Annotated in this window: 37 protein-coding genes and 1 pseudogene (1 of these 38 cut by a window edge); 22 read left to right on the top strand and 16 right to left on the bottom strand. The window is 64.4% G+C overall.

Translation table 11 applies throughout. The annotated features are described in order from the left end of the window. Together DES52_RS15805 and DES52_RS15810 are read right to left on the bottom strand one after the other, a co-directional pair. On the bottom strand, positions 1-2188 hold the 5' portion of the coding sequence (locus tag DES52_RS15805; protein ID WP_110887801.1) for a DEAD/DEAH box helicase. The gene continues 467 nt to the left of window position 1, outside the view; 2188 of the gene's 2655 nt are visible here — the first part of the coding sequence; its start codon is at positions 2186-2188; the stop codon falls past the left edge of the window. Positions 2189-2223: 35 nt separating this feature from the next. Next, entirely contained in the window at positions 2224-2586 is a 363-nt protein-coding gene (locus DES52_RS15810) for a hypothetical protein (RefSeq protein WP_110887802.1), read from the bottom strand. Between the two features lie 135 nt (positions 2587-2721). Between DES52_RS15810 and DES52_RS15815 the strand changes: the two genes are divergently transcribed. Continuing rightward, positions 2722-2988, top strand: a complete 267-nt coding sequence (locus DES52_RS15815; RefSeq protein WP_110887803.1) for a hypothetical protein — start codon at positions 2722-2724, stop codon at positions 2986-2988. Further along, a complete protein-coding gene (locus DES52_RS15820) occupies positions 2985-3410 on the top strand; it encodes a T3SS (YopN, CesT) and YbjN peptide-binding chaperone 1 (protein WP_110887804.1) in 426 nt (141 codons plus the stop codon). The genes DES52_RS15815 and DES52_RS15820 overlap by 4 nt, the downstream gene beginning before the upstream one ends. A 232-nt stretch (positions 3411-3642) precedes the next feature. Here the strand turns inward: DES52_RS15820 and DES52_RS22610 are convergent, their stop codons facing one another. Continuing rightward, positions 3643-4221, bottom strand: a complete 579-nt coding sequence (locus tag DES52_RS22610) for a hypothetical protein (RefSeq protein ID WP_146237325.1) — start codon at positions 4219-4221, stop codon at positions 3643-3645. 22 nt (positions 4222-4243) lie between these two features. Continuing rightward, positions 4244-4852, bottom strand: a complete 609-nt coding sequence (locus DES52_RS15830; RefSeq protein ID WP_110887806.1) for a hypothetical protein — start codon at positions 4850-4852, stop codon at positions 4244-4246. Between the two features lie 493 nt (positions 4853-5345). On the opposite strand from DES52_RS15830, the gene DES52_RS15835 reads away from it, so the two are divergent. The 12 genes and pseudogenes from DES52_RS15835 to DES52_RS15895 all read left to right on the top strand — a co-directional run bounded on the left by DES52_RS15835 (position 5346) and on the right by DES52_RS15895 (position 22567). Next, positions 5346-6206 (top strand): DUF2400 family protein, encoded by an 861-nt coding sequence (locus DES52_RS15835; protein WP_110887807.1) that lies wholly within the window; start codon positions 5346-5348, stop codon positions 6204-6206. A 672-nt stretch (positions 6207-6878) separates the two neighbouring features. Further along, complete coding sequence (locus DES52_RS15845; RefSeq protein ID WP_170131094.1) at positions 6879-7463, top strand: antitoxin Xre/MbcA/ParS toxin-binding domain-containing protein; 585 nt, start codon at positions 6879-6881, stop codon at positions 7461-7463. A 2-nt stretch (positions 7464-7465) separates the two neighbouring features. After that, positions 7466-7933 carry an RES family NAD+ phosphorylase gene (locus tag DES52_RS15850; protein ID WP_110887838.1) on the top strand — a complete coding sequence of 156 codons (468 nt, stop codon included), beginning with the start codon at positions 7466-7468 and terminating at the stop codon, positions 7931-7933. Between the two features lie 106 nt (positions 7934-8039). Next, the gene (locus DES52_RS23515; protein WP_170131095.1) at positions 8040-8795 is read left to right on the top strand and encodes an HNH endonuclease domain-containing protein; all 756 of its coding nucleotides are present in this window, start codon (positions 8040-8042) and stop codon (positions 8793-8795) included. Then, a pseudogene (locus tag DES52_RS15860) lies at positions 8794-9036 on the top strand (IS5-like element ISDge16 family transposase); the annotation flags it as partial. The gene DES52_RS23515 and the pseudogene DES52_RS15860, both read left to right, overlap by 2 nt. Before the next feature lie 328 nt (positions 9037-9364). Further along, complete coding sequence (locus DES52_RS15865; protein ID WP_110887810.1) at positions 9365-11911, top strand: ATP-dependent helicase; 2547 nt, start codon at positions 9365-9367, stop codon at positions 11909-11911. Next, entirely contained in the window at positions 11904-17090 is a 5187-nt protein-coding gene (locus DES52_RS15870) for a RecQ family ATP-dependent DNA helicase (protein WP_170131096.1), read from the top strand. Before DES52_RS15865 ends, DES52_RS15870 begins: the two co-directional genes overlap by 8 nt. After that, positions 17087-18376 carry a coiled-coil domain-containing protein gene (locus DES52_RS15875; protein ID WP_110887812.1) on the top strand — a complete coding sequence of 430 codons (1290 nt, stop codon included), beginning with the start codon at positions 17087-17089 and terminating at the stop codon, positions 18374-18376. The genes DES52_RS15870 and DES52_RS15875 overlap by 4 nt, the downstream gene beginning before the upstream one ends. Then, positions 18373-19485 (top strand): hypothetical protein, encoded by a 1113-nt coding sequence (locus tag DES52_RS15880; RefSeq protein ID WP_110887813.1) that lies wholly within the window; start codon positions 18373-18375, stop codon positions 19483-19485. The genes DES52_RS15875 and DES52_RS15880 overlap by 4 nt, the downstream gene beginning before the upstream one ends. Beyond that, on the top strand, positions 19482-21347 hold the full coding sequence (locus DES52_RS15885; RefSeq protein WP_110887814.1) for a hypothetical protein: 1866 nt from the start codon (positions 19482-19484) through the stop codon (positions 21345-21347). The genes DES52_RS15880 and DES52_RS15885 overlap by 4 nt, the downstream gene beginning before the upstream one ends. Before the next feature lie 171 nt (positions 21348-21518). Further along, positions 21519-22130: a ParA family protein gene (locus tag DES52_RS15890; protein WP_110887815.1), complete on the top strand. Its 612-nt coding sequence runs from the start codon at positions 21519-21521 to the stop codon at positions 22128-22130. Further along, complete coding sequence (locus tag DES52_RS15895) at positions 22127-22567, top strand: hypothetical protein (RefSeq protein WP_110887816.1); 441 nt, start codon at positions 22127-22129, stop codon at positions 22565-22567. Before DES52_RS15890 ends, DES52_RS15895 begins: the two co-directional genes overlap by 4 nt. Positions 22568-23419: 852 nt before the next feature. Here the strand turns inward: DES52_RS15895 and DES52_RS15905 are convergent. The 11 genes from DES52_RS15905 to DES52_RS15955 form a co-directional block, all read right to left on the bottom strand. Beyond that, entirely contained in the window at positions 23420-24022 is a 603-nt protein-coding gene (locus tag DES52_RS15905; protein ID WP_110887818.1) for a hypothetical protein, read from the bottom strand. A gap of 167 nt (positions 24023-24189) precedes the next feature. Further along, the gene (locus tag DES52_RS15910; protein WP_110887819.1) at positions 24190-24648 is read right to left on the bottom strand and encodes a hypothetical protein; all 459 of its coding nucleotides are present in this window, start codon (positions 24646-24648) and stop codon (positions 24190-24192) included. A 544-nt stretch (positions 24649-25192) separates the two neighbouring features. Then, positions 25193-26626, bottom strand: a complete 1434-nt coding sequence (locus DES52_RS15915) for a replication initiator protein A (RefSeq protein WP_110887820.1) — start codon at positions 26624-26626, stop codon at positions 25193-25195. 611 nt (positions 26627-27237) lie between these two features. After that, entirely contained in the window at positions 27238-28149 is a 912-nt protein-coding gene (locus DES52_RS15920; RefSeq protein WP_110887821.1) for a tyrosine-type recombinase/integrase, read from the bottom strand. 508 nt (positions 28150-28657) lie between these two features. Continuing rightward, entirely contained in the window at positions 28658-29047 is a 390-nt protein-coding gene (locus DES52_RS15925) for a hypothetical protein (protein ID WP_110887822.1), read from the bottom strand. Next, positions 29044-29262 (bottom strand): hypothetical protein, encoded by a 219-nt coding sequence (locus tag DES52_RS15930; RefSeq protein ID WP_146237327.1) that lies wholly within the window; start codon positions 29260-29262, stop codon positions 29044-29046. Before DES52_RS15930 ends, DES52_RS15925 begins: the two co-directional genes overlap by 4 nt. 190 nt (positions 29263-29452) lie before the next feature. Next, complete coding sequence (locus tag DES52_RS15935; RefSeq protein WP_146237328.1) at positions 29453-31300, bottom strand: transposase; 1848 nt, start codon at positions 31298-31300, stop codon at positions 29453-29455. Between the two features lie 337 nt (positions 31301-31637). Next, on the bottom strand, positions 31638-32186 hold the full coding sequence (locus DES52_RS15940) for a copper chaperone (protein WP_170131097.1): 549 nt from the start codon (positions 32184-32186) through the stop codon (positions 31638-31640). Positions 32187-32359: 173 nt separating this feature from the next. After that, positions 32360-33775, bottom strand: coding sequence for a tyrosinase family protein (locus tag DES52_RS15945; RefSeq protein WP_110887826.1), 1416 nt, complete (start codon positions 33773-33775; stop codon positions 32360-32362). A 143-nt stretch (positions 33776-33918) separates the two neighbouring features. Beyond that, complete coding sequence (locus tag DES52_RS15950) at positions 33919-35829, bottom strand: alpha amylase C-terminal domain-containing protein (RefSeq protein WP_110887827.1); 1911 nt, start codon at positions 35827-35829, stop codon at positions 33919-33921. Between the two features lie 622 nt (positions 35830-36451). Further along, the gene (locus DES52_RS15955; RefSeq protein ID WP_170131098.1) at positions 36452-38389 is read right to left on the bottom strand and encodes an AfsR/SARP family transcriptional regulator; all 1938 of its coding nucleotides are present in this window, start codon (positions 38387-38389) and stop codon (positions 36452-36454) included. Between the two features lie 112 nt (positions 38390-38501). Here DES52_RS15955 and DES52_RS23595 point away from each other — a divergent pair, with 112 nt between their 5' ends. The 8 genes from DES52_RS23595 (at position 38502) to DES52_RS22615 (ending at position 47030) form a co-directional block, all read left to right on the top strand. Next, a complete protein-coding gene (locus DES52_RS23595) occupies positions 38502-38624 on the top strand; it encodes a hypothetical protein (protein ID WP_281268576.1) in 123 nt (40 codons plus the stop codon). A 155-nt stretch (positions 38625-38779) separates the two neighbouring features. Further along, the gene (locus tag DES52_RS15960) at positions 38780-40441 is read left to right on the top strand and encodes a phospholipase D-like domain-containing protein (protein ID WP_110887829.1); all 1662 of its coding nucleotides are present in this window, start codon (positions 38780-38782) and stop codon (positions 40439-40441) included. Next, entirely contained in the window at positions 40438-42216 is a 1779-nt protein-coding gene (locus DES52_RS15965) for a patatin-like phospholipase family protein (protein WP_110887830.1), read from the top strand. The genes DES52_RS15960 and DES52_RS15965 overlap by 4 nt, the downstream gene beginning before the upstream one ends. A 49-nt stretch (positions 42217-42265) precedes the next feature. Continuing rightward, entirely contained in the window at positions 42266-42559 is a 294-nt protein-coding gene (locus DES52_RS15970) for a hypothetical protein (RefSeq protein ID WP_110887831.1), read from the top strand. A 139-nt stretch (positions 42560-42698) separates the two neighbouring features. Further along, positions 42699-43394, top strand: a complete 696-nt coding sequence (locus DES52_RS15975; RefSeq protein WP_110887832.1) for a DUF2278 family protein — start codon at positions 42699-42701, stop codon at positions 43392-43394. A 35-nt stretch (positions 43395-43429) separates the two neighbouring features. Then, positions 43430-45109: an ABC transporter substrate-binding protein gene (locus DES52_RS15980; RefSeq protein ID WP_110887833.1), complete on the top strand. Its 1680-nt coding sequence runs from the start codon at positions 43430-43432 to the stop codon at positions 45107-45109. A 26-nt stretch (positions 45110-45135) separates the two neighbouring features. Beyond that, on the top strand, positions 45136-46239 hold the full coding sequence (locus DES52_RS15985; protein WP_110887834.1) for a branched-chain amino acid ABC transporter substrate-binding protein: 1104 nt from the start codon (positions 45136-45138) through the stop codon (positions 46237-46239). A gap of 59 nt (positions 46240-46298) precedes the next feature. Continuing rightward, positions 46299-47030 carry a hypothetical protein gene (locus tag DES52_RS22615; protein ID WP_146237331.1) on the top strand — a complete coding sequence of 244 codons (732 nt, stop codon included), beginning with the start codon at positions 46299-46301 and terminating at the stop codon, positions 47028-47030. A 312-nt stretch (positions 47031-47342) separates the two neighbouring features. Here DES52_RS22615 and DES52_RS15990 read toward each other — a convergent pair. After that, the coding region (locus DES52_RS15990; protein WP_146237332.1) for a tyrosine-type recombinase/integrase at positions 47343-47891 on the bottom strand (549 nt) is incomplete at its 5' end.

Genomic DNA, 47891 nt, shown 5'->3' on the forward strand with positions numbered 1-47891 from the left:
CGTACGTTTGGTCGTACACGACGATCACCGCGTCGCCTTTGCTGAGGCCGGGGCGTTCGACGCGCAGCTTGTCGGTGGTGACGCCGATGTCACGCGATTCGAACGGCACGACGAGCCCGAACGCTTCGAGCAGCAGTTCGGCGATGCGGCCGCGTGGCGCGTCGCCTTGCAAGCTCGGCGCGTGCAGCACCACGCCGGTCGTGAAGAAGTTGCGGGAGAAACGAGGGTGGTGGTAGTAGATGCCGGTGCGGCTCGCGTCGAGCGGGTAGCTGGACGTGAACTCGTTCGCGCCGCGGCGTTCGCTGAACCCGACGATGTGCTCGGAGATCATGACGTTGCAGTCCACGGCGCTCAGCAGCGCGCGCGCTTCAGCGTGGTGCACGGCGTCCGCGTCGAAGTTCGGGTACGCCAGGGTCGGCAGACACGCCGGTTTGGTCGTGTAACGCTTTTCCGGGCGGACGTGCACGGTGCGGGCGATCGGGGAGACTTTCGTGACGCGGTACGCGCGCGTCGCGTACAAATACACCGCGCCGGGGTACGCTTCGCGCATCACTTGCGAATACGACAGCGTGCCGAGCGGGGTGGGTTGATGCGCGTGGTGGAGTTCCACTTTGAAGCTCGTTTCGACGTCACGCAGCGGAAACGCGACGTTCGGGTGCTCTCCGCCTTGCGTCTTGAAGTTCTGCAGCGCGGGCGGCAGCGTGCCCGCGCGTTCCTTGTGCACGAGGTCCGAGAACCCGTCAGGCCATGACACGTTCGTGTCGAAGTCCTCGCTGTCCGCGCGACCGAGAGCGTGCAGCACTGCGTCGTGCTCTCCGCCGGGGCGCGCGAGGCACAACGCGTGAATGCACGCGATGTTCGCGTTTTCGAGGTACAGTGCGCTCGACGCGGGCGGGCGGCGCAAAATGCCGCTGGGCTCGGCGAACAGCGCGCGGTCGCTGGCGGACCCCGTGTCGAGGATGAGGACGTGGCCGGGTTGGCGGCGTCCGACGCGTCCGACGCGTTGCTGAAAGCTGGTGCTGGACGTGGGCACGCCGACGAGTACGACGACGTCGAGGTGCGGAATGTCAAGGCCGAGTTCGAGGGCGCTCGTGGCGATGACGCCGTCGAGGTCGCCGCGCGTGAGGCGATCTTGAATTTCGCTGCGGTCGCGCAGTTCGTACCCGCTGCGAAACGGCAGCACGCGCAGACGGTCCAGCCAAGCTTTTTGCAAGTGCGCGTCGGCTTCGTCGTCGTCGTCGTCGTCGTGCACGGCGCGCGCGGCGATCGACGCGAGGTTCTCGGTTTGCTTGCGTGAATCGCTGAAGCACAAGAACTTCAACCCGGCGCGCGCGAGGCTCGCGAGGAGCGCGGCGGTGTTCGATAAGAGGTCCTTCGCGCCCCCGGACGGCGTGAGGAGGTGCAGCGTCACCGGGTGCTTTTCGGAGCCGTCCTGCTCGGGGCCGATCACGTCGAAGTCCCGGTCGAACAAGAGCTTCAGGTGCCCTTTGGGATCGGCGATGGTGGCGGACGCGCACACGACTTGCAACCGCTTGCGCGTCATGAGTTTCTGCGCGTGTTCGAAACGGCGAAAGAGGTACGCGACGTTGCTGCCGAACACGCCGGTGAAGGTGTGCACTTCGTCCGTGATGATGAGGCGCGTGTCCCGCACGAACTTCGCGATCGCTTTCTTCGCGAGGTTCGCGAGGAGCCACGCGTGCATCACGTCCGGCGTGAGGATCAAGACGCGGCAGCGGCTCAAGAGGCGTTCGCGCTCCGCGAGGGGCACTTGCCCGTCGATGCGCCCGACGCTCGCGGGTACGCCGGCGGCGCTGAGCATGGCGCGCCACCGTTCTTCTTGTTCGACGCCGAGGGCTTTTTGAGGGTACAGCACGATGACGCGCGCGTCGGGCGTCGTGACGAGTTGCTCGAGCGCGGCCACGTGAAAGCACAACGTCTTGCCGCTGGCGGTGCCGGTCGCGACGACGAAGTTGTGAAATTCGGCGGCGTGCCGCGCGGCGATCGCTTGATGGCGGTACACGCCGTGCGGGTACGCGCGCGTCAAGTAGCGTTTGGTGACGTCCGAGACGGGCAAGGCGTGCGCCGGCTCGAGCGCGGCGAGGCGCGCGTCGCTCGGCAAGGTGTGCGTGCGCGTCCAAGGGCTGCGGGTGAGGGCGTCGTCAATGAAAGGCAAGGGGGCGATCGTCATAAGGCACTCCTCGTGGGGCGTGGCGGGGCGGGCGTTCAAGCGGCGTGAACGGCGGTCAGGCGTTTGAGGGCGGCGTGGCGGACGCCGTCGTCCGCGTGACGCGCGAGGCGTTCGAGGACGCCGATCGGCACGTGGGGTTCACGCACGACGAGCGGGGCGGTGTGGTCGTGCATGAGCCACGCGACGGCCCACGCGGGCGTGCTGGGGTGTGCGGCGGCAAGCAGCGACAGCGTGAAGTCGTCTTCGTTGGCGAGCTCGGCGAGGACAAGCGGCGGCGTGTTGGGATGCCGCGCGACCGCTTCGAGGACGTCGAAGCGCGTGGACTGCGCGAGTTGTTCGAGAATGCGCGAAGGCGTGGCTGGGTGGGTGGCTTGCCGCACGTCGAAGTCGGTCGTCATGCGTTCACGGTACGCGCGGCGCGCGTCACCGAATGACGTCGCGCGCGTGCTGCGCGCGACGTCATTACTTGTCGTGCCGGGGGGGCATGCTGACGGCGTCTGCGCGAACGTTCGCGCGGTTTGAAAGGAGATCCGATGATGACTTTCCAAGTGACGCATCACGCCATCACCCGCTACGTGGAGCGCTTCGCGGGCAACCTCAGCTTCCACGCCGCGCGAACGCGCCTCGAACGCCTCGCGCGCCGCGCTCGATTTCGGCACACCTTGCCGGGTGGAGCGCGCCTCTACACCCTCGGTGAGGTGCGGTTCGTCGTGGCTGAGGGCGTGGTGCTCACCGTGTACCGCTTGCAGTACGCTCCGTTGGAAGGCACGCTCGATCTTTGGTTGGAGGAGGTCGCATGACGCAATTGGAAGCTGTTCAAAGGTTCGCTTCGCACGCCGAACGCATCGCCGCGTTTCTGCGTGACGAAGGATTCCGCCCGACTGTCGACGAGGACGGCGACGTGTACTTCAAGTTCGAAGGCCGCGTGTACTACGTCGTCGTGAACGAGGAGGACCCGTCGTTCTTCCGGGTGCTCGCGCCGTTCTTCTGGTCGCTTGATGACGCGGACGAACGACGGCGCGCGCTCACCGTGACGAACGAAGTGCAATGCCGCTTCAAAGTCGGACGGTTCTTCGTGTCCGACGACGGCGTCTCCGCGGTCGTCGACGCCTACTTGCCCGACGAGACGTCCTTCCGTGCGGTGCTGCTGCGTTCGTTGAGCGCGCTGCCGGAGATGACGCGGGAATTTCGAGATCGCATGCACGCGCACAGCCTCAGCTGACGGCAGTTGCGCTTCTATGAACGACCGTCCGCGTCCCTGAGGGGCGCGGACGTCTTTGCTGAGGTCGTGGCTTCGCTCGCGCGTGCGCTTGACGCGTTGCGAGCAAGCTGCCCCCGTGGAATCGTTCGTGTAAGCGACGTCAAGCCGCACGGGCGGTCGATGCGCGAAGCGTCGATGATGGTGACGACGTCACCCGCCAATCCTTGGGGAACGCTTTGTGGGAACCGACTTTTCAATGCGAGGCGTCATTCTCAGACCGCATCCAGAAGGGCTTTTCCGCGTCCTCGTTGGCGCGTAATTCCCTGTTCGCTTTGAGCAGCTGCACCGCATCGACCGAGGTGTCACCTGGGAACACCTCGGCAGGTGAGGAGGCACCGTTGCGGGCGCCATGAGCGTGAAGCGGTCGAAGGTCCCCCTCAAGTTCACGTGGTGCGTGTCCTGCTTTCGCAAGATTGGCTTTAAGGCGCGCTTCTTCTTTGCGGCGAGCCCGCGCGACTTGTTCGCGCGCCACGTCCAGACGCACCTGTTCCTTTTGTGCGGCACGCGCTTGTTTCAAGGCCTGCCTCGATGGGAACGGCTTGAACCCGAGGGCCGCTTCGATCGGGCTGCGTTCAACATCGACGTTGCCGGCCAGCACGTCGCGACGAAGGGCGTGAACGACGTGCGCCTCGCGTTGGTTGCGCTGTATCAACTCGTCGTACGTCGTGAAAAATGACGTTCCGAGCACGACGACCTTGACGAGGACGTCGTTCACAGGCCGCAATTCTGTGGTTTTCCCGTACGGGGTGTTCAATGCTCGTTTCAGCTGCATGGGACTCCTAACTTGACTGCGTTCACTTGCGAATTTCCCAGACGCTGACGTGCGTGCGTTCCTTCTTGACTTTCTTCTCAGGCTCGTCGATCGAGCGGGCAACGGGCGAGGCAGGCCGTGGCGAGGCAGCGGGCTGATTTTCCGGTGGGCGCGGTAAACGCGCCGCAATCTGTTCAGGTGTAGGAGGGGCGTTTTCTCGTGTTTGATGTTGTTGGACGGCGCGGGTGATGTCCGCCAGCTTCGTGGTCGGTGCGAGACGCCACACGTCTCGCATGAACGCCAGCGTTTCTGCCTTGTCGGTGCCGAGAGCGTCAGCGAGTCGTTGCTGGGCGGGGCTCAGGCGCTGCGACGCCGAACGGTCTTTGCTGGGCGCGCTCGGGTGGTCGCGTTCCGTTGCTTCTTGTTGCACGACGAGCACGAACAAATCGCGCGAAGGCCCGGGGGATGGTTCGACGAGCCTAGGAGTTCCGTCGTGGTCACCTTTGATGGCCGTCAGGGCGGCAGCGACGTCTTCGCTTGACGTCAGCATCCGGCTGTACGCCGCACGCCATTGTCCTTGCCGTAAACGCCGAGCGAGGTCTTCGAGTTCGTTCGCCAAGCGAAAGGTCGCGCTGTCCACGGAGTTGCTCATTGAGTACTTCTCGTTTCGAGTTCACGCCTGGGTGGAACGTCGTTGTCTTGGCGAGGTGACAGAAACGAAGCGCTGCTTGAATCGTGGGATGACCGTTGATGATGCAGCATGCACGTCAGTGTACCTGCACGTCGTGCGTGCCCGTGCAGTAAATGACGCTGCGCTGCTGGCACGCGCGATGACCGCGCACTTGTCAGCGGAACACCACGTCGCGGTTCGCTCGTTGATCGAAACTGGAGTTTGACGCCGAGGAAGCGACGGGCGTGCGCGCAAATGTGTGACGGCCGCGTTGTTCGAGTGCTATGACAGCTGTATGGAACGAAACGGACGGAAGGGACTGCTGGACTGGGAACGCCAGCCGACTTGATGCGGCTTGAACGTCAGCAAACCGAGGTGCGTGCGCAAGTTCAGTGTCGCGCGCACCGGAGCCTTCGGTCATGGTGAACGCGTACTTTGAACGTAGCGGCCTTGAGAGCCTGACGAGAGGTGTGGCGTGACGATCGCCGAGGAAGGCCGCGCGAGTTTCGAGGACGTGGCTCGCCGCGTGCACACCTGGGTTGAGCGGCATCGCAACACGGTCGATTTGCAGTTCGCCGACCGCTTGCCCCTGCCGCCCGAGACGCACGAAGGCGCCGGGTACCTGCTGATGGTCGCGGCGATCAATCAGCAAGTGCGGGCGGAAGTGGTGCGCGACGTGATGCGTGACGTGCACGCCACCCTCGGCGAGGACGTCTTCAACTTGCACGCTCTTCCGGCCGACGCGTTGACGTTGGTGTGGCAGTGGTGGCAAGCGGACGCGCAGGCGCGGCGATGGCCGCTGCTGGAAGGCAACCGGGCGGACCGCGTGCTGCGCGATGTGGCACGCTTCCTGGAAGTCACGCGTCGACAAGGAGGCCTGAACGCGTGGGCGGCCAGGCACGGTCACGTGCAGTCGTGCGCGAACGACATCGCTCGGCACGTGCCCGCCTTTGGCGGTGCGGCGAGCGCGCGCAAGAAATTGTGGATGTACCTTCGGTGGATGGTCCGACCGACGCCGGACCTGGGCGTGTGGAGGCACGTTCACCCGCGTGACTTGCGGATTCCGTTGGACGTGAACACCATGGTGGTGTTTCGGCGCCTCGCCACGGCGCATTGCGTCCGCGAGCGCTTGCGTGCTGAAGGCTTGCGCTTCAGCGGCCAGGAGCGACCCAACGCTCAAGACGTCGAGACGGCGACCGCCATGGCACGTTGGTGGTACCCGGATGACCCGGCGTGCGTGGATTACCCGTTCTTCTTGCGCGGGCGAGAACTGTTCGCGGCCGAACGCGCTGTCCAAGAGCCGCGGCATCCAGCGCGTCGCAGGACCGAAGGGTGAACGTCTTCAGTCGCGGCGAGGTCCGAACCCTGGTTGCGCGCTCGTGAATCAGGTGCGGTCAGGTCATGTGGACCAAGAGGGTTGATACGCTCGCACGACCCGTGAAAACGCGGGCACTCCGCCTAACGTTCAGCAATGCCGCGCAAGAACTTATTCGCAACGGCGTGCGAACACCACGCCTGCAACGCGGAGCACATGGTAACCCTGACGTCGTTCTCGATCTTGAGGCCGACGATCTCATCGCTACGATCAGCATCTGCACGGCCCTCCAAGCCGACCGTTCCTTCCTTGAGCGAGTCGATTTTCAAGGAGGCGAGTTCGATGCGTTGTTCGCCCCGACCACCCGCTTGTTTCCTCCGTCACGTCCGGGTAGGTAGCCACAGCAGGGTCGCCGCGAGCCTTTGCATTTCAAGGACGTTCGCCGCCCTCTTGGCCTACATGACCTAACGTAAAGGGCACGTGCACCTCGCGTTGGATGGGCGATCGTAGCGGGCCGAAGCCGAAGTTCGTCGTCAGACGCTAGGTACTCTCGAGTCAATCAAACCTGACGGCTTTTCGCTTGGTGCTCGACGGTGTCAACTGTTTTGAAGTCATAGCTTTGCGAATGCAAAGATGACGCATTTTGCAAGATATCGGCCTTGCAAAATGCAGTACACTGCAGCAAGGAGAATCATGCCCCCGACCACACGCTCGAAAGGCACGTCCGCTGGCGCCCAGCGACCACGAGCCGAAAGCAAGGAAGCGCAGCCGTCCACGAAAACCACGCCCAAGAAGTTGCCAGCCGGCAGGCGTGGCTACGTCGCGGTCGTCGAGCTCGGGAATCGCTCCAGCATCCGCTTGGACCGACGTCGCGACGTTTTCAAGTACGTCACGAATCTCGATGAGCACGATGTCATCGGCGACTTGACGCTCGGCCGCCCCGTCAAAACGCCCGCCACCACCTCGACGATCGCCGCGGGTATCGCCGACCTGCTGGGAACGACGAAAAAAGAAGCCGCGACGCTGCTCGGCATCAGCGAAAGCACGATGAGCCGCCAAACGCCCGTGCGCACCGACGCGCTCGATCGTGCGCTCACCATGAGCGCCGTGTACGCGGACGTCGCGGCTGTCCTGGGCGCGGACGGCGCGACCGCGTGGTTCAGCACGCCCAACCCCGCGTTCGACGGAGAACGCCCCGTCACCCTCATGAGCACCCGCACCGGCCAACGCAAAGTCGAAGGTGTCGTTGCCGCCTTGCTCGACGGAGCGTACCTTTGATCGTGTACCGACTCGCGCACGAACGCGCCCTGGAACGCAACCCTCACCCGTTCGTGCCGAGCGGCGCTCCCGCCCGCTGGAACAGCGACGGCGTGCGCGTCGCGTACACGAGCGAACACCCGGCGCTCGCAGCCCTCGAACTGCTCGGGTACTGGCGTCAGTACCCGCAACTCAGCGGGTACCGCCTCTTCAGCGCGAACATCGACGACGACGACATCGAGACCGCCGACGAGACCGTCGACCCGACCGACACGACGGTCACACGAGCGTACGGGGACGCGTGGGCCGCGTCGAAACGCTCCTTCGCGCTGCGCGTCCCGAGCGTCGTGATGCCCGTGTCGTTCAATGTCCTCGTCAACGCCATACACCCGAAGCTGGCCAGTTTCACGTACCAGGACCACGGGTCGTTCTCGTTCGATTCGCGTGTTGACGAGTTGCTGCAACGCGCGAAAACGAAGCAAGCGCCATGAACACTTCGTCCCCGACCACGTCCACTGCGCACTTCCCGGCATCGTCGTTGAGAGACGCGTCGATTCGGCCCACCCCTCGGTCGTCGGCCGACACGTCAGGAGAGGCGTGAGCGAGCAGCGGTACTACGCGCTGATGGTCGAACTCGAAAGTTACGGCATCGGCGTGCAGTACACCACCTGGACGCGAATTGAGCCGGAACTGCACCCTGGGAGGGGACGCAACCACTCCGATAGGTTGTGCCAAGGATTCGACAGCCGAGCCTGTGCCGAGAACCACCTGAAGGAACACGTAGCTGACATTCAATGGAAGACGAGCACGAAACGCAAACAGCGTTGGACGTTGCAAGGTGGACGCTGCTGGTACTGCGGCGAATTGATGGAGTTCGACACGGTCGGCGAGCCGCGCAGCGCGGAAGAAGAGCATCAAACGCCGCAATCGTGGGCTCGGCGCGGTCGACGCGCGCTCGGTGGCGTGAGGGTGAACGACGGTGTCAACGTCGTGCTGGCGTGCCGCGCGTGCAATCAAGACAAAGGCGCCTCGGATGTGCGCGAGTACCGTGCCGTTCTCGCAGACCGGCGTGGCGGCGCGTACGTGCTGTTTCACGGTGAATGGCAGCGCATGGCGACCGTACGGCTCGCGAGGCGCAGCGACGCGTGGAAGCAGCGCGCGGGTGACGCCGCGCCGTCCGTGACGCGCGCGTCCTTGGAGCGTTCGCTGGCGTGGATCGAACAAGAAGGCCGAGTCGAGTTGCACTTTGATCGAGCCTTGGCGTTGGAAGTGCCGCCGGCCGTTCCTGATGAGTGGCTGGACACGTTGTTGGCGCGCGAGCAGAGGCCGCCTCGACCAGCTCCTTCGCAGTAAAGGCCGTGGCATCAAGTGCGTGTGTCCAGAGCGGCAGGACGCACGTCAGGCTCGACTGAAGCGAGGCTCGAAGGGTGGGCGACCACCGGCGTTCGATCGAGTGGCGTATCAGGGGCGGCAGGTGGTGGAGCGGTGCATCAACCGTCTGAAGGACTTCCGGGCGATTGCCACGCGGTACGACAAGTGTGGACGACACTTCTTGAGTGTCGTCCACGTTGCCTGCATCCTCTTGTGGCTTTGATCATTCAGACAGATCGTAGCGGAAAGGTTGAGTGGCGGGCGCGTCTTGCAAGCCTTCATCGTGGCGGAGGTCGGTGAATGCCATCGGAAACTGCTTCGCCGCGCATTCATACACGCATTGCAACAGCGACGTTACGTTCAACAGCGCTCGCCCCCAAGCAGTCAGGTTGAGTACACGCGTTCTTCGGTGCTCGCTTCTCCACACGCTTCACAATTGGCCGAACGTTTTTGTTTGCGCCGAGCGCAACCATGGTCGCGTCGTGTCATTTGCGTTTCAAAGCGACCCGCGACGCACTACAGTAAGCGCACGCACTCGAGGAGTCTTTGGCATGACGCGCAGCGCAATTCCCCTTACGTCCGAACAACAACGCATCGTCGCGCACGACCACGGCCCCGCGCTCGTGTTCGCCGTGGCGGGCGCGGGCAAGACGACCGCCATGGTGCACCGTATCGAACGCCTCGTTCGTGAAGGCACCTTCCGACCCAAGGAAATTCTCGCGACGACCTTCAGCCGTGCTGCCGCTGCGGACATTCGCGCGGCGCTCGCGCGTTGGCCGCACTGCTCGGACGTGCACGCGACCACCTTGCACTCTGTCGGGTACCGCGTCATTCGCCGCGCGCAGCGCCTCGGGCATTACGACAACTTGCAGCTCAACGATCAAGACGGCGGCAACCTCGGAGCCGTCATCTTCGCGCGGGCCGTCGCCCGCGCCCGCAAAGAAGGCCTCGACATTCCCGACAGTCTCGACCGCGAGGACTTCTTAGGGTACGTCAGCATCTGCAAAGGCAACTTGCGGTACGCGGACCTCGCGCGCGCAGCGCTTCCGCCAGAAGCGCTGCGCGTCGCGACGCAAGCGCAAAACCCATCGCCGGACAGCGTGTATTTGGCGTTGTACCAAGCGTTCGAGACGGTGCGGCTCGAGCACGGCATGGTCACCTTCGACGACATGCTCTTGACCGGTTGGGAAGCCTTGGTGCGCTTTCCGGATGTGCTGCGCGAAACGCAAGGGCAGTACCGATGCGTGATCGTCGACGAGTTTCAAGACGTCAACCTCGCGCAAAGCGAAATGCTCGACTTGATCGCGCGCGAGCACCGCAATTACATGGCAATCGGCGATGACGATCAAACCATTTACGAATGGCGTGGCGCGAGCGTCGACTTCATCTTGAACTTCGCGCATCGGTACGGCGCCGTGAAGTACTACATCCGCGATAACTTCCGGTCATGCGCGTCGCACCTCGCGCTCGCCAACCGCGTCATCGAACGCAACACGAAACGCGAACCCAAACGCCTCAACCTCACGCGCGGCTTTCACGGCCGCACGTTCTTGCATCAGCATGACAACGCCGAAGACCTTGCGCGGTGCGTCGTCACGGAAATTCAAGACGCCCTCGCGGGCGGTCGGGCCCGCCGTGACGTCGCGGTGCTCGTGCGGATGTACGCGCAAACGCCGTTCATCGAGCACTTCTTGATTGAAGCGCGCGTGCCGTACGTCGTGAAAGGCAACGTGCCGTTTTATCAGCGTAGCGAACTGCTCGCGTTGTTCGCGTACCTGCGCTTGGCGTTGCTGGAACGGGACTTACGCGTCGGTAAAGGCGTGCCCGAACGGTCGCTGCGTGACGCGCGCGCGTGGTGGGACCTCGTGTACAACCGACCCGTTCGGTACATGCCGAAAGTGTTGGCGGACGCGGTGTTTCAACGCGTCGTGCAGCACGGCATGACCTTCTCCAAGGCGTTGCGCATCGCGGCTGGGGAAGTGGACCGCCGCCTCGGCGACCGCGTCGAAGACCTCGCGGACGTGCTGACGTGGTTGGCGGACGACGCGCACGACGCGACGGCGGAAGCGACGCTCGACGCGCTCGTGCACCGCTTGGCGTACGAAGCGTACTTGCTGCGGCACGGCGGCTTGCCGGAAACGGCGCAAGGTCGCGTGAACAACGTTCGCGCGTTGGTGTTGTACGCGCGCGCGAAAGGCACGAGCGCGGAGTTCTTGCAGCACCTCGATTACATCTCCTTTCAAAAGGTCGGCAAGAACCTCAACGATGACGAGGACGTCGTCACGATCACCACCATCTTCCGCAGCAAAGGCTTGCAGTGGCCGATCGTGTTCATCCCGAATTGCAACGCGGGGACGATTCCCACTGGAGGGCCGGACCGTGTCGAAGAAGAGCGGCGCATCTTGTACGTCGCGTTGACGCGACCGCAAGAAACGCTGCACGTGCACGTCGTGACGACCATGCCCACTTCGCCGTTCTTGCTTGAAGCGGAGCACGAGCAGGTCTTGGCGGACGTGGACCGCGTGCAAGCCGCGCTGAGCAAAGCGCCAGAAGCGTGGAGCACGCACGACGCGTACGCGTTGGCGCGCTTACCGCGCCGTTTGCACCTCGATCGGTACTTCCGCACGTGGTGGCCGCAACACACGCCGCCCGAGCAGGTGCACGCGGTCGCGCAAGAAGCGCAGCGTTTGTACGACGTGGCGCGGCAACGCGATCTGCTCGCCGCGCTAGATTTGCACGAAGAAGACGCGCAGCAGTGGGAGATGCTCGGGCCGCTCGACGAGAACCCGAGCGACGACGCGTACCCGGACCTCGCGGCGCTCGTCCCGACTGCGAACGGTGACGTCACGAAACCCACCTTCTCGTCAAGCCACGCGTCCACAGCGTACTTGACGACGTTCACGCCGCAGCAGCGCGTGCAGCACGCCAAGTTCGGTGCGGGCATCGTGGAAGCGGTGTGCTCGGACGGCGCGGACCTTGAAGTGACGGTGCGGTTCGATGGCGTGGGCGTCAAGCGCCTCATGGCGCGCTTCGCGCGGCTCACGCTCGCGAACACCGCCGCTTCGAACGCGCCGTTCCTGCAGGACCGTCATGCGTAACGTCACGCCTGAAGACTTCGTGTTTTTCGATGTGGAAACGACGTCGATCGATCCGGACGCGGCGGAGATCATCGAGATCGCCGGGCACCGTGCGGATGGACGCACCTTTCAAGCGTTCACGATGACGCGCGGAGACGTTCCACCGGACATCTTCGAACTTACCGGCATTCCCGAAGAGGAGTACCGCCGCGCGCGCCAACCGCTCGCGCGGGTGCTGCGGGCGTTCGTGGCGTTCGTGGGCGAGCAGCCGCTGGCGGGCCATAACGTGTACGCGTACGACTTGCCGTTGCTGCGGCGCGTCCTTGATGAAGCGCAGTTGCCGTGCCCGCCGGGCGCGCTCGACGCGAACGCGGTGGACACGTTGCACTGGGCGCGGGTGCGGTACCCGACGCCGCCGTCGCGACGCCTTGACGACGAACGGGAAGCGCGCTTGACCGGGTATCGCTTGAGCGACCTCTATCAGTACTTCACGGGAGAGGCGTTGGCGCACGCGCACCGCGCGGCGCACGATTGCGTCGCGTGCGACGTGGTGTTGCGCGCGCTGCTGCGCGACGCGCCTTCGCCGAGCGTTCGGCGCGCGTGGGCGGCGCTGCGCTTGCCCGAAGCGCGCTTCTACCCGGACGAACCGCCCGCGTTCGAGGAACGCGCCGCGTTCTTCGAGCGGACGCTGCGCGTTCCGGCGCGCGTGCCGCGCGTGGCGTCGCACGGCCCGGTGTTTCCCGCGCCGGACAACGTCTTCCCGGCGTGGGCGGAGCAGGTCGTGCAGACGGGTGACGTGAGCGAAACGCAGTTGCCGCACGTGCTGCGCGACCTCGCGGGGCGCAACGCGTCGTCGAGCGTCGCGCAAGCCGTGCTGCGGCGCTTTCCGAGCGCGAGCGTGGACGCCGCGAACGTCCTCGCGCTCGCGGGAAGCTTTCGCGTGAAACGACAACCGGACGGGCAGGTGCGCGCGCCGCAAGCGGACATGGCGCGCGCGGTGCAACGCGCGCTCGAAGAACGCGCGGGCAGTCACGTCACGCTCGTGCAAGCGCCGACGGGAACGGGCAAGACCAAAGGGTACTTGTTTCCGGCGTTGCATCACGCGGGCCGTACGAAGCAACGCGTGATCATCGCGACGCACACGAAAGTGCTGCAAGGGCAAGCGCTCGAAGAACTCGAACGAGGCGCGCACGCGTACCAGACGAGCGCGGTGTCCGTGAAAAGCGCGCGCAACTACGTGTGTTTGGAGGCGTTGCACGACGCGCTCGTCGCGCATGACGTGAAGGACGGCGCGGACGCCGCGGCGGCCCTCGCGACGCTCACCGCGTACGCGACCGCCGGTCACTTCGAGTTGGAGGCGCTTCCGGCGCATTGGCAGTACAGCGCGGCTTTTCGGGCGTTGAGCTTCTCGTTGGAGTCGTACGGTGGGCGCTGCCGTTCGGAGTGCGCGTTTCACGCGGTGTGCGCGTATCAAACGGACGCGCGGCAGCGTGATCAAGCGTCGATTTGGGTGACGAATCAAGCGTGGCTGCTCGCGACCCTCGGGCGGGACGACGCGCCGGACGAGGTGACGCCGAGCAAACCGCACGTGGTGATCGACGAAGCGCACAACCTTGAGGACGTCGCGACCGAAGCGTACAGCGTGGCGTTCAGCGGCGAGCGCCTCGCGTTTCACTTGCGGCGCCTGGATGACCGCGCACGGCGACGTGGCGTGCTGCGCGATGGTCGCAACGTCCACCCGGACGACGTGGACGTCGCGCGGCACTTGCGCGACACGCTCGTGCCCGGCGCGCTCGACGCGCTCGCGGACTTCGCGCCGCGCGTGGACGCGTTCGTGAAGCAGCACGGTGACGGTGACGCGCAGTTCGGCGTGCAGCATTTGCTGACGCCGCTGGCGTTGGCCAGCGCGGATTGGCAGCGCCTCAAGCGCGTGGAGCTCATGACGCTCGACGCCCTCAAAAGCGTGCGGGACGCGTTGCGGTTGCTGCGCGGCAAGAAGGTGCGCGGCCTCACGCAACCGACGCTGCAGTACCTCGACGACTTCATCCACGTGGCGTTCGCGCGGCACACCTTGCCGTGGGACAACGCTATTCACACGACGCATTGGCATCCGCAGGAAGGCTGGTCGTACGTGCGGCGCCCGGTGGACCTCGCGGTGCACTTGCGCGCAGTGTGGGCGCGCGTGCGCAGCGTGACCTTCACGAGCGCCACGCTCACGCCAAGCGGCGATTACGCGTACTTCAAGCGCACGCTGGGCCTTCCGGACGACGCGGTGGAACTCACCTTACCGGAGACGTTGCCGTACGAACGCGCGCACGTCGTCTTTCCGCAGCACTTGCCGGGCGCGCGCAGCGAGAACGTGGAGCGCTTTCAACGCTTGTACCATCAAGAGTTGCGCGTGGTGCTGCCCGCCGCGCAGCGCAGCTTGACGTTGTTCACGAGTCGCGCGCGCATGCAAGCCGCCGGGTCGTTTCTCGCGTCGCTCACGCCGTTGATGCCGCTCAACCGTAAGGAACGCGAAGACGTCGCGCACGTCATGCGTGACGCGGGTCCGAAGATCGCGCTTGGCACGCGCGCGTTCATGGAAGGCGTGGACTTCCCGAACTTGAAGCTCGTGAACCTCGAACGCTTGCCCTTTCCAGTGCCGGACGCGTTGCTGCGTGCTCGGCAGGAACTCGTGGCGCAAGCGGGCCTTGATCCATGGTACGACTTTTACTTGCCCAAGGCGCTCTTGTCGTTCACGCAAGCGTTCGGACGGTTGATTCGCGATGACCGTGCGCGTGCGGGGGACGGCGCGTTCGTGCTGTGGGACAAGCGGGTGCTGTCCGCCGCGTACCGGGAAGTGGTCTTCGCGGCGTTGCCGGACAGCGTGGCGCGCAGCGGTCACTTTCACTACCCGACGTCTCGCGCGGCGTTTTACGACGTCATGGCGAGTGTGCTGGGCGTGCCGCGCGACGCGTTGCCGAGCGAGGATCTGCTGGACGACGTGACGCGGCACTTGCGAACGTTGCAAGCGGCGTTCGCGGAAGGGCGCGTGTCACGCGACGACGCCATTTGGCAAGTGCTGACGTTGTTTTGGCCGCGCGTCGCGCGCGACGGCCTCAAACCGCAGCAACGTCAAGCGATCGACGCGGCGCTCGACGGTCGCGCGGCGTTGACGTTGCTGCCCACCGGGTTCGGCAAGAGCCTCACGTTTCAAGTGCCGGCGTTGCTGCAAGGCGGCGTCACCGTCGTCGTCAGTCCGTTGATCGCGTTGATGGAAGATCAAGTGAGCGCGTTGCAAAGCGTGGGCGTGCCGGCCGCGGCCGTGAACGCCAGCCGCTCGAACGCCGAGCAGCGCGGCGTGCTCGACGACGTGGAACGCGGCGACGTGCACGTGTTGTACGTCAGTCCGGAGCGCATCAACCGCAGCAGCGAATTCAAAGAGCGGTTGCGGCGCCTCGCGCGGCGTGGACTCGTGCGCCGCGTGGTCTTCGATGAAGCGCACTGCTTGAGTGATTGGGGGCATGACTTCCGCCCGGATTACCGCAGCGTGCTACGCGAACTGCACAAACTGGACTTGCGCGTGTCGATCAGCGCCCTCACCGCGACGGCCACGCCGGACGTCGAAGCGGAGTTGCGGCGTGACCTCGCGTTGCACGACTCGGTGGTGGTGCGCGCGTCGCTGGACCGTCCGAACGTGTCGTACTTCGCGTACGCCTTTCGAGGGAAAGACGCCGCGGTGGACAAGCTTGGCAGTTTGACGCAAATGCTCAACTGGTTGCGTGACGATCACCCGGATGGGAGCGCCATCGTGTACGTCTCCACCCGCAACGCCGCCACGCGCCTCGCGCGGGCGCTGCAGGAATTGGGCTTCGCGGCGCAAGCGTACCACGCGGGCTTGTCTGCGTTGGTGCGTTCGGAAGTGCAAACGCAGTTCATGACCGACGAGGTCAAGGTGATCGTCGCGACGAACGCGTTCGGGATGGGCGTCGACAAGGCGAACGTGCGGCTCGTGGTGCACTTCAATCCGCCGCGCAGTTTACCCGCGTACATTCAAGAAGCGGGCCGGGCGGGTCGGGACGGCGCGCCCGCGTGGGCGGCGTTGCTGCACGACGCGAGCGATTGGAATTTGCAAGCGTGGCTTGCGAGGCAAGGCTTGCCGCAACTCGAGCACGCGCGGCACCTCGTGGACTTGCTGTCGCGCGACGGGCACCTCACGCGGTACGCGGAGCAACTCGTGGCGGACGTCAACGCGGCGTTGCCGGACAGCGTCGATCCGTTGGACGTCGGCGACTTGAATTGGTTGCTTGCCGCGCTCGAAGCGAGCGGTACGCTCAGCGTGACGCACCGCGTCGGCACGGTGCGCTTGCTGTCCAGCCTCGACGTCGACGCACTTGGCGCGGACGTCGGCGCGGCGCACGCGAACGCGTTGTGGCGCCTCGGGTACCGTCCGGGGCGCCGCCCGTGCTCGATCGACCTCGCGCAACTCGACGAGGACACGGCTGAAGCGTTGAACCGCGCGTTGTTCGACCTCGCGCAGCAACGACCGTTGGACGTGCTGTACAGCGCGCACGCCCCGGCCTTGTCGTTGACGTTGCGGCGCGCGTCACTGGCGACGTTCACGGACGTGCTCGAGCAGCAACTGCAGCACAAGCAACGCGATTTGGAAGCGATGAAGCGGTACGCGCTGGACAGTCGCTGCCGCCGCGCGGCGTTGCTGGACGCGTTTCGCGAGCGCCTCGAGCGGCGCGCGGACGCCGCGTCGTGCTGCCAAGCGTGCAATTTCGACGACCGACCGTGGCTGCTCGCGACGCAACTCAGCACCGAGGAGATCGAACGCGTGTACAAAGTCAAGCGGACGCTGCTGCACTTCTTGTCGGAGTTCGAGCGGCGCACGCGCGACCGCGGGTTGGACGCGCGCGGCCTCGGCCGGGTGCGGTTGCTGATGACGTTGCGCGGCGAAAGCAACGTCGTGCGGCGATCGCGCGGCGGCGTCGACACGATCACCTTGCCGTCCTTTTTGCAGCTTTCGCCGTTCTTCGGGCGGTTGGAGTTCGTCACGGAACGCGAAATCGAACGCACCTTGGATGAAGCGACGCGCGAAGGATACGTCGCGGTCACGCCGTTCAAGGACGGCGTCACGTACCAACTGACTGCGGCCGGCGCGCAGTTCCTGACGCGCCCGAACCGCCCGCGCGAAACGAGGATGCCCGCATGACCGACCCTGCTTCCCCACCGCTCGACGATGAGGACGTCACGACGCGCCGCATCGAGCGGCTGCTCGACCTTGAGAACGCCGCGTGGTTGCAGTTGCTCGTGTCGAGCCTTCCGCCCGGCGATGTCACGCGCCTGTACCGCGACGCGTTCGTCGGGAAAAGCGAGCACCTCGGGCGGGTGCTGGTGCGTCGACCGCTCAAGGACGTGCGGTCCGAGCACGTCCTTGAAGCGTTGGAGAAGCTGCGCGAGCACCAACCGGCGTTGCTGCGGCGCTTCGTGCTGACGTGGCTCGCGCGGCATGACGACGACTTGAACGCGATGCAGCGACATGAAGCGCCGGACGTCGCGGCGGACGTGTTGGACGTCGCGTCGTGGTTGCTGAGCGCCGAAGGGCGCGCGGACGACCGCGCGGCGTTGCAGCACGCGCGGTCGCAGGTGCGCGCCCTCACCATCGAGTTGCACGAACAGCAGCGCGTGGCGCGCGACGCGACGCTCGCGCACGAACGCTTGTCGAACGAGCACGGCAAGTTGACGCGACGACTCGAGCAGTTGCAAGCGCGGCACGCGCAGCAATCGCAAGAGGAACGGAACGCGCTCGTGCGCAAGCACGATCGTGAACTGCTTCGCTTGCGTACGGCCGCGCAGCGCGCGCAAGACGACATCGACGCGGCCCGTGGGCACCTCGACGCGGTTCGCGCGCAGCATGAACGGGACGCGCGCCTTGCCGAAGCGCGGTGGGCGCAGGAGCGTGACGCGCTGCAGCGGCGCGTTGACGCGTTGGAGGCGCAACGGAACGCCGAGTCGCACGCGCTCGTGAGCGAGGCGCGCGCGCAACTGCGCCGCGAACGCTTCGAGTTCGAAGAGCAGCAGCAAGCGTTGCGGCGGCAGCTGCGCGAACAACACGAGCGCGTCGTCGACTTGGAAGGGCAATTGGCCGAGCGTGCCGAACCGACGTTGGACGCGCAGCTGCTCGACGACGCGTTGATCGTGAACTACCCGGCGCTGCACGACGAACCGATCGAACGCTTCGTGGGGTTGTTCGACGCGTACCGCGCGTTTCTCGCGCAGCGCCACGACGACGCGACGCTTTCGCGCGCGTCGAACATCGCCGCGTTTTCGCACCGCGCGCCGCGAGGGCTGCTCGTCGTGGGGTTGGAGCGTCTGCTGGAAGATGGCGCGAACTTACCGCTCGCGCGCTACCTTCGCATGAGCGTCTTTCGGCAAGAAGCGGTGCTGCAACGCCTCATTGACGCGGTCGAATCACCGCGGCTTCCTCGATCCTCATGACGAACATCCGACCGTACAAATTGCTGCGCGAGCCGTTGACGATTCAAAGGCATCGTTGCTTCGTCACGCGTTTATGGAGCGACGGACGCTTGGAGCTCACCAGCGCCGACGGTCGCGTCACGATCAAGCACGCCGAGGAGCTCGTGTCGGCCTTTCCGGACTTGCTGGACGCGGTGCAGAACCTCGTGGAACGGCACACGCCCGAGCAGCGCGCGCATCACTTAATCGACCGCTTGAGTACGGTCGCGGGACGCGCGGCGCGTGCGAACGCACCGAAGGAAGCGTGGCCGCCGAACGTGCGGTTGATGCGGCGTGACGTCGCGCCGAACGTGCGTGTCGACGGCGTCACGCGTGACGGATCCATGTTCGTCATCAACGACGAGATGCTGACGCTCGCGCAAGTCGCGTTCAAGTTCGAGGCGCACGTCGACGCGATTGTGGAAGCGACGCGGTCGCTGGTGCACAACGTCACGGCGGTGCGCGCCGCGTTCGCCGCGCAGCGTCCACGAGCGGAACCGCCGGTGAGCACGCCGACGCCCGCGCCGCGTGAAGACGCGCGCTTGGCGCAGTACGAACGTGAGTGGCGCAAAGTGCACGATGAAAACGAAGATTTGCGTCGTTCGCTGCGTGAAGCGCGCGCCGAAGCGGACGCGCTGCAAGCGCAACTGCAACGCGCGGCGGCGTTCGAGGACGAAGCGCGCCGCGCGACGCAACTCGAAGGCGACCTCATCACGGCGCGGCAGGAACTTGAGGCGTTGCGGCGAGGCGTGACGCACGACGCGGCCTTCGTGGCGTTGCAAGCGGAATTGGAGCGCCTCCAGCGGCGCGTGCACAACCCACGGTTTTGGACGGCGGCGTTCGCGGAGACGTTCGCGGAGTCGTTGGCGAGCATGGACGCGGTGCACGCGCCGCTGGAGGGCATCGACGCGAGCGACGTCTTGGAGGTGTTCGCGGCGTGGCACGCCGAGGTGCAAGAAGGCGTGGAGTTGCTGCACACCGTGGGGTTCGACGCGGCGCTCAGCGAACACTTGCGGCGCGTGCTGATCGTGCAGTGGGTGTACTTGCGGTGGCTGGAGTTGACGGCGGACGTCGGCGAGGCGCGCGCGTGAACGCGCTCGAAGCGGAGGTGTTGCGGCGCGTCCGCGCGGACGGACCGGTGCGGTTGCACGTTACGGGCGAGGAGTACGTGTGGTTGCGCCGCGCGGTGCGGACGTTGTGGGATGATCACGACGGTTGGTGGGCGCGTCAAGAGAAGTTTCAGTTGTTGTTCTTGGCGTTTTTACGGGCGTACACCTTTTACCGTGACTTGTCGGAAAACGACCGGGTGTTCTGGGCGAACTTCTACCGTGAGTTGGAGTTGCCGCCGCGGCCCGTGACGAACGCGCAGTACGACAACTTGTGGGCGGTGCTGACATCGCACGAGGAAACGCGGCCGTACTGCCGTGAAACGAGCGGCGGGCGGCGTTTCGTTGACAGTATCGCCGCCATTTGGGGCATTCGCAGTCTCACGGCGGCGCAGCTCATCTCGTTTTTCGGGGCGTACTACAACCGCTTCCCCGGTCGACCGATCGATCGCGCGTTGATGCAGCGGCTCGTGCCGGACGCGGACGACGTGATGTTGCGGCAAGCGGCGGCGTACGACCGGGTGTTTCGGGACATGACGCGCGTCGTGGATTTCATCCTCGACACGAACAAGAACCTCGCGCGGCTCGCGCCGGACGTGTTGTGCGCGCGCCTTGAAGCGGCAGGCGTGTCGTTGGGCACGCCGAATCCCGTGAAGTTCTTCGCGCATAAAACCGAGGCGGGGTTGTGGCGTCTCGTGACCGCGTCGGACGGAGGAACGCGGCGGCGGTACCGCGTGCACGTCGCGCGTACGACGCTGCGGCAACCGACGGACGAGTCGGACGTGACAGTGCAACTCGCGCCGGGAGTCGGTGTGGAAGGCGGCGGGGTCGAGGTGCGGCTCGAGGACCGCGAGCAGTTCCGGTCGGGGCGCGCGGAGTTGCGGTTCGAGCACGTGCGGGTGCCGGTGCACGGCGCGCTCGTGCGCGTGTCAGGCTTGTCGGTGGGTCGGCACGTGGGCGAGTTGTACCTCAACGATCAACCGGCGGGCCGCAGCGTCGACGTGACGATCTTACCGGCGTTCGAGTGGCAGTGGACGCGGCAGCGCGGTCCGTTGATCGAACGGCAATGGCAAGTGGGCAGCGTGCGCTTGCACGACGGTCGGTTCGGTACGTTTCGATGGCAACCTTCGTGGGAGTGTGAGGACGGGCGGTGGCGGCCGGGCGGCAGCGTCGCGCGCGTGTGGATCGACGAGGCGTTGGAGTTCGACGTGCTCGTGAGCGCGGAAAGTTACGGCGCGCGCGTGCTCGACCCGAGCGACGGAAGCGTGGTGTCGCGCGTGTCGTCGCCGGAGGTGTTGCGTCGCGCGATCGTGCGGGTGTTCACGCCGAGCAAGCGGCGTCCGCAAGACGTGCGGGCGTACGTGGAGAGCGTGCCGGACGTGCGTTGCAGCGTGCTCGAAGGGCAGCACGTGGCGCCGCTCGCGGACGTGACGGCGTGCTCGAACGACGCGGTGGTGTTGGAAGTGCGGCACGCGGACGTGTGGCATCGATTGCACGCCGTGCCGTACGATGCGCCGCCGTTGTCGTGGGCGTGCGAGGTGCGCGACGGTGACTTGATGATCGACGTGGGCGCGGCGCGAAACGTGCGCGTCCGGGTGGAGGAACGCGCGCGGAGCGGGACGTGTGTGGAAGCGTACGAGTTGCTCGTGCCGAGCGGTGCGTTTCGGCACGAGCTGCGCCGTTCGACGGTGTGGGAGGCGTTGGACGTGACGGTGAGCGTCGTTGCGGAAAACGAGGCGGTGGTGTCGAAGCGCGTGTCGTGCCCGCCTCGACCGTTGGTGGACGCGTGGTCGGACTTGCTGCGTCACGGTCTCGGGTGGGCGGCGTTGAAGAGGAAGCAGCCGTGAAACGCGGCCGGAACGCCCTCGCCCGTTCGCCGACCGCTTAAGATTGAACTGGGTATAATCTGCGTGAAATTGTAATTAATTGATATCATGAAACATCAGCTGACTAAGTAGTAGGCAAATAACCTTGGTTTTTTGAAGGGTGATAGAACTCATGTGGTAGAAATAAGCTTGATGATCATCTCCTTGATTTCCTGGAAAGGCGGCTGCGGTAAAACAACCAGCAGTATTCACTTCGCCGCGTTGCTCGCGCGACGCGGTCAAACCATGCTCGTCGACGAAGACCGCAGCCGCAACGCCACGAACTGGACCGCGCGCGGCGGCGACGCACTGCCCTTCAAAACCTTCCCGCCGCGCGCGCTCGGCACGGAAGCGCGCCGTCACGACCACATCGTCATCGACACGCGCGGCGGTCTCGAAGACCAAGACCTCGTCGACCTGTACGACAACAGCGACCTCGTGATCGTGCCCGCCATCGCCGAAAGCATGACCCTCGAAGCGCTCGCGGGCACCGCGCAAACGCTGCGCAAGCACGGCCGGGACTTGGGCAAGTTGCGCGTGCTGTTCACGCTCGCCCGCAAAACGAACGGCAAAAGCGATAAAGTCGCGGAAGCCAAAGCGGCCGTCGCGGAACTCGGCATCACGCCCCTGACGCGCACGATTCGCGCGACGGAAGCGTTCCGTGACGCGTGCGACAGCGGCCGCCTCGTGCGCGACGTGAAAAACCCCAACGGCAAGCTCGCGTGGATGGACTACGAACGAGCGTTCGCGGAGTTGACCTCGTGAGCGGCCGCTTCGCGAACCTCAAGAACCTCCACCTCGACGACGCTGAGACGCCCGAACCGCTTCAGGGAACAGCCACGCCTCCTGAAGCGGTCCAAACGACCGTGCCGCCACCAGAACCGCACGTTTCCGATGCACCGCCGAGCGAACCCGTCGCGCCACCCGAAGTGACAACGTCGAGCGCGCCCGCCAAAGCGGCGCGGCCATGGGACGCGATCGAAGCGCCCAGCGAGCCGCTCAAAGCCCTCAACGGCCGCGTGCCGCGCTCGGTGCGCCTCGCGTTTGACCGTGCGCTCACCGACGCGATGGACGCGCTGCGCGTCGACGTCACCGTCGACCTCGCCGTTGAAGCGCTCGCGCGACTCGTCGTCGACGACGAGGAGACGCGCGAGCGCTGGATGCACAAAATGTGGGAGCTCAAACGGCAACGTCGCAGCTGAACGAACGCGAGGCGTTGAACGCCTCGCGTTCCATTTTCTGAACGTTGCCGTCTTATGTCGGAACGAACAGGGGAGACGCGTGACCGACGTGGACCGCGGTGACACCTGCGCCCGCACCACCTGAACGCCCCTCCACTCGAACGAGCGACGCCCACGCGCCGTCGACGCCGACACCTTATGAAATCTCGCCGACGCGTACCTCACGCCGTTCAAAAGCGCGGACGTCCTCGCGAGTCGGCACACGCGTTCTCGTTGCGCACGCGTGAAACCTCCTCGCACCGACGGCCGAGGGCGTGCGAACGTGAACCGCAAGTTAACTCACGCGCCGCCTCGCCATCGCCACTGCTCGCGCGCCTCTTCAACTACGCGCGCGTGCCGCTCAACGGCCACCACGGCCTCGAAAAGAACCGGCCGTACCTCAAGGTACCTCAAGGCGAACGTGGAGCACGCCGTGCAACGCTGGAACGTCGTGAGACGACGTGAAGCGACGCCAGCGGCACGCCGAAGCGTGGGCGTTGCCGCTGCGCGGAGCGGACGTGCACCTCGCTCACCCTCACGAACGGCAAAGGCTGACGCGCGTCTCACCCCGTACCGACCGCTCGTTGAAACGCGCGAAGCGACCCGAGGTGTTCTCGTGGACGACGAGGAAAGGCGCGGCGCACCAGGCGCAGCCACTGTTCGCGCTCGACGGTGTCCCGCGGTTGTCACGCGCCGCGCACGTCCTACGCACGCGTACGCCGCGCCGAACGATTTGTGGCGCTCGGGTGTGTGGACGTGAGCACCACGTGGGCGTGCGCGTGAGCGAACAACGCCCGCGCCGCCGACAGCGGGTGACGCGTTCAACGCGCGCGATCACGTACCGCGCGCCTCGTCGAGCGCGGTGCGCACCACGGCGCGCAGACGCGCGTTTGGATCGGGCGCCTTCGACCCCTTTTCCATCTTCAAGCGCGCGTACAACTGCGCGAGCATCACCTCGCCGCCGTCAACGAGTCGTCGCAGTTCTTCGCGTTCGGCTTTGGACGTGCAAGCTTCCAACATGAACCACAACCTCCGCTCGACGTTCACCTCCGGCGCGGTGTGTGTAGGCTCGGCCGGCGAGGGCGTCAACGGCTCGTTGGCAAGCGCGGGAAGTGCGTTCGTCTCGCCGCGCGTGACTTGAAAGTCGTCCGGTTTCTCGAACATGTTGCGAATGAACCCCGCTTTGTTGCGCATGGTCTTGCCGCGTGCGTCGTACTCGGCGGCGATCTGCGCGAAGCGCGTGAGCATCGGGCGGATGAGGGCAGGCTGGTCTTGCGCGAGGCGTTCCGCAGCGGCCGCGCTCATGCCGCGTTGACGCAGCAACCGCACGAGGTCCGCGTTCGGCTTCGCGAGCTGTACGCGCCATCGCGCGCTCGCGCCGCGCCCGACGAGTTCGAACGACTCGACGAGGCTTGCTTCTCGCAGCGCGCCGAGCATGGCCGCCAAGGTGCGCCGCGTTGTCCGCGCGGCCGGACACGCCCAGCAACGTCCGCAAGTCGGTGACGCGCACGTTCAGCGCGCCCGTGCGCGGCGGCGCGCCGCGTGCCCAGCGTGGCGCTCGCGCTGTACGCCACGCTGGGCACGCGGCGCGCTTGCACGTTTTGCTACCGCGCGGCGCGCGCGTTAACGGCGAAGACGTCCGAGCAACGCACGTGAAGAAACGGCGTCGTGCCGGCCGCGTTCGGGCGCTCTTCGACGCGCACGTCTTCGAGCAAGCGCATGTTTCCGCGCGCGACCCCTGCCGCGTGGAGCGCGTTCGAGCGTGAACGTCGCGCGTTGCAGGCAGTGCAGCGCCGCGTGCTGACGGCCGCCCGCGCCGAGTTCCGCGGCGCGCAGCACCTCCGCGATCCGGGGCGTGCACGACGCCGTCGGCGGTCGCGAGTGACGCGAGGGCGAGCAGAACGCGCGTCCGCGCCGTGCGGCAAAGCGGCGTCGCTGCGCGCTTGGAAGGTCACGGCCGCGTGGTCGAGGACGACGTCGACGTCGCGCGTGAAGGCGTCGTCGGTGCGCGCGGCGCTCACAACGCCGCGCGCGAGAAGGGCCGGGAAGGTTGAGACGAGCACGAAGGCATCGTGGCACGCGCGTTTTCGAAGACCTGGTTCGCTCGTCGAGCTTCTTCACGGGTGTGTCGCGGAGCTTCGTGCTTGTTGTTTTTCTTTTTTAGAGGTCATCAAAGAGGGCACTCAAGGCCGACGTCGACAAGATGAAAACATCGTGTGGCATGGTGTTTTCCCGTTCGTGCTTCCTGGCTTGAGACGAGCTTTCCCTCGCGCGATTCGTGGAGAAGTCCTTTTTCGAGACGAGCTTTCCCTCGTGTCGACCGTGAAGCGCGTGAAGCGCGGCGGGGCGTTCCTCAAGAACGACGAGGTGGGTGTCGCATCGCCTTGCCGTGCGTTCAGCACGCGGTGCAACGCCTGTTTTCCTCGTGTGCGACGAGGCGCGGTGCCTCGTTTGAGACGAGGTGATCGTCGGCGTTGACGAAGGAGGGGCGTGGAACTCGACGTCTTCAGGGGTCGTCGTGACGCGGCGCTCGTCTCACGTTGATGCGCGCGTGGTGACAAGACGTTTTGTGACCGCGCGGCGGCGGGGTGTTCGCGCGTCGGCTTGTCAGGACACCGCGCCGTGTACGGCTTGGCGTAGTTCGTCGCTGAAAGCGTCGAGGCGTCGTTCCACGCTGGCGAGCGTGACTTGCTGCACGACGACGAGCGTGTCGAGGGTGCCGTCGAGCATCGCGAGGCGCAGCGCCGCGTACTCGCTGGTGGTCAAGCGATCGCGCATGAGGAATTGCACGGTGCGAATGGCGTTGCTGGCGCGCTCTTCGGGATCTTCGGGCAGCGCGGGCGGCTCAGGCGGCGTGGGCGCCGGGCGTTCTAAAGTTTGGCGTTCGCGCCCCGCGCGCACGCTCGGCTCGACGTAGCCGGGCGGGGTGTACTTGTCGGCGTCGGAGCGCACGACGTCCACGAGAATCGCGACGGGATTGCGCATGTGGTAGCCGCTGGCTTGCAGCGCTTTGAACTTCTCGATGCGTTCGAAGACGTGCGTTTTGCCGAACGTCTCGGTGAGTTGACGCGCGACGGTCGTGGAGACGCCGCGCGTCGTCAAGGCGAGGGTGGCGTCGCTGAGTTCGACGGCTTCGACGGTTTGCTGGGGAAGGTCGTCTTGGAAGACGTAGGTGATGGTTTGCTTGCGGCCGCGACCGTCGTAGCGAACTTCTTTGAGGTAGCCGCGCTGGGTGAGGTCGTCGTGGGCGTTGGCGAGCGTTTCACGGATTTTGTTCGTGCGTAGATCGACGATCTTGCAGGCTTCCGCCCATGCGACGAGCGGCGTCGCGAATTGCGACAAGGGCGTGTCGCGCGCGTCGGGGGGGTAGCGGCGCGCGTCGAGCAGGCGGAAGAGGGCGCGCGTGAGGGGACGTTCGAGGCTGGCGATGAATTCACGGTCGAGAGGTTTGAGGTGCTTGGCGCGAATGGAACGCACGATCGGTTCGGCAAGGCGGATGCGCAGGACGCTGGCGGAGGTGAGGTCGAGGTCGTCTTCGTCGCTGGCGTAGTCCGAGGTGAATTCGAGTTCGCTGAAGTAGTTGAAGGTGACGGTCGTCCATTGGCGGCGCGCGTCGTACCACGCTTCGGACGCGGAGTACGTGGCGGTGCGCAAGCGGAACAACGCGCTTTTGAGGCTTTTGTAGTAGCGGCCGGACGTGTCGAGTTGCGCGCGCTTGAGTACTTGGTACGCGGTGGTGTGGACGACGCCGTCTTCGGGCGCGCCGTTTTCGATGAACATGTCGATGATGGCGTTGGCGACGTCACCGTCGAGGCCGTGGGGCACGCCGCCGTACTTGGACAAGGCGTCGCAGGTGAGGCGGGCGGGGCGGCCGTTGATGGTGAAGTCGATTTGCCAGTGGTCGAAGGTTTCGGGAATGCGTTCTTGAATCGAGACCAGGCCGAGGCGACCGACGTTTTGTTCGTCCCAGCTGCTGATGTGCTGGCGGGGCGTGGGACGCCGGGCGGGTTTGCGGGCGCTGCGGGACGCTTTGCTGGTCATCGTTCGATCGGTTCATTGTACGGCGAGGCGTTCGATCCGCCCATATCGGACTACTCCGGCGATTTCTCGCTGAGGGGTATCGGACTACTCCGGCGATTCCGCACGTTCCTGAAGACCAGATGAAGGTTGCGGTGGGAAATTCAACGTCTAGGACGACAATTCCACCAGGGTCTCGCGCGAAAGGAGGTCGGAATGGGCCGCCTTCGCGGGGTATCGGACTACTCCGGCGATTGATGAGGGTTCGGCACGGACATCTGCGGCGATTTCAGGGGAAGGTATCGGACATCTCCGGCGATTGAGCAGGGATGGGTCGGACATCTCCGGCGATTGAAGCTCGGACATCTCCGGCGATTGAGCAGGGGAAGTATCGGACATCTCCGGCGATTCAGCTTGTCTAGTCTCGGACATCTCCGGCGATTGAGGGGGGAAAGTATCGGACATCTCCGGCGAAAACCGGGGGTTTTTATCGGACATCTCCGGCGATTGAGCAGGAAAAGCGCGTGTTCATCGCGAAAACCGCGCGGCCCTGATGATGATCATCAAGTAATTATCAACAAAAAGAATCAAACCACTAAAGAATCAACATCAGCGGTCGCGTGAAAAGCGAGGCGTTACGAGGAGCGGTCGTCGACGCTGATGGTGTGGTCGCTCGCGCGCGCGAGAAGCTTGACGAGCGGTTCGACCGCTTTAAAGGTGCGCACGCCGAGCCGCGCGGCAACGAGGGCCGGGTCGCCCGAGGCGCGCAGCAACCGCAGCCCGGCGTGGTTGCGCAGGGCACGCCACGCTTTGTACGGCACGAGGGCGCGCGTGCACGCGGCGTACACGGCCGCGCGCAACTCGTGATCGCTTTTGATGTCGAAGAGGGGTGCGTCGCTGGGCAGCAAGTCGCCGTGGTTGCGCTCGACGGCGTACGCTTGCAATTCGCGAGCAAGGTCGTCGTCGATGGGCAGCGTGAGGTCGTCGGCGTGCAACAGGCGTCGTGTCAAGTCGACGTGCGGCCAGCGAAGCCGGACGACTTGCGGTCCGGTGAGTCCGGCGTGCGCACCGAGGAGGAGCAGCGCGCGCCCCGCGACCGTGGCGTGCGCGAGCAGTTGATCGAGTTCGTCGTCGGTGTAGACGTCGCGGTGCTCTTCGGGGCGGTTGGTGGGGAGGCGCAGGCCGTCGAAGGGATTCGGGCCGAGATGCGCGCCGAGGGCGTGCAAGCGCTCGTACAAGGCGCGGAGGCGCGCGACGTGGTTGTGGATGGTGGCGGGTGCGTGCGCGTGCGCGTGCAGCAGGGCGTTGAGGTAGGTGACGGCGTCGTTTGGGGTGGCGTTGAGCACGCTTCGCTGCTCGCTCTGCGCCCAGCGAAGGTAGCGTCGCCAACTGCTGAGGTAATTGCGCCGCGTGGCGCCGCCCGACTTGCCGGGCGTGTGGTCGTCGAGGAGGTGCAGGGCGCTTTCGATGTCGCCGCGGGCGAGGGCGCGGCGGAGGTGTTCGGGGAGGCGGTCGTTGGCGTCCGCACTTGGAATATATACAATCATTGTGGTGCGTCACGCGCGGTGACCTTTCACTTCGACTGGTCCGTCACCATCTCGCTTCGCTTTCGCCGTCGCTGATGCTCGGTGGAAGCGTGCGTGGTTGAACATCTTGCCATTCGGATGCGGAGAGGGTGGAATGAAGATCGCTTGGAATTGTATATATTCCAACGACCGCCTTTTCACGTGCAACACGCTTCCGCGTCGATCAACCTCGTCACGAAACGCGCCCACCTTACAAAGCCCCCTGCAACGCTGCCGTCAACTGCCCACACCCCTCGATCACAACGTCCCCGTCACGCAAAGCGGAAAGCGGCGCAAAGTCGCGCTGCGCCGCTCCGCATGCCGCGGTGTTGTCACATCATCGACAGCAACGCCCCCGCCACGATCACCCTGCCTGCCGCTCAACGTGGCTTAGACCGTCCACGCGCTCAACCAAGCTGGCGACCACACCACCTCACGCCCGATACCCACCACGTTCATCACCCGCGCGTTCCTCCGCGCTCCGCGCCTATCACCGCCCGACATCTTCACTTCGCGAACCTTCCCGATCGGCCGCCTCCAACAACAACGTCAAGCCTGCCTTCACGTCCGGCACGTAAAACGTTCCTTGCGGCGCGACGACCTTCACCGCTTCTTCCGGCGGCGCGCCGTTCTCCATGAACAACATCGCCAGCATCTCGTCCGACACCGCGTCGTCATACAAACTCAGGCGTCGACGCGCTTGCGGTTGTACGATCCACAACACCTCGCGCTCCGGCGTCCGTAGCACGACCTTCGCGTCTTGCGGCAACGTCAACAACCGCTCCACCGACGACCGTAATTCCGACGCGCTCACCACGGCCGACGTCGCGGTCAAGACGTGTTGACTCGCCGGGATTTCCCCGGGCAGTACTTGTTTCACATAGCGCCACAACGCGTCAAGCGCTGCGCTTCCGTCCACATCGACACCGCCTCCGCCATTAAAACTTGATCGAAGACCAAGCTTCTCACATTGAATGCGTCCGGCAGCAACACCCAAAAATCACTCGGCTTCTCCTCGCGTGCCGTGAACATCGACACGAAGTCCTGCAAGATCGACGCGGCCCACTCATGACCGATGCACACGTCGCGCAGCAACGCCTCATAGCACCAACGACGGAAGCCTTCTTGCAAGTCGCATCGACACGCCTGCTGGTCCGTCACGTTGCTGCCTCAACCCCTTCTCGGACGGCCTCTACTGGTGGGATCCCGACTTCTGAAACCGACTCTACACAACCCGCGCTCACTACGGTGAACGCGGGGCGGCAATCAATGTGAAAGTTGATTATCAAATCCGTGCGGAAGGAACGTTCCTCAATCCTATTAAAGCGTTTGTAAGTTGCGAGAGCCCAGTGTACACGAGGCTTCCCCATGTGAACGCGACGACGTAGTCCCAGAACGTACCCCACGGCGCGTCGTTCATGTACAACGCCTGCATCCCCGCCACGAGCGCCAGCACCAGCGCCGACCAGAACAAGATCGCGCCTCTGAACGAGCGGCGAAGTGCCAAGCCGCGTTGCTCACGCCCGAATTCGCCTGAATGATCGCCCAGTACCCGAGCGGCGCGTCCAGACGTCACACCGCCCGTGGCTGCCGTCGTACCGGCGGTCTTTATGCCGTACGGAACGAAAGTTTGAGCTCCAATCGGCGCGATTGCCAACAACTTGTCGACCTTCGCTCGATCGTACGCCACGATAAACCGGTCGAAGCGGGCAATCAACGATCGTGTATACGCAGCCATATCCTCGGCCGAGAGGTTGATATTCGGCGAGATTGGCGGCTTGTACAGACGGCGCTCCAAGCTCACCAAGGCATCTCGCGCGGCCGGCGCGGTCAACACCTCAACATTCGAACGTTGCAAGTCAAGCTCCTTGATGAGGTCGGCGATGGTCAATGCGTCCCGCATCAAGCTCAACGCCCGCGCAAATTCGTCAGGCTTGATTTCCACTTTATGAACGATGATCGGATTGTCCGCAAGGTCCGTCGCCGGGAACGGTTTTTTTGCACCGATCGTCGTGCCCTCGTCACGCAAGTCGTTCAGCAAAGCGACCACACCGGGGATGGCGGAAGGATTGGTGATGGGATGGTATGGCGCGGCAGCCGGGTCGAACATCGGTTGGTAGCCGATGAAGGTGGTTTGGTAGTCGATCATGTGCAGCCGTTGATGGGCGTCATGAAACGCGGCCCACTGTGACGCCGCCACCCGTTGCGCTTCGAGCTCGTCGAGGGTGGGAACCGGGCCGAAGGCAAGCCAGGAAAGGCGTCGTTTGACATGGGACTTGAATTCCTTGAAGTTGAACATCAATTTGTACAAGGAGTTCTCCTCAAGCAGCCGCAACTTCGAGGCCTTCTCCTCGAGTCTGTCCGCCTCGGGTTTCGTCGTTCTCAAAAACTCTATGAACGACGCGAGCATCAAGCCCAAGTAGATCACGAGCAGTGGAAACAGCCAGAAGTGCTTGACGGTGACGTTCAACTTGACCTTCTCGCCGTCAACGTTGAGGACGTTGGCGAGCGTACCCGTGTACGTGTCCGCCAAAACACTTGGCGCTCCGATCAGACCGCCGCCGGGCGAGGTGGGTGTGATGCGATCGGTGCAAATGTTGAAGGATTGGCCATTCGCGTTCGTGACCACGCTAGTCGTCGCGCTCGACGAACATGTTTCCTGAACGATGAATGGCACCCAGTACCGCGTTGTCTTGTAGGTGTTGTCGGGAGGACTGACCGACGCGAGCGTGGGCGGCAGGGGGACACGCTCGACGTACGCGGGGGTACTGGTCCATAGCGTCACAGACGCCTTTTTACTCAAGGGTCCGATGATGAGACAAATTTCGGACGCTCGATTGATGGAGCGGGTGTAGACGTTGTTCGCACTGGACAAAAAGGTCGGATTGTAGGGCTTCGTGGAAGGGCACGTGCCGTTCACGAACGAAAGCTGCGTTGGTTCGTTCGTACCTGTCACCCGTGCTGACACTTGCAGTGCGGACGGCGTGTCGTTGAACACCGTAAGCGCCGCGTCATACGTTCCAACTGCCGTCCCTTCATAGTTTGATGACGGCACCACTTCGAAGGGAGGGGGCGCCGTTTGGCCTGCAGCGGCCGAGAGGCCAAAGACGACGAGTAACGCCTGTAGTCGCATGTCTCCTCCTCGCGCAACTTCGCTGAGGAATGACGGTAGGGCGTGCGCTGACCGTATCGTCACATACCTTGATAGTGAACTTGGCACATTTGTGTGCTTCGTTCCTCGATACCACAACTCCGAGCACGTGGTGGCACCGCACGGCAATCACTCGAACGTACGCTTCACACAGAGCACCACGGGCACGACGAAGGCGACCTCGAAGTGTTTCACGCGGAACCACGGGTCGTGGAGACGACAAAGCCGCACGGAGGTGCCCTTCAGTTCTCGCCCAGCCGACGTTTGTGATCGAACAGGAACGGTAATCTGCTCGCCAACACCGCTACGGTATCCGCCTTCAGTGCGTCGTGTGACCACTCAAAAGCATGAAGTCGACACGATCCACGAGCAAGAGCACTCCAAGCACGACGATCACGGTTCGCAAGGTCGAGCGTGAAGAGAACCGCTCCAAGCATTGAAGTCCGAACACCGCGAGCATCGTCCAGGCCGCGTGATGAAACACGGTCGCAACCGCCATCAACGGCCCACATACCAGCACGCACGCGCGCGCCGTGCGAAGGCCGTAGGAGAGGCACGAGGCATGCGCGCGCCAACCGCGCGGCGCCAGGGGTACGGTTTGCAAACAATGCTGACGCCGCTGGCGTTGCTTCGACGCGCCCATCCAAGCGACCGCGCCCACGACCGCCGCCGCCTTCAACCACGCCGGGTCGACCAGCTTCGAAAGTCCCACGGCCATCCAAGACATGTGGAATTGCACGGCCGTCCAAACGACGAGAAACCCGGCGGTGAACACCCCCAAAGCATTCAAACGGCGAGGCCACAAGCTGGAAGTCACGACATGCCGCGCGTTGACCAACGCGAACGGCAGCATCATGGCGACCGACATGAGAAGCGCTCGACCCGCCGCTTCAGGAAGTGTCGCGGTGTGCGGTGAACGACCCGAAAGAAGCGTGATCCAAGCCAAGGCCGCTGCGCACAACAGAGCGTGCTCAGGATGCAGCCATGCCCACCGGCGAACTCGCATCAAGCCTCGCTGCCACGCGAGGCGTGACGCCGCGGTCATACGCGGCCGCCAAACAACACGCTGACACGTCCAACCGTGACATTCCCGCCGCGTTCATCGGGCTGTAACGGCGTGAACGTCACGTGCAGACGCTGCGCGTTCCAATTGTCAGCTTGCTGCAAACGACGCGCGAGGTCCGTGATGTCCAAAACGACCGTCAATCCGCTTCCGCTGTGCTGATCGTCGACCCTGGACGTTTCTCGAACGCCGAACATCGTCACCACCCCCGCTTCGTACGCTTGCTGCTCCTCATCGGGCGCGCCCGCAGGCATGTTCACGTGCACGAGGTAGTTCGCGGCCGCCAATTCGCTTCCGCGGACGTTTTCGATCTTCAACTGCACCGTCTGCGGTGCTTGCTGCAACAAACCCGGGCTGGCAGGAGCGTTCAAAGGCACGACGACCGAACTGGCAGTATTCGTCAGTGGCACGCCTTGCTCGCTCGCGCCGACAAGTTCCATGAGCATATTGTGCGGACCGTCGAAGTTGGACGCGTGAGGAAGAGCTCCAGCCGTCAACGGCGCGAGCGCCGCGACATTCAGATCGGTGTACTGATACGAAAGAGGCGCAGCGGAAGCGTCGCGAACGTCCGCGACGCTCATTGTCAACAGCGACGGTCCACTTCCGAAGGTGAATTGCATGTTCAACCACGCGGGTTTCGTCGGATTCGCGCGACCCACGCCTTGCCGCAACCACGCTTCCCACAATCGATCGATGTTGGCGTGATGCAGCCAGAAGATCGGGTCGAGCGCGGCCGTGTTGAAATGGCTCATCCAACCGGTCGTGCCGCCCACCGCCATGTGCACCGTGCCGTGCGGTCGAAGCTCCAACGCGCCCATCCCGCCGGGTGCATCGTGATTCCACCCGGTGATGGGTCCGCCAAAGCCGACCAGTCCCTGGTTGTTTTGGTTCGAGAAGTCCACTTCGTTCATGGCGGCGGTCACGGAGACCACCGGCTTCGGCATGGTCCCGCCCGCGTTGATTCCCTTCGCACGCTCACTGACGAACAGCGGATTGACGTCTCCGGAGGGAAGCGAAGGTTCTCGAAACGCGGTTGGTAAGGTGAGGACGCTGAGACGCGTCGTGTCGCTGTAATCCCAATACGGCAGCGCCCAGTCCGCCGGACCGCCCAGCTGAATGATCGTTTGACGGACGACCGTCTCGAAGTAATGCAGGTACATCCGATGCCAAGGCAGGAAGTACCAGCTGTTGTGTTGGCAGGCGTTCCACGGCGCGTCTTTCGGCCACGTTCCCGTTGCTTGGTCGGTGCCGTGCATCGCGGCCAGGTAGCCCCACGAGGTTGGATCGGAGATGAGACGCGTTCGCAATTCTTGGACAGCTCGAGCGTACCAAGTCAAGATCGGATCCCAAGGATCGTTGGCACTTAAAACCCAAACGTCGCGGCGTTCGAACATACCTTCTCCTTCGCGTCGCGCCAAGCAGCGTTAACATGCTCACGGCTTGACGTGCTGCATCGCGCATGATCGAGTGTCGTTCACTCGTGCTGAGGTGGAATTGGCACTGCAAGCCACGTCAAGCTGAACAGGACGCTCCTATCTCAGGTCGTGAAGACCAGCAAGCTGTTCGCCGGTAAGGTCAAGGGCGCGGACGCGTGGAATCCGTGCATCGGCACGTCATTCGCGTGCACCTGGCCGCCGTTTCCGCACACGAGTGGATTGACCCACTGCTCGTACACGTCGCTGTTGAACACTTCATGCCACACGCCCGCGTGAGGCATGCCCACGCGGTAGTCGAAGCGGTGCGAATTGCCGAGGTGCGCGACGATCACAACGTCATGCCCGGCGCCGTGCACCCAGCGGTGCACGGCGAGGACGCGGTTTTCGTCGTGCGCGTGCACCACGCGGAACCCATCGCCACGCAGCCCGGGTAGGCACTGCCGCAACGCCAGCAGTTCACGCACGAACCGCACATGGTCGAGCATGTCCCGGTCACCGCCGCTCAAGCCCGCCCAGTGCAGCAGCAAGTTCGCGCGGCGCACGACGTCATCCGACCACGGCTTGTCCTCCAAGAACTCCTGCCCCATGAACAGCATCGGAATGCCCGGCGCCGTCAAGCTGAGGGCGGTCGCGACGCGCGCACGACTCCGCGCGTACCACGACCGAGGGTTGCTGGGGTCGCTCAGACGCGCGACGCGCGCTTCCCGTCCTTCGAGGACGAGGTCGTGGTTTTCGGGGCCTTGCACGAACTGCCCGGCATGCGTGAAGCCGTTCGGCCACATGCTCGCCCCCAGCGCCGTCATGTTCAACGGTCGCTCGTCCGGCGCGCTCGCGCTTTCGATGACGTCACGAATGGCGCGGCGCAGTCCGTCTGTGAGGGTTGTGTCGAAGCCCGCGCCGTGAGGAACGGGCTGGACGACGTGCGGATTGACATTCCAGTACTCCGCGAGGTGAACGCTGCCCGGACGGTGGTAGTGCAAGGTGGACGTGAGGTCTTGGCAAAAGCGCCAACCGTGTGGCGCGCCGTCATGATCGATGACGCTCACTTGGTCGTAGCGAAAGCCGTCCACGCGGTACTCGTCGAGGAAGAACTTGGCGTTGTGAATGAGAAAGTCACGCACGTCCGGCTTGGCGTAATCGAACACCAAACCGCCCGCGTGGCCTCGATCGGAGAAGTACAGCGAGTTGCGCCGTCCGTCGCCGTCATGCTGACGATCGAGGAAGTACATGCTTTCATCGCCGAAATCCCCGCCGGCGTGGTTGTACACGACGTCGAGCAGCACCGCCAGCCCGTACGCGTGGCACACGTCCACGAGCGCTTTGAGTTGGTTCATCTCACCCTTGAGGTCTTGCGCTTGGTACGGCGCGAGGCCCTTCACGTGCAGCAACGCGTTGATGTCGGGCAGGAACGCGGGAATCGCCGCGTCGGGCGCGGCGTAGTTCATCTCCGGGGAGAAGTAGTCGGTGCCGTTGTAGCCTTGCCCGTACTGCGTTTGGAATTCTTGGATGGGCAGCAGTTGCACGGCGGTCACGCCGAGCTCGGCGAGGTACGGAACTTTGCGTGCCACGTCCAAGAACGTCCCGGCTTTGTTCGGGAGGTTCGGGGTGAAGAACGTGCCGACGTGCAGCTGGTAGATGACGAGATCAGCAAGGGCGGGCGTGGTGTGCGGCGTGTCGTGCCAAGGGAAGTCGGCAGCCCGGAGAATGCACTTGCTCGGGTGCGGCGTTTCGAGTTCGCGTGCGTACGGATCGCGTTTGAAGCCTTGAGAGCCTTCGCCGACGACGTAGAACATGTACTTCTGGCGGTCTTTCGCGCCGGGGAAGAAGCCGAGCCAGTGACCGTTCGGGTCGCGCGTCAGCAACGAGGTGTGATCGAGCGCGTTGCCGTTAAAGTCGCCGAGCACGTGTACGCTTCGGGCGTTGGGCGCCCACACGCGAAAGGTGGCGCCGTCGGCGATGAGGTTGGCACCCATGGGGGTGAACGAGTGAATGTGCTTGAGTGAAGCGGGCATCCTCGACCTCCTACGAAGCCCTCGCAGGTACGGGCGTTAGGGTGACAACCTTTTGAACTTCTGTGTACGTTCGTAGGTACGACCTTCGCGGTGCCAACGCGTGAACCCCGTGTCGTCTGAGTGCACGGCTTCTCGGGAGCTCAGCGACATCGTGATGCTCGTGGTGAGCAGCGCACGCGTAGTTTCCGAGTTCGCAGGTGCGCATGAAGGCGGTTTGCACGAAACGAATTCGAAGCGCGCTCGGCGAGGAACCGCCCTTGCACCGCCTTGATGAGACCTTCGACCTGACGTGCAGAGGTTCTCTCGCGTCCTTTTGAAGCGCTTTTGTCCCCCTGCGGTCTTCGCGTGTGAAGCTTCGCGGCAGACGTCCGCGCGATTCGTGGAAGCTCCCTCTTTGCTCCTCGGCTTGCCTGGGTCGCACACGTCGGCTTCGGCGATGTGCGCCGAGCGTTCGCGCGCGATCGACGTTATGCGTTGATGGTAAAGCATGTGCTGACATTCAATCCTCCAGCGTTCTCAGCATGACCGGGTCGATGCACACGATGAAGCGCAGTCACTGAGCGATCGCTGAGCGGCATGCGATTAAGCCGCTCAGCGTGAACGTGAAGGAACGACTTCTTTGTCAGTTCGTGGGGTGTATCTGTTGCGCCAAGGATCGCAGCCGCGACGGCACGACCAATTGCTCGGCTTCGAAGCGTTCGGTGATGAGCTTCAGTTCCGCCAAGGCTTCCACACGCCCTTCGAGTTGCAGTGTCGCTTCCACCAGGAATTCCGCGATGCCTTCATCGAACGGATCGACTTCCAGCAAGCGGCGCGACAAGTTCAAGGACTTGCGGTACTCCCCCTCGGCGCTCCAACGGCGCATGAGTTGCAGTCCCACCTTCATCAATGACCATTCCAAATGCGTTCGCTCCTTACTTGCCCACTCGGTCGTCGCGCTCGGCAGGAACGGACCGCCGTACAACGAGAGGGCTTGTAAGAAGGCATTCTCGTCGAGCGTGCTGAGCCGTCGTTGAACGTCCCATACGTCCCACGAGAAGCGTACGCCGTCCACGCGCACGTCGTACGCCTCCGTTTCCTTGTCGAAGTGCATGTGCAAGCACGGCAGCGCGGCGTTGAACTCGTGCCGCGCGCGATGAAAGTAGTTCACGGAGCGCTTCGGGTCGTCGTCGGGCCACAACGCCAGCAGGACGTCCGCGCGGGACGCCCCCGGATGCCGTAACAGGAAGCACAGCAGCTCGAGGCTGCGGCGCATGCCGATGGGCACGTCGCGTCCGTCGGCGAGCACGCGTTGCCTGCCCAGCGACACCAGGCGCACGTGCAGCGGCGCCGTGATGCCTGCCGCACGGCGGTCATGCAAGAACGGCGCGGCGAGTTCGTCCGTCGGGTGCGAGGCGAGGAAGTCCGTGACGCGCGGCAGCAAGTGCAGCTCGGGCAGCAAGGCCGCGCCATTCCCCATGACACCTCGTTCGTCCAGCGCGCGTTCGAGCGCGAGGCGCGCGTCGACATCGTGCCCGAGCGCGAAGTGGGCTTCGGCGGCGTGCACATCCACCCACGCCGCTTCCCGCGCGAGGTCCGCAGTCACGAACGCGGTGCGCGCCGCCGTGAACGCGTCGAGGGCGCGCGCCGCCTCACCGTCAAGAACGAGCGCCGCGCCGAGGCGCAAGTGCGTGGCGGCGTGTTCCACGTCCGTGGTGGCGAGGGCCGTGGCGCGCGCGATGAGGCGCCGCGCGTCGCGTGCGCGTCCTTGCGCCGTCACCACGGACGCGTGCAACAGCGCCGCGTGCAATTCCACACCGACGTCGCCGCTCGCGCGCGCTTCACACGCGGCACGATCGAACGCGGCGGTCGCGTCCGTCCAGCGCAGACGGGCGCGGGCGACGCTGCCTCTCGCGTACCACAGCAGCGCCTGTGCTGCCGCGGTTTGAGACGTGAGCGTCTCGGCGATCGTGACATCCGCCTCCGCAGCGTCGTAGCGGCCGTCGTGCACGCGCGTCAAGGCGCGCACGAGGTGCACGTGCAACCGCCGTTCGGGAAGGGTGCGCGCTAAGGCCTCGTCGAGGTAATGCGCGGCGGGCGCCGAGGCGCCGCGTGAAGCGTACGCTTGGCCGAGCAGCAGCGCGACCGCGCCCGCCACGCCGCGCAGCGGGTCGTCGAACGCGGCGGCGTCGTGCCACGCGCGCTTCAGTGCGGCGAGCGCGTCGGGAACGCGGCGCAACGCGAGCAGGGTCGCGCCGAGCTCCCGCCAGGCGAGCACCCGGTCGAGCGTCTCGAGCGCGGGAATGTCGAGCAGGTCGAGGAGCGCGAGGGCGTCGCTCGGTTGCCCGAGGGCGCGCGTGACGGTCGCGAGTTCCACGCGCGCGGCTGCACTGCCGCGCGCGACGGCCCGCACCAGCACGTCGTGCGCGCGGAGGAGCTCGCCGAGCGCGTACAACGCGTACCCGCCCCAGCGTTCGTCGTCCGGCGTCGGGTGCGTCAGGTCGTCGAACGCTCGCGCGGCGTCCGCGGCGCGCCCGTCGAGCAACGCGAGCAGAAGCGGATGAAGCGGCGAGGCAGCCATGAGCGTGCCCTTAGGATACTCTAGCGAGGCAGTAAGAGAACCTTGAAAATGCAGTGCGAAAGGGCTCAGCGCGGCACGGCTAACGTCAGGCACGCCTGGGAGGGCGTCGCTCATGCGCAACAAACGACTCGCGTTGGTGTTCGGTTTGCTGTTGGCCTTGCTCGCTCCGAGCGTCGCGTACGCCGACCCGGGCAGCCTCGGCGGTGGCGGCATTCCGACCACGCCAAAGCCATAATGCCCACGGACAAAATGTAACGAATTCAACGACCGTGACTGAACGCTGGCAGAAGTCGAACATGAGTTTCGATGCCGTGCGTGACGGACGCCATGACTGGAAATCGACGTGCCATAACATGCCCGCGCTTTGCGCTGAGCATTTCAGGAGGCACAATGCGACGAACACGAAGCCAAGACGGCGTGACCCTCAAAGCGTACGCGGGTACCACGGGCGTCCTCCTCGCCTTCGACCTCGCCGAAACACGGCGTCCTGGCCTGCTTGGCTTCGCCGTACACCGAAGCGCCCCCGACGGCAGCGACCGCTGGTTGTCCGGGCAACTCGCCTTTCCGGGCCAAGCGCACGAACCTAGCGAAGCCCTCTCCACGAACACCGCTCCGATCCAAGCGTTCCGCTGGGGTGACTACGCCGTGTACCCGAACCGCACGTACACCTACACCCTCCACCCCGTGTACGGGGTGCCTGGCGCGCTCGACGTGCGGCCCGGCCCGAGCGTCACTGTTACCACCCACCCGCAAGACGCTGGCGAGCACATCGTCACCTTCAACCGCGCCGCCGCCGCCAGCCAAGCCTTCGCGCGCCGCTTCCCTGGCATGGCCGACGATTTGCGCGCGCGCAAGAAGAACGGTCAAGTCGCCGTGCTGCCCGCCGAAGCGCTCGCGTGGCTCAGTCGCGGCGCGCTCGAACAGATCGAGCGGTTCATCGACGCGGCCCTCGACGACACGTGGAGCCTCGACATCGCCATTTACGAGTACGAACTGCAACCCATCGTGCACGCCGTCGAACGCGCCCTGCGGCGTCGCGTGAACGTCCGCATCGTCTACCACGCCAAGAACGGCGACGACGCGACCACCGAGAACGAAGAGCATCTCACGCGCGTGCCAGACGGCGCGAAGCGGGGGCGCGTCACGTCCAGCATTCACCATCACAAGTTCATGGTGCGCGGCCGCATCATCGACGGGGTGCGCACACCGCACGCGGTCTTGTGCGGCAGCACGAACTTCACGGAGAACGGCGTGTACCGTCAAGCGAACGTCGTGCACGTCGCGCAGTCTCCGCAAATCGCTTGGTCGTACCAAGGCGTGTTCGACGTGCTGTTTTCCGGCGCTGACCCCAAAGCGACGCGCGCGTACATCGACGCGCACAACAAGCTGCCGGACGCGTGGGGTGAGTGCTTCGCGGGCTTTTCCCCCAGAAGGGGCGGCGCGGACCTCGACGCGTTCGCGCGCTTGATCGGGGAGGCGCGGCGGGATGTGCTGTTCTGCACGGCCTTCGACCTCGATCGGCGGATCGTCGCCGCCTTGTGGGGACAGAAGAACGACGACGTCCTGCGTCTTGGCGTGCAAAACCGTGCGCAAGACGTGCAAGACATCATCGGCACGAACCGCGACCGAGGCCGGCAGTTCGTCGCGACGGCCCTGCTGCCCGAAGGCCTCGAGCGGTTCTTTAAAGAAGACACGGCTGGGCAGGCGGGCAACATCCTCATTCACACGAAGTTGATCGTGCTCGACTTCACGAGCGATCAGCCAACGGTGATCAGCGGCAGCCACAACTTTTCGAAGAATGCCAGCGCGAACAACGACGAGAACTACCTGGTGTTGCGCGGCAACACGGACGTCGCAGACATGTACGGCTGCGAGTTGCTGCGCGTGTACGACCACTACCGCTTCCGCTACCTCATCAGTCAAGCTGCGAAGGCAGGGCCCGTTGCGCCCCGGACGTTAAAAGCGGACGATTCGTGGACGAACGAGTACTTCGGCGAGGACGCGCAACGCACCCTCGACCGACGACGCTTCGCGGGCAAGGAGGGCGTATGACGCCATCGGTGAATCCGACACTCGAGTGCAACCTCGTGTTGGAGGGCGGCGTGACGAGCGGCGTGGTGTACCCGTCGCTCGTCGAGGAACTCGCGCGCACGTACCGCCTTCGCTGCGTGGGCGGCACGTCGGCTGGCGCGATCGCCGCGAGCCTCGCGGCGGCTGCCGAACTCGGACGGCAAACAGGGCAAGGGGGCTTCGCGCGGTTGCTGAACGCCGCCGATTGGCTCGCGACATCCGAAGTGCAGGGTGGACCGTTGAATTTGCAGCGACTCTTTCAACCACAGGCAACAACAGCCGCGACCTTCGAGCTTCTTTCGAGGGCGAACGACGAGAACCGCGCGTGGACGCTTCCGCTTGAAGTGATGCGGCGTCAACCCCTCGCGGCCCTCGCGGGAAGCGTTCCCGGCGTGGCGTTGCTACGCTCGTCGTGGCGAACGCGCGACGTAGGCGGGCTGCTGTGGAGTTCGGGCGTGGCCCTCGCGGGCGGCGTACTGGGCGCGCTGCTTGCCAGGGCGAGCGACGCCAAGCGCGCCTTCGAAGATAACCACTTCGGGTTGTGTAACGGCTTCACGGGCGGGGTGCCGTCGAGCGTGCCGCCGCTTTCGGCGTGGCTGACCGACATGCTCGACAATGTTGCGGGCCGCGACGTGAACGGCGAACCGTTGACATTCCAAGACCTTCTTGGTGAGGGCGTGGACTTGCAGATGATCACGACATGCCTCGCGCACGGCCGACCGTACCGCCTGCCGTTCGCGCACAGCGACCGCTTTTACTTCAACGAGCGCGAGTTCCGCGCGTTGTTTCCAACGCGCGTCGTGAACTTCATGATGCGACACCCACGCCCTGTGAAGTCCGGCGATGTCGCGTCCGCGCGGCGCCGAGGGTTCTTCGCGGCGCGCGGCGTCTTCCCGCTGCCTTCCGCCGAGTTGCTGCCGGTGGTGGTCGCGGTGCGGCTCAGCTTGAGCTTCCCAGGGTTGATCAGCGCCGTACCGTTGTACGGCGCCGACTTCACGCAGACCGCCAGTCCGATGGGTGATCGCGAGCCGAAACGCGCGTACTTCTCAGACGGGGGGCTCACGAGCAACTTCCCAGTACACTTGTTCGACCCGCCGCTGCCGGAACGGCCGACGTTCGCGGTGAACTTAAGACCATACCCGGACGGTCGCCAGCCGCACGAGGACGAGGCGCAGAACGTGTGGATGCCCGAAGGCAACAACAAAGGTATCCAGCCGACGTGGACGACCGTCGAGGGCCTACCAGAATTCACGGTGAACCTCGTGGACACGGCGCGTAATTGGAACGACGGCGTGTACGTGCAAGCGCCAAGTTATCGCGACCGGATGGTGCACGTGTTCATGTCGAAACACGAAGGCGGCTTGAACCTCGGCATGACGGCTGAGACGGTGCGCAAGCTCATGGCGCGTGGTCGCGCGGCTGGAACGCTGGCGGTGCAGCGCTTCGAAGCGCAAGGAGGGTGGAATCGTCACCGCCGAGCGCGTCTCGTCACGTTAATGGCGGCGATCGAAGAGTTCGCGAGTGCTTTCCAAAAAGAGTATGACCGGGAACTCGAAGCAGACGCGCGGTCTTGGCTTGACGTCGCAGCAAGTGCCGACCTCGGATACCGCTTGTCGCAAAGTCAGCAGAAGACGCTGATGACGTTGATCAACACCCTCAAGGATGCAGCAATGAGTTCGGACACATCAGGAGGCACGCTGCAGGACAAGCGTACGCCGCGACCTCGATTGGCGTTAAAGCTTCGGCCTGAGGTGTAACGTCACGCGTCACGGTGGAGTGACGCCTTTGCCTGTTGTAGGAGGTTTGATGATAGTGAACCGATGGGGTTTCTTCGCGACGCTCGCGTTCGTTTTTTTATTCCGCTTCGTTCCAGACATCGAACTTGGTACGGGTATCGTGTTGCAATCGAATGACGAATCATCAATCGTACAAACGATCAATCAATTGGGAGGCCTCAAGTTTTTGTTCACCATGGTCATCAGCCTTATCGTCCTCGTCAGCTCGTTGTTCGTCGTTCTGTCCAAACGGTACCCTGCAGACGCTCAGAAGTGGGCGTTTGGTTCTCTGGGCACCGTGATCGGCTACTGGCTCGCGAAGTAACACATCGAAAAGAAGTGGGTTGCACTCGAAGTCAAAGTCGTCGAAGGTGTGACAACGACTTGATCGCGCGGCGTCGGTACGATCGTTCCCCTCGCGTTGATGCTCGCTCTTAGCCTCACCATCCACGATAGGAGGAATCATGCCGCTCACGCAGTACGGTGTGCTCGTCGGTCAACTCGATCACTTCGAACGAGACGCGCGCGAACAAGGGCAGTACGGACGGTACTTTCACGGGCACGTGTTCGTGCGCGCGCAAGGCGTCGTGCATCGCTGCGCCGTGGACGTCGCCACGCCGAACGGCGTCGGCGTGTACTACCGTCGGCCCGTCGGCTTGTCCCGCGCTCGATTTCAAGGGGTGCTGACCCTCGGTGAGGGCTTCCACCCTTTGCCGTCCACGCCCGTGTCGGGCGCGCTCGACTACCTTCGCAGCCCTTTTTTGCGCGCCAGTTCCTTTCAGGCACTTGTCCCGATCGGCTCGAACGGCACGCTTGCCGCAGGGGCCATCGAGCGGGCGCTCGCGCTGCTCGGCTTGCCCTTTAGCGCGTGGGTGCTGAGCAACGGTGACAACGCCCTCAACGCCATGGAAGCGACGGTCGCCGGCGCGGCGCGGGTGTTCGTGTTCGGCGAACGCTTCGCCAACCCAGGCGGTGCGCAAGGCGTGCATGACATTCACCAGAATCAAGGGGATCCAGCGGGTTCCAGATGGTGGGCGTCGAACGGCATTTGGCAAGATGGCGGGATCGTGGTGGAGCGCACGGATGGTCGCTTGAGCGCGTTCTTGTCTCGCTTCGCCACCCAAGCGACGCGTACGGACGATCAAGGCCACCCACGCTGAGTCAGTGATGCTGTCACGACGTCGAGGAGGACGACATGAGCTCAGCCAATTCATCGCTGCTGTTGACAAACGACCTTTGCTTGGGGCGAGAGCACGAGTCCCAGCGGCATTTCACGAAGGCGTTCGCACGGTCATGCTCGGTCCTGTTGGTCCTTGCAGGCTTCACGCTGCCATCCCAAGTGGGCGCGGCCACGCTCGTGTACGGCTCGGGCGGCGAACCCTTCAACCTCGAGGGCGGCAACGTCTCGGACGGCAACTCCGTCATCGTCCACCGCCAAATCTACGACTACCTCGTCGGGTTGAAGCCCGGCGGCGTCGACTTGGTGCCAGCGCTCGCCACCTCCTGGAATTCGAACAACGCCGCCACCGTGTGGACGTTCACCTTGCGCCGCGACGTGAAATTCCACGACGGTACGGCCGTGAACGCGGACGCGATCCTGTTCAACTTCAACCGCTGGTGGGATCCTAAGGACCAGTACGGCTTCCGCAATCAAGGGCGGACCTACGAGTCCTTCGGCGAGCAGTTCGGCGGCTTCAAGGGCGAAAGGAACAGCCTCGTGAAGAGCGCGGAGAAGGTCAACGACTACACCATCCGCTTCACCTTGACGCAAGCCGTGCCCGCCTTCCCGAACCTCCTGGCGCAAGGCTACTTCGGCATTGCCTCCCCGAAGGCCATTCGTGATCAAGGCGCCAAGTACGGCACGCCCGCCGGCGTCGCGGTCGGGTCGGGTCCGTTCAAGTTCGAAAGCTGGCGGGCCGGGGATCGTGTCGTCCTCAGCGCCAACAAGACGTACTGGGGCGCGAAGCCGAAGGTCGACGAACTCGTCTTCCGTTTCATCCGCGAACCCAGCGCGCGCCTCAACGAGCTCAAGGCGGGCACCATCGACTTCACCGTCGACCTCGCGCCGGACAACCTCGCGGCGGTTCGTGCGGACAAGAACCTTCGCGCGGTCCTCAAGCCCTCGTTCAACGTCGGCTTCCTGAGCCTCAACGTCCGCAACGAGAACCTCAAGAACGCCAAGGTGCGCGAAGCGATCTCCATGGCCATCAACCGCGATGCGCTCGTGAAATCCTTCTACGGGGAATTGGGGTCCACGAGCACCTCGTTGCTCCCCGAAGCGTTGTCTTGGGCGAACAGCAGCAAAGTCCCCGAGAAGTACCCGTTCGACCGCGAAAGGGCGAAGCGATTGCTTGCCGACGCGGGCTACCCGAACGGCTTCAGCCTCGACTTGTGGTACATGCCCGTCTCGCGCCCGTACTTCCCGATGCCCAAGCCCATCGCCGAAGCGATGGCCGCCGACCTCAGCGCCATCGGCATCAAGGTCAACCTCAAGACCAAGGACTGGGCGCAGTACCTCGTCGACCGCAACCAAGCGCCCGGCTTCGACATGTACATGATCGGCTGGACGGGCAACTACGGCGATCCCGACGACTTCTACAGCGCGTACTACGGCTCCGCGAACGCCACAGCGGACACGGGCTTCAACCCCACCAACATCGCGCAGCTTCTGGACCGCGCTCGTTTGGCGACCACGCAAGCCGACAAGGCCAAGCTGTACGCGCAAGTCCACGAGCGCACGTACGAAGCGTACGTGCGCCTCGTTTTGGTGCACTCGCGTCCGCTCGCCGCCGCCCGCACGTACGTCAAGGGCTGGGTGCCCTCGCTGCTCGGCAGCGAACCGTTCAACACCATCAGCGTCGAAGGCAAGCGCTAACGGCGACGCCGTATCAGGAGGTTCGTGTGAACACGCGCGTGTGGATGCTGCTGAGCTTGGCATGGTGGTCGAGTGCCACCGCCCTGGAAACGGTGCAAGTGTGCGTCATGGCGCCCTTGAGTGGCCCTCAAAGCCCCTCGGGTCGATCCGTGTGGCGCGGCGTACAAGTGGCGCTCGAAGAGCGACGGTCAGAGCTCAATCGAGTGGGACTTAGCGTGCGGTTGTGCAACTTCGACGATCAGGGGGACCCGGCAACAGGTGCGGCGAACGCACGCAGGTTGCTCGCGCAACGCACGATTGCCGTCATCGGGCCTCTGAGCTCGGGTGCCGCCTTGGTCGTGGCTCCCATCTTGCGATCGGCGAACGTGGCCATGCTGACTCCGACGGCCACCGCGGTGTCTTTGACGGGCCAAGGGTGGCGGCACGTGTTTCGGTGGGCGCCGCGAGACGACGTGATCGGCGTGGCGGGTGCGTTGTACTTGGCGAACGAAGTCAAGGCGCGCCGCGTACTGATCGTCGACGCCGATGGGGGCAGTGCGACGGCCGAGGCGGCCGAACGAACCCTGCGCTCCCGCGCGGTGGTCGTTCGACGTGCAAGTGTGGGCACCATCTTGTCGGAGTCGTTCGACGCGGTGTACGTGGCTGGAGATTTAAACGTGGCGGCGCAGGTAAAACGAACGTTGCAGGAGCGAGGGTCCAAGGCGACGATACTGCTGGACTGGTTGAATGACGCCGACCTTTTTAATACCTCGTTCGGGTCGAGTTTGGTCGGGACGCTGTTCATGTCTTGGGAGGTGCCACCGTCTGAGAACGCGCGGCTTCGCGCGCTCATGAGCAAACTCGGGAACGTCCCTTCGAAGGGCAAGGCGTTGGTGGGGTACGAAGCGGCCAACGCCATGATCTTCGCGTTAAGGGACGCGCGGCGATTGAATCCTCAAGGGACGTTGACGCCCGAGGAGGTGCGCTCCGCCTTGGCGAAAGTTCGCTTGACGACGTTGCTCAACGAGAACGTGTCATTCGACGCTCGTGGTGATCGCGCGTCCATCTCGATGTATGTGCGGCGGCTGGAAGCGAACGGGCAAGCGCCGGTCGTGTTCTCCTTACCAGCACCAACGACTCCCAGCCCTTGAAGTTCACGGGCTCGTCATCGAAAGTGACCGTACTCGCACGACATGTCTGCGCTCAAGCCATGATGACTGAAGTGTTTGAGCGAACGGACGCGGGAGGCTTCATGCGTCGAATGGTGTTGACCTTTGCGTTTCTCTCCTGGGGCTGCGTTGCAGCACAACCAACCACGCCCATTCCACCTCTTCCCCTTCCCCCGATTCCCATCCCAACGCTCCCCACCCCAACAATTCCACGAGCGCCATTGCCCGAGGTGACACTTCCAAGCAAACGTCCTGCAAGCATCGCCTTGGACGTGACGGTGACGGCGAACTCGCCGATCACAGCTGGGTGCGGTATGAACTTCATGCTGACGCCACGTGTTCCATATGCCATGTTCGGAAACGTAAGCATGCAAGTAGACGTCACGAACGCCACGCCGAGTGGAGGCAATCATTTGTGGTTGTGGCGCACGGCAAGCGGAACCGTGCGCATGGACTTACGCGGTCCCAACAATGTGCGCCTTGCGTTCGTTGGGAAGGTGATGTACGCGCAGGTGATGACGCGGACGTTCAGTTTGAGCAGGCCACGCTCCTTCGGTGTGGTGGCGAGCATCACGGCATTCGAGGGGCCTTGTTCACGTTTCGAGGAGCCACAAGGGGCAACGGTCGTTGTGTTGCATGGGTCATGTGAGCGCCCTGAGAACGTACGCGTGACAGTTCTCAATCGAAACTTCGAATCGTTTGTGGTGTTGCCTGACTGGGTCGTCGCGCAAGCCCTGCTGCCTCAAGGGCAGGCGAAATGCGACCTTCGGTAGTGCGCCTCCTGGAGACGACGCTCCCGCTTTTCCTTTGATCGTGCGGGTGTCCTTCTCACTTCGGGCGTGTACGTGCGCGACCCTTAGAACGACGCTTGGAAAACCAGGAGGTGCAGGAGCGTGAGCTTGACAGCATCGCAGACGTTGCACTCACGGTGCTGCTTGATGTAAGCGAAGGCGCGCGAGGCGTCCACACCTCTTGTGACCTCCTGCGCTCGGAGATTGAAGGTGAAGTCGTCTGAGATTCCGTCGTCTTTCTGATTGCGACTGTAACACGCTGTTGCGGTTCGGCGCCGTCCGGCATCATGTCGTTTACCAAGAGGCGAGTTCGTCTTTGAGGTCGTCGGCGGGCAGTTCTGCGTACCCTTTGCGCGTCGTGTCGACCGACGCGTGCCCGAGGTGCGCGGCGACCCGCGCGAAGTCACGCAACTGTTTCACAAGGCGCGTCCCGGCGTACTTACGGCCCGCGTGAAAGCCCCGGAACGTCACGCCCGCCGCGTTGAAGGCTTTTTCGACGTGGTGTCGCGCGCCCATCACCGTGCGGTAGCGAAACACGAACGAGCTGGGCGTGGTGCGTTTGCCGTCGGCATGCTCGGGGCCGCCCGAACCGTAGCGCGCGCGGTAGGCGCGCGTGGCGCGCGCGAGGCTGGTGCTCATGGTGACGACGCGGCCTTTGCGGCCTTTGCCGCTGCGGACATGCACGCGCCGCGCGCTTTCGTCGAGGTCGCGCCACTCCAAATCGAGCGCTTCGCGAATGCGCAGGCCCGCGTGCGCGACGAGGAACAACAAGAACTTGACGTGCGCGTCGGCGTGTTCGAGCACGTCGGCGAGGTCGTCGTCGCTGTACGGCGGACGTTTGAC

The organism is Deinococcus yavapaiensis KR-236, assembly GCF_003217515.1.
GTDB classification, from domain to species: domain Bacteria; phylum Deinococcota; class Deinococci; order Deinococcales; family Deinococcaceae; genus Deinococcus_A; species Deinococcus_A yavapaiensis.

Excerpts from the sequence above, each read along its gene's own strand:
- DES52_RS15980 (WP_110887833.1), top strand. The coding sequence starts at position 43,430 with ATGAGCTCAGCCAATTCATCGCTGCTGTTGACAAACGACCTTTGCTTG.
- DES52_RS15810 (WP_110887802.1), bottom strand. The coding sequence starts at position 2,586 with ATGACGACCGACTTCGACGTGCGGCAAGCCACCCACCCAGCCACGCCT.
- DES52_RS15935 (WP_146237328.1), bottom strand. The coding sequence starts at position 31,300 with ATGCGACTACAGGCGTTACTCGTCGTCTTTGGCCTCTCGGCCGCTGCA.
- DES52_RS15875 (WP_110887812.1), top strand. The coding sequence starts at position 17,087 with ATGACCGACCCTGCTTCCCCACCGCTCGACGATGAGGACGTCACGACG.
- DES52_RS15960 (WP_110887829.1), top strand. The coding sequence starts at position 38,780 with ATGCGACGAACACGAAGCCAAGACGGCGTGACCCTCAAAGCGTACGCG.
- DES52_RS15950 (WP_110887827.1), bottom strand. The coding sequence starts at position 35,829 with ATGCCCGCTTCACTCAAGCACATTCACTCGTTCACCCCCATGGGTGCC.
- DES52_RS22615 (WP_146237331.1), top strand. The coding sequence starts at position 46,299 with ATGATGACTGAAGTGTTTGAGCGAACGGACGCGGGAGGCTTCATGCGT.
- DES52_RS15880 (WP_110887813.1), top strand. The coding sequence starts at position 18,373 with ATGACGAACATCCGACCGTACAAATTGCTGCGCGAGCCGTTGACGATT.
- DES52_RS15905 (WP_110887818.1), bottom strand. The coding sequence starts at position 24,022 with ATGCTCGGCGCGCTGCGAGAAGCAAGCCTCGTCGAGTCGTTCGAACTC.
- DES52_RS22610 (WP_146237325.1), bottom strand. The coding sequence starts at position 4,221 with ATGCAGCTGAAACGAGCATTGAACACCCCGTACGGGAAAACCACAGAA.
- DES52_RS15890 (WP_110887815.1), top strand. The coding sequence starts at position 21,519 with ATGATCATCTCCTTGATTTCCTGGAAAGGCGGCTGCGGTAAAACAACC.
- DES52_RS15955 (WP_170131098.1), bottom strand. The coding sequence starts at position 38,389 with ATGGCTGCCTCGCCGCTTCATCCGCTTCTGCTCGCGTTGCTCGACGGG.
- DES52_RS15965 (WP_110887830.1), top strand. The coding sequence starts at position 40,438 with ATGACGCCATCGGTGAATCCGACACTCGAGTGCAACCTCGTGTTGGAG.
- DES52_RS15970 (WP_110887831.1), top strand. The coding sequence starts at position 42,266 with ATGATAGTGAACCGATGGGGTTTCTTCGCGACGCTCGCGTTCGTTTTT.
- DES52_RS15815 (WP_110887803.1), top strand. The coding sequence starts at position 2,722 with ATGATGACTTTCCAAGTGACGCATCACGCCATCACCCGCTACGTGGAG.
- DES52_RS23595 (WP_281268576.1), top strand. The coding sequence starts at position 38,502 with ATGCGCAACAAACGACTCGCGTTGGTGTTCGGTTTGCTGTTGGCCTTG.
- DES52_RS15940 (WP_170131097.1), bottom strand. The coding sequence starts at position 32,186 with ATGTCGGTCGCCATGATGCTGCCGTTCGCGTTGGTCAACGCGCGGCAT.
- DES52_RS15830 (WP_110887806.1), bottom strand. The coding sequence starts at position 4,852 with ATGAGCAACTCCGTGGACAGCGCGACCTTTCGCTTGGCGAACGAACTC.
- DES52_RS15845 (WP_170131094.1), top strand. The coding sequence starts at position 6,879 with ATGCCCCCGACCACACGCTCGAAAGGCACGTCCGCTGGCGCCCAGCGA.
- DES52_RS15975 (WP_110887832.1), top strand. The coding sequence starts at position 42,699 with ATGCCGCTCACGCAGTACGGTGTGCTCGTCGGTCAACTCGATCACTTC.
- DES52_RS15865 (WP_110887810.1), top strand. The coding sequence starts at position 9,365 with ATGACGCGCAGCGCAATTCCCCTTACGTCCGAACAACAACGCATCGTC.
- DES52_RS15915 (WP_110887820.1), bottom strand. The coding sequence starts at position 26,626 with ATGACCAGCAAAGCGTCCCGCAGCGCCCGCAAACCCGCCCGGCGTCCC.
- DES52_RS15920 (WP_110887821.1), bottom strand. The coding sequence starts at position 28,149 with ATGATTGTATATATTCCAAGTGCGGACGCCAACGACCGCCTCCCCGAA.
- DES52_RS15945 (WP_110887826.1), bottom strand. The coding sequence starts at position 33,775 with ATGTTCGAACGCCGCGACGTTTGGGTTTTAAGTGCCAACGATCCTTGG.
- DES52_RS15870 (WP_170131096.1), top strand. The coding sequence starts at position 11,904 with ATGCGTAACGTCACGCCTGAAGACTTCGTGTTTTTCGATGTGGAAACG.
- DES52_RS15820 (WP_110887804.1), top strand. The coding sequence starts at position 2,985 with ATGACGCAATTGGAAGCTGTTCAAAGGTTCGCTTCGCACGCCGAACGC.